This is a genomic window from Methylobacillus sp. (assembly GCF_036844465.1).
GTDB lineage: Bacteria > Pseudomonadota > Gammaproteobacteria > Burkholderiales > Methylophilaceae > Methylobacillus.
Map to the genome: position 1 here is coordinate 311,629 of NZ_DAIUFW010000003.1, position 55,726 is coordinate 367,354.

Consider the following 55,726-nt stretch of genomic DNA (forward strand, 5'->3'; position numbering starts at 1 on the left):
GTGCGTACTTGCCGCCTGGGCGGCGATCGGCAATAACGCCAGCGCCAGCCATACTCCTCGAATAAACACCTTGTAATTCTCCTTTAGCCGCATGATGCCTCGCATTATAGCGGCACTTGATGACAGGGTAAGCTGCACTATTTCCACCAAACACAGTGGGCAACCTCGCTCAGACCGGGCTGCATCAGGATAAGTTCTCCATGAAAGGGGCTCCCGTAGCGGCCATTCGCTGCTGATTTTGCTTTAAAATACCGGTATTCCTTTAGCGATCAAATTCATGTTCGATTTTTTCAAGAAAAACAAACCTGCAGATCCGCCACCAGTTCCAGTTCCTCCGGTAGCTGAACCGGCCCCTGCCCCGCAGCCGCTGACCCAGGAAAAACCCACACTGAGCTGGACCGAACGCCTCAAGCGCGGCCTGGCAAAAACCCGCAGCCAGCTTGGGCTGCAGCTCGCCAGCCTGTTCGGCGGCGGCAAGATCGACGAAGAGGTCTACGAAGAACTGGAAACCATCCTGCTGACTTCCGACGTGGGCATTGCCGCGACGGAAACCCTGCTGGAGCAGATACGCACCCGCGTCAAGCGCCAGAATCTCAGCGACACCACCCAGCTCAAGGAGGCACTCAAGCAATCTCTGCTGGAACTGCTCGCACCGCTGGAAAAGCCGCTGGAAACCACTACGGCGCAGCCTTTCGTCATCATGCTGGCTGGCGTCAACGGCGCCGGCAAGACCACGACCATCGGCAAACTCGCCAATCTGTTCCAGGCTCAGGGCAAGTCAGTGCTGATCGCAGCAGGCGACACTTTCCGTGCGGCAGCACGCGAACAGTTACAAGCCTGGGGTGAACGCAACAACGTACATGTGGTCGCCCAGGAAAGTGGCGATCCTGCCGCTGTCATTTTCGACGCCGTGAACTCGGCCAAGGCCAAGGGCATTGATATCGTGCTGGCCGATACCGCAGGCCGCCTGCCTACCCAGCTAAACCTGATGGAGGAAATCCGCAAGGTGCAGCGCGTCATCGACAAGGCCTTGCCGGGGGCGCCGCACGAGGTGCTGCTGGTGCTGGATTCCAACACCGGACAGAATGCTGTGACCCAGGTCAAGGCATTTGACGATGCTTTGGGCGTCACTGGTCTGGTACTCAGCAAGCTGGATGGCACGGCCAAGGGTGGCGTGATCGCTGCCATCGCGCAGTCGCGCCCCATTCCCATCCGCTATATCGGCGTGGGCGAATCGATCGATGACCTGCGTCCGTTCAAGGCCGCTGAGTTCATTGATGCATTGTTCGAATAAGGGAAGCGCTCACGCATGATACGTTTCGACCAGGTCAACAAGCGCTACCGCGGCAGCGACGATATCCTGCGCAATGTGAGTTTTGAAATCGCCGCTGGCGAGCTGGTGTTTATCACCGGGCACTCCGGCGCAGGCAAGAGCACCCTGCTCAAGCTCATGGCCGGAATAGAACGCCCTACCAGCGGCACGGTCCTGATCGGCAACCAGAATATCAGCAAGCTGCGCCCACGTATGTTGCCTTATCTGCGCCGCAGGTTTGGCCTGGTGTTCCAGGATCACAAGCTGCTGTATGACCGCAACTGCTTCGAGAATGTCGCGCTGCCGCTCTATATCAACGGCATTACCGGACACGAGGCCGGCAAGCGCATTCGCGCCGCGCTCGACAAGGTCGGCCTGCTGGGCAAGGAAAAGGCCATGCCGATCACCCTCTCGGGCGGCGAGCAGCAGCGCCTGGCCATTGCGCGCGCCGTCGTCAGCCGGCCCGCTATCCTGATGGCCGATGAACCCACGGGCAACCTCGACGAGCAATACGCCACCGACATCATGACGCTATTCCGTGCATTCCAGCAGGTCGGCGCCACAGTCATCATTGCCACGCATGATACGCATGGTATCCAGAACATTCCGGCCAAGCTGCTGCACCTCGACCATGGAAAACTGACAGTCTCATGAAACATTGGATCAACCAGCACACCCAGGTATGGCGGCTTGTTCTCTCACGCATCCTGCGCAACAAACTCTCCACGATCATGATCTGGAGCATCATCGGTATCGCGCTCAGCCTGCCGACCATTCTCTATGTCGTGATCGACAACCTCAACCAGCTTGCTGGCCAGGTCAAAAACGAGCCGCAGATCAGCGTATTCATGAAGCTGGATACGGAACCTGCCGCCATTGAAGCTTTCAAGAAAAAACTGGGGCAGCATCCAGGCATTGCCAAACAGCAATTTATTGGCAAGGAAGCCGCCTGGCAGGAAATGCGGGAAATACAATCCGTCGCCAGCCAACTGGAAACCAATCCTTTGCCGGATGCTTTCTTCATCGAACCCAAGGACCATGCGCCCGATGCCATCACCCAGTTACAGCGTGAAATCGAGGAATGGCCTAACGTGGAGCATGTGCTGGTCGATGCCGATTGGGCCAAACGCCTCTATGCGCTGCTGCAACTCGGCAACAAGGCTGTGCTGGTACTCTCCTGCCTGCTCGGGTTCGCGCTGGTTGCCATCATCGGCAATACCATCCGCCTGCAGATCGCCACCCAGCGCGAGGAAATCGAGGTCAGTAAACTGATCGGCGCCACCGACGGCTTCATTCGCCGCCCCTTCCTCTATGCAGGCACCCTATATGGCCTTGGCGGCAGTCTGCTGGCGCTGGCATTCGTCAACGGCATCCTTACAATCTTTAACCTCTCGGTGGCAGATTTGGCAGAACTTTATGGCAGCAGCTTCATCCTAGTGTTACCCGGCTGGGAAATCAGCCTGGGTGTAGTCGTATGTGCCATCGCGCTGGGCTGGCTGGGTTCCTATATCGCTGTCAACCGCTCATTGGCCCGTCTCAACCCCAACTAACAAATCCACCATCACTCCAGGACTACACTCACCTTGGCCGCACCGCGCCTGTTCCGCCATATCACCGCATTGATTGCGCGCCATACCGGCAAGGTGGTCTCACAGCCAGAATCCCCGGATATCCCTTGGCAAACCCCTGCCAACCGGGAGCAATACATCGAATTTCGTATCAGCCGCCGCACGCTGTATGCATTGGTTTTTTCGCTCATCCTGCACCTGGCCCTATTCTTCGGCTTTGTCATGCCGACCCTGGATCAGGGCGAGGAATCGGACCAAGCGGGCGGACAGAAAGAATTGGTCGTCAGCCTGGCAAGGCCCGAGCAAAAGCCGCAACCCGAGATGGCGCCCCCGCCTGCATCCCCGCCGCCTCCTCCGGCAGTGGACAAACCCACGCCGACACCCAAGCCAGCGCGGCAACCAAGCAAGCAGGCGCCCAAAGTCATCACCGGCAAGGACAAACCCGTCCCGCAACCGGTCGAAAAACTTGAGCCAGCGCCCCAGCCTGCGCCTGCACCAACGCCTTCACGCCCGCAACCGCCAGACCCGTCGCAATATGCCGACATGGCCTCCTACATGCAGGCCATGCGCGAATACCGCAGCGCGACCGACAACAACTATGCCGCGATGATGGAAAACCAGCGCGCCCAGCGCGAATCCGGCAGCCGCTCGCTCTCGGATGAGGAAAAACGCGATGAAGCCATCAAGAAAAATCTATCCTCCGGGGCCAGCGGCGTGTTCCGCATCATGAGCATGAGCAACTACACCTCGACCTTCGAGTTCCGCGGCTGGATCAACGACTTCAGCACCGCCAAGCGCGAAGTGTTCCAGATCGAAGCCAAAGCCGGGGAAGACATCCAGCGCGCCACCGTGCGCAAGATGATAGAACTGATCCGCCGCCACTACAGCGGCGACTTCAACTGGGAATCAAGACAACTGGGCCGCGTGGTGGTATTGTCCGCGCGCATGGAAGACAGCGCCGGCTTGGAGGACTTCCTGATCAAGGAATTCTTCGGCGATGGCGACATGCGCTACCTGGATTCGCAACGCCGCCGACCGCCGCCGGGGCCGCCCAGGTATCCGGTGCCTTGATCAAGGAGCGAGTGCGGCGATGTCAAGGAAAGATATTCCCATCCAATCTCAGTTGTCATTTAGCAAGGCTATAAAGTAAAAAAAGCTTGATGCGTTGCATCAAGCTTTTTTTACTTTCTTCGGAGGTAAGCGATTTACTTCTCGGCAAACGCCCGTTCGATCACATAATCCGCGACATCACCGATACGTTCGGAAATCTTGAGGCCTGCGTTATCGAGCACCTTGCAGGTGTCAATGAGCATTTGCGGGCTGCCACAGAGCATCGCGCGGTCAGTTTCGGGATTGAGCGGCGGCAGGCCGATGTCCTGGAACAGCTTGCCGTTTTCCATCAAATCGGTCAGACGGCCCTGGTTGCGGAATTCTTCACGAGTCACAGTTGGGTAGTAGATCAATTGGTTCTTGATTTGCTCGCCAAAAAATTCGTTTTCCGGCAGCTCCTTGGTGATGAAGTCTTCATAGGCCAGGTCGTTCACATGGCGCACACCGTGCACCAAGATGACTTTTTCGAAACGCTCGTAGATTTCAGGATCCTGGATCAAGCACATGAAAGGAGCAAGACCAGTGCCGGTGGAAAGCAGATAAAGATGCTTGCCTGGCTTCAAGTCGGAGAGTAACAAAGTGCCGGTCGGCTTGCGGCTGACCAGCAAGTCGTCGTTCACCTTCAAGTGCTGCAGGCGGGAAGTCAGCGGGCCATTGGGGACCTTGATGCTGAAGAATTCCAGATGTTCCGCGTAGTTGGGACTGGCGATACTGTAGGCACGCATCAGCGGCTTGCCATCAACTTGCAGGCCGATCATGACGAACTGGCCGTTCTCAAAACGCAAAGCGTCATTGCGGGTAGTAGTGAAGCTGAACAGGCTGTCGTTCCAGTGCCTGACGCTTAACACTTTCTCGGTATTAAATGCACTCATTTAGATTCTATTCTCTCGGTTTTTTTAATTTTACTGCTTCAACGCAGTAGTCAGTTCAGGGATGGCATCGAACAGGTTGGCCACCAGCCCGAAGTCGGCATACTGAAAAATCGGCGCATCGGGATCATGATTGATCGCCACGATGATCTTGCTGTCCTTCATGCCAGCCAGGTGCTGCATGGCACCGGAAACCCCGATGGCAAAATACAGATCAGGGGCAACGATAGTACCTGTCTGGCCCACCTGGATATCATTGGGGGCAAAACCTGCATCGACCGCCGCGCGGGTTGCGCCCAGCGCGCCGCCAAAGTGGTGCGCCAACGGCTCGAGCAATTCATTGAAGCGCTCGGCCAGGCTGCGGCCACCGGATACCACCACGCGCGCGGAAGAAAGCTCGGGGCGGTCGGACACGACTTTGTCTTCCTTGACCCAGCGGCTCAAGCCGGTAGCGGCAGGCGCGGCCACTGCCACGATCTCGGCCACACCGCCAGCACCTGCGGCTGCAAAAGAGGTGGAGCGTATGGTCACGACCTGGATGGCATCGCTGCTTTCCACGGTAGCCAACACGTTGCCAGCATAAATCGGGCGTACATAGGTGGCAGGCGCGGTAATGCGGATAGCATCGGATATCATGCCGACATCCAGCAAGGCCGCCACACGCGGCAATACGCTCTTGCTGAACGCAGTATGCGCAGACAGAATGACCTGGTAATCACGCCCAAGCTGCACCAGCAAAGCTGCGACATCTTCCGCCAAGGCATGTTCAAACTGGGCCGCATCGGCCTGCAGCACTTTGGCAACCCCGGCAATTGCCGCAGCTTCCCTGGCAATTTCTGCATTATTGAAACCTGTCACCAGCAGATGCACTGGCTGTTGCCATGCGGCAGCAGCAGTGATTGCCTGACGTGTGGATTGCTTGATATGTTTGCCGTCGTGTTCGGCGAGGATCAGGATGCTCATTACATGACTTCCGCAAGACGTAGTTTTTCAACGAGTTCAGCCACATTTGCCACCTTGATGCCAGGCTTGCGTGGCTCAGGATCGGCGACCTTGACCTGTTTAAGGCGTGGGTTGAAATCAATGCCGAGGTCGGCGGCCTTGATGGTTTCGATCGGCTTCTTCTTTGCCATCATCATGTTGGGCAGCTTGATGAAGCGCGGCTCGTTCAAACGCAGGTCGGTAGTCACCACGGCTGGCAGCTTGAGCGCCACCACATCGGTACCGCCATCAACCTCGCGCGTCACCTCAATCTCATCGCCCTTGATGTCCAGCACCGAGGCAAACGTGCCCTGACCGACATTGACCAGCGCAGCAAGCATCTGGCCGGTCTGGCCGAGGTCATCATCAATGGCTTGCTTGCCGAGGATAATCAGTTGCGGCTGCTCGCGCTCGACAACGGACTTGAGCAGCTTGGCAACGCCCAGAGGCTGCATTTCCACATCGGTTTCAATCAGGATGGCTTTGTCGGCACCCATGGCCAGCGCGTGGCGCAAGCTGTCCTGACTATTGGTTTTGCCGATGGTGACAGCGATCACCTCTGTCGCCACGCCTTTTTCCTTTAGGCGCACCGCTTCTTCCACGGCAATTTCGTCAAACGGGTTGATGCTCAACTTCACGCCAGCGATATCCACATCCGAACCATCCGGTTTAACGCGTGGTTTGATGTTGTAATCAACCACATGTTTTACAGCTACTAACACCTTCATTTGTGTTCTCACTCCATCATTTGCCGCATATTTTAATCAGCGGTAGAATATCTGTTAAATCAATTATTACTATATCATATATCTACAATATAGATATGAGAATCATTCTCAGATGAAGCATACATTAAGACAACTAGAAGTGTTTGTTGCCATTGCTCGTCTGGAGAATGTATCCCGGGCAGCAGAAGCGCTATCACTGTCTCAATCGGCAGCAAGCACCGCACTCGCCGAACTGGAACGACAGTTTGATTGCAAACTGTTTGACCGCATGGGTAAAGTGCTGAAACTCAACGAACTTGGACGCAGTCTGCTGCCCCTGGCAGCAGAAGTGCTCGATCGCGCTACTGAAATCGAGAGTATTTTACAGGGAAAATCCGCCTTTGGCCTATTAAAAGTCGGCGCGACTTTAACGATCGGCAACTACCTCGCCACCCTGTTGATCGGTTCTTTCATGAAGCAATACCAGGATTGCCAGGTACAATTGCACGTGGAGAACACCACCGCGATCATGCAGCAGGTAGCGCAGTATGATCTAGACCTCGGGCTTATCGAAGGCAACTGCCATCATCCCGACCTTGAGGTCGAGCCCTGGGTCGAGGACGAACTCATCGTGTTCTGCTCACCCAAACATCCGCTCGCCAACAAAGGCTCAGCAACGCTGGCGGAGTTGCTGCAGGCAAACTGGGTGCTGCGCGAAGACGGCTCGGGCACACGCGAAGCATTTGACCATGCCTTGCGCCATTACCAGTCGCAGCTCAATGTCAGGCTGGTGCTGGAGCACACCGAAGCCATCAAGCGTGCAGTCGAATCCGGACTGGGCCTGGGATGCATTTCCCGGCTGGCGCTCAGGGATGATATTGCCCGTGGCAACCTGGTAGCGATTGCTACCCCGGAGCTGGACCTCAAGCGCCAGTTCATGTTTGTCTGGCATAAAAAGAAATATCAAACCGCTGCCGTGCGTACATTTTTGAATCACTGTCGCCTGCTGACACAGCATGTGCAGCGCAGCGACGAAATCAACATACCGTATATTCCATGAAGGTTTTAGCATGCAACGCGATGTAATGAATTATGACGTACTGATCGTCGGCGCAGGCCCGTCCGGGCTTTCCGCCGCGATCCGCATCAAGCAACTGGCGCTGGAGCAGGAGCGCGAAATCAACGTCTGCGTGCTGGAAAAAGGCGCCGAGGTAGGCGCGCATATCCTCTCGGGCGCCGTGATCGACCCGATCGCGCTCAATGAATTGATTCCCGACTGGAAGGAAAAAGGCGCCCCGCTCCACACCCCCGTCACTGACGACCACTTCCTGCTATTGGGCAAGGAAAAGAGCTTCGACATTCCCGCCAAGCTGATCCCGCCGCTCATGAACAACCACGGCAACTATATCGTCAGCCTGGGCGACGTCTGCCGCTGGCTGGGCGAGCAGGCGGAAGCCATGGGCGTAGAAATCTACCCCGGCTTCAGCGCCGCCGAAGTCATCTACGATGAGGCTGGCGTGGTTCAGGGCGTGATCACCGGCGACATGGGCCGTGACAAGGAAGGCAACGAGAAGCCGGGCTTTGCGCTGGGTATGGAACTGCGTGCGCACTACACCCTGTTTGCCGAAGGCGCGCGCGGCTCACTCACCAAGAACCTCACCGAGCATTTCCAGTTGCGCGCCCTGTCCGAGCCGCAGAAGTTCGGCATAGGCTTCAAGGAAATCTGGCAGATCGAGCCGGAGAAATCCAAGCCCGGCCTGGTGATGCACTCGCAAGGCTGGCCGCTGGACAACAGCACGGGCGGCGGCTCCTTCATCTACCACCTCAAGGAAAACACCGTGGCCATCGGCTTCGTGGTGCACCTCAACTACAGCAACCCGCACCTGAGCCCGTTCGACGAATTCCAGCGCTTCAAGACCCACCCCGCCATCCGCCCGCTGCTGGAAGGCGGCAAGCGCCTAAGCTATGGCGCACGCGCGCTGACCGAAGGCGGCCTGCAATCCATCCCGCGCCTGGCCTTCCCTGGCGGCTTGCTGATCGGCTGCACCGCTGGCTTCATGAACGTGCCGCGCATCAAGGGTTCGCACAATGCCATGAAGTCGGGCATGCTCGCGGCAGAAGCCGTGGTGGAAGCCCTGGCGCAGGAAACATTCGGCGCCACGCTGGAAAGCTACCCGGAAAAAGTCCGCAACTCGTGGATATGGAAGGATCTGCAGGCCGTGCGCAATGTCAAGCCCGCCCTGTCGCGCTTCGGCAACATCCTTGGCAGCATGTACGGGGGCTTTGAAATGTGGCTGGCCTCGTTCGGCATCACCACGCCCTGGACGCTCAAACACGGCAAGGCCGACCATGAAACCCTGAAGCCCGCAGCGTCCAGCCCCAAAATCGCCTATCCAAAACCTGACGGCGTAGTGAGCTTCGACAAGCTATCTTCGGTTTACCTCACCAACGTCATGCATGAGGAAGACCAGCCCTGCCATTTGGTATTGCGCGACCCGTCTATCCCGATTCACGTCAACCTGCCTGAATACGATGCGCCGGAACAGCGCTACTGCCCAGCAGGCGTGTACGAGATCGTCACCGCCGAAGGCACGCCACGCCTGCAAATCAATGCCTCCAACTGCATTCACTGCAAGACTTGCGACATCAAGGACCCGCTGCAAAACATCAATTGGCGCACGCCGGAAGGCGGCGGAGGCCCGAATTACGTAGGGATGTAAACCATAACCAAGACGAATGCAGCAAAGCCAAAGTACTCTGGGCTTTGCTGCATTCATCCTTCACCTAGCACAAGCTAGCGATCGTTTACTTCATATTCACTCCAAAAACAACAAACCCCTGGCAAAAGCCAAGGGTTTGTAAAATCCAATCACAGGCTCACAGGCATGCATCAAGCACGCCATTTTACATGATCAATAAAGCACACGAGTACGGATAGTGCCTTCCACCGTCTGCAATGCCTCGATTGCGGCATCGGAAGCGGACGCTTCTACATCCATGATCAAGTATCCGACATCCCCCTTGGTCATCATGCTCTGCGCTGCAATATTGATGTTATTGCGCGCGAACAAGGCGTTGACGGCAGATAGCACGCCCGGCACATTGCGGTGGATATGCAGCAGGCGGTGTGTGCCAGGCCGTTGCGGGATCGAGACTTCAGGAAAATTGACCGCCGTGATGGTGGAACCAGTGTCGGAGTAGCGCACAAATTTCTCACCCACCTCGATACCAATATTGGCCTGCGCCTCCTGGGTCGAGCCGCCGATATGCGGAGTGAGAATAACATTATCAAAAGCCCGCAACGGAGACAGGAACTCCTCGTCATTGCTCTTGGGCTCGGCCGGGAATACATCTATTGCAGCGCCTGCCAGGTGTCCGCTCTCCAGCGCTTTTGCCAGCGCGTCAATGTCCACGCAGGTGCCGCGGGCCGCATTGATGAAGATGCTGCCCCGCTTCATCTGGGCAAACTCCTCCGCACGCATCATGTTCATGGTGGAAGGCAGCTCAGGAACATGCAGCGATAGCACATCGGCCTGCGACAACAACTCTTCCATGCTGGCGACCTGGCGTGCATTGCCCAACGGCAGCTTAGCGATCACGTCAAAATAGATTATCTGCATGCCCAGGCTTTCCGCTAGCACGGACAATTGCGAGCCGATAGAACCGTAACCCACAATGCCCAGTGTCTTGCCACGTGCTTCATAAGAGCCTTCGGCAGACTTGGTCCAGCCGCCCTTGTGCACCAGCGCGTTTTTCTCGGGAATTCCGCGCAACAGCAAGATGGTCTGGGCCAGCACCAGCTCCGCGACCGAGCGTGTATTGGAATACGGCGCATTGAATACCGGGATGCCGCGCTCCAGCGCGCCTGCCAGGTCCACCTGGTTGGTGCCGATGCAGAAGCAGCCAATCGCGATAAGCTTGTTGGCGGCATTCAGCACCTTGCCGGTGATCTGGGTGCGGGAGCGCAAGCCGACGAAGTGCACATCCTTGATAGCTTCAATGAGTGCATCTTCATCCAGGGCGGTCTTGCGGTAATCAATGTTGTGATAGCCTGCGGCATGCAGCACCTCGATCGCATTCTGGTGTACGCCCTCAAGCAGCAAAAAGCGGATTTTGTCTTTGGGCAGGGAAAGTTGTTGCGTCATTACAGCTCCGGGAAAATGCGTGAAGTCGATTATCCTAGCATATCAGCAGGCTCATTAAACCCTTGTGAAACAATGGATAAATGACCTTGCGCCAAGTAAAGATGAAAATGAGATTATAAATCAATAGCGATTGTAAAAACTGATAAAATACAAGGCCCGCACACTTTCAAGCAGTGGGCGGTTTTATACCAGGTTTCGATCACTTTCACAGGTAATGTTCAATGAATGCACCCGCCAGCCTTCCTCCAGCTTTACTGGAAAAACTGCAAGCCATTGTGGGCGAGCAAAGAGTCAGGACCGACGAGGACAGCCTCAAGAACTGGGGGGTTGACTGGACCAAGCATTTCGAGCCCAAACCGTCCGTGATCGTCTTTCCCGGCACTACCGAGGAAGTGCAGACCATCGTCAAGCTGGCCAACAAATACCACACTCCCGTCACGCCCAGTGGTGGGCGCACCGGGCTTTCTGCCGGAGCAGTCGCTGCCAACGGCGAAATTGTTATCAGCCTGGACCGCATGAACAAGGTACTGTCCTTTCTGCCAGCTGACCGCCTCGTGCATATCCAGGCGGGCGTGGTGACAGAGCAATTGCAGCAATACGCCGAGACGCAAGGATTGTATTATCCGGTCGATTTCGCCGCGGCAGGCTCCAGCCAGATGGGCGGCAATATCGGCACCAACGCGGGCGGCATCAAGGTCATCCATTACGGCATGACGCGCGAATGGGTGCTGGGACTGACTGTAGTCACCGGCAAGGGGGACATCTTGCACCTCAACAAGGGCATGATCAAGAACGCCACCGGCTACGCGCTGCACCAATTGTTCATCGGTTCCGAGGGCACGCTGGGCATCGTCACCGAGGCCGAAATCAAGCTCACGCGCGCGCCGCAAGACCTCAAGGTGCTGGTCTTGAGCGTGCCCGACTTCGCCGCCGTCATGCCTATCCTGCACGCGTTCCAGCAGCGCATAGACCTCACCGCCTTCGAGTTCTTCAACCAGGTAGCGTTGGAGAAAGTATTGGCCCATGGTCATGCGGCACGTCCATTCGAGACCGAATCCCCGTTATATGTGTTGCTCGAATTCGAGGGCCGTTTCGAGGCCGTGGTCGACGACGCCATGCAGATATTCGAGCACTGCATGGAACAAGGCTGGATACTCGACGGCGTCATGAGCCAATCGCAAGCCCAGGCACAGGCACTATGGCATTTACGCGAAGGCATCTCCGAAACCATTGCGCCGTTCACGCCGTACAAGAACGACATTTCCGTGCTGATCACCCACGTGCCAGCCTTCATCGCCGACATTGATGCCATCGTTGCCGCCAACTACCCGGATTTCGAAGTCTGCTGGTTCGGGCATATCGGCGACGGCAACCTGCACCTCAACATCCTCAAGCCAGCCAATTTAACCAAGGACGAATTCTTCGAGAAATGCAAAGTGGTCAACCAATTCGTCTTTGATACCGTGCAGAAATACAACGGCTCGATCTCCGCCGAACACGGCGTCGGCATGACCAAGAAAGACTACCTCGCCTACACCCGCGACCCGGTCGAGATCGGCTATATGCGCGAACTCAAGAAAGTGTTCGACCCGAACGGCATCATGAATCCGGGCAAAATATTCGATGTTTCCTGACCGCTATTCCCTTTCTTTAAATCAAATTAAAAATGGCACTTCCAGTGCCATTTTTAATGATCCCTCATCAGAAAATTACTCCAGTTTTCAATATACCACTCACTCTCCCCTGTCCCAGCTCACCTGACAAATCAGAATCAAGCAATAATGATTTTCATTACAAAAAGTTAACCCAAGCTAATTATCCCTTTTGAGTATGTACAAAGTGGTATATCAGTCGTACCATCTCCTAAAAACCATCGCTTGATTTGTATTGTGTATGGATTCGAGGAGAGAGTGATGCATGACCAATTGGCACGCATTGAATCGCATATTGAATCACACCGGCACATGGCTGGCGCATTACTGCCTCTGCTGCATGCGATTCAGGACGATTTAGGCTATATCCCGGAAGAGTGCTACCCCTTGATATCGAAAGCGCTCAACCTTTCTGTCGCAGAGGTCCATGGGGTAGTGGCCTTCTATCATCATTTCCGCACTCATCCACCCGGCAGGCATATCCTGCAAGTCTGCCGCGCTGAATCCTGTCAAGCCATGGGCTGCCACACGTTGGAATCTCACGTAAAGTCTGCACTGGGCATCGACTACCACGAAACCACCAGTGACGGCGCCATTACGCTGGAGCCGGTCTATTGCCTGGGCAACTGCGCCTGTTCCCCTGCCGTCATGCTGGATGACCAGATATTTGGTCGCGTCAGCGCACAGCAGGTGGAGAGCCTGATCGTATCAGCAAGGGAGGTCAACTCATGACGACGATTTATATTCCCCGCGACTCCAGCGCCCTCTCCCTGGGCGCCGAACAAGTGGCCTCAGCCATTGCCAGGGAAGCCGCCGTGCGTCAGCTCCCGCTCAACATCGTGCGCAATGGCTCGCGCGGTATGTTCTGGCTGGAACCGTTAGTGGAAGTCTCCACGCCGCAAGGCCGTATCGCTTATGGTCCGGTAACGCCCGAGCAGGTCAGCTCCCTGTTCGATGCAGGTTTCCTGCAGGGCGGCGAGCATGCGCTCAGGCTCGGGCTGACCGAAGAACTGCCCTGGATGAGAAATCAGGAGCGCCTGACATTTGCCCGCGTCGGCGTCATCAACCCTGTTTCATTGCAGGACTATATTGCCCACGATGGCTACAAGGGCCTGCGCAACGCCATCACCATGGCCCGGCAGGACATCGTGCAACAAGTCACGGATTCCGGCCTGCGCGGCCGCGGTGGCGCCGCCTTCCCTACCGGCATCAAATGGAAAACCGTGCTGGATGCGCCAGCCGAGCAAAAATATGTGGTATGCAATGCTGACGAAGGCGACTCCGGCACCTTTTCCGACCGCATGATCATGGAAGGCGACCCTTTCGTGCTGATTGAAGGCATGACCATTGCCGGCATCGCCGTTGGCGCAACCCGGGGTTATATCTACGTCCGTTCTGAATACCCGCATTCGATTGCCGCACTGAATGAAGCCATCCAGCATGCCAACGCCGCTGGCTATCTTGGCCAAAATATTCTTGGCAGCAAGCATGAATTTCACCTGGAAGTGCGCCGCGCGGCCGGCGCTTATGTATGTGGCGAAGAAACCGCACTGCTGGAAAGCCTGGAAGGCAAGCGCGGCCTGGTCAGGTTCAAGCCGCCATTGCCCGCCATTTCCGGCCTGTTCGGCAAGCCGACTATCATCAACAACGTCATTTCGCTCGCCAGCGTGCCCATCATCCTGGATAAAGGCAGCATGTATTACCGCGACTATGGCATGGGCCGCTCGCGCGGCACACTGCCGATTCAACTTGCAGGCAATATCAAGCACGGTGGCCTGATCGAGAAAGCCTTTGGCATCACCTTACGCGAATTGTTGTATGACTACGGCGGTGGCTCCGCTACCGGCAGGCCGATCAAGGCTGTGCAGGTCGGCGGCCCGCTGGGCGCATACCTGCCTGAATCTCAGTTCGACACGCCGCTGGATTATGAGGAATTTGGCAAGCTGTGGGCTGTATTGGGTCATGGCGGCATCGTGGCGTTCGACGACACGGTGGATATGGCGCAGATGGCGCGCTATGCCTTCGAGTTTTGCGCCATCGAATCCTGCGGCAAATGCACGCCTTGCCGCATCGGCTCCACCCGGGGCATGGAAGTCATGGACAAGATCATGGCTGGAACAGAACACGCGCAACAGATTGCGCTGGTGCGCGACCTGAGCGACACCATGTTGAACGGTTCGCTATGCGCCCTTGGCGGAATGACGCCTTACCCGGTATTGAGCGCGCTCAACCATTTCCCCGAGGATTTTGGCTTAAGCAAGAAAGATTGCGCAGCATGAACTGAACATTCACCATCAATCATCCGTCCAATTCATAACAAGACGGAGATTTGCCGCAGTAGAGTCACGAGGAGAAAGTGATGGACAAGCAAGTAGATTACGGCACCCCAATCAGCGCAGCTACAGAAGAGGTTACGCTGGAAATTGACGGCATAGAAGTGACAGTCGCCAAGGGTACTTCTATCATGCGTGCCGCCATGGAAGCTGGTATCAGCGTTCCAAAACTTTGCGCCACAGATAGCCTGGAGCCATTCGGCTCCTGCCGGCTTTGTCTTGTCGAGATCGAAGGCAGGCGCGGCTATCCCGCCTCTTGTACCACACCAGTGGACCAAGGCCTCAAGGTGCGCACCCAGACGCCAAAACTCGCTGATATCCGCCGGGGCGTGATGGAGCTATATATCTCCGACCACCCGCTCGATTGCCTTACCTGCTCGGCGAACGGCGATTGCGAACTGCAGGACATGGCTGGCGCCGTGGGGCTGCGCGAAGTACGTTATGGTTACGAAGGCGCAAACCACTTTGATGCGCCCAAGGACATATCCAATCCCTATTTCCAGTTCGAACCGTCCAAGTGCATCGTCTGCTCGCGTTGCGTCCGGGCCTGCGAAGAAACCCAGGGCACGTTCGCGCTCACCATTCAATCCAGAGGTTTTGATTCCAAGGTAGCAGCGGGCAACTTCGGCAATTTTCTCGACTCGGAATGTGTTTCCTGTGGCGCCTGCGTGCAAGCTTGCCCCACTGCGACCCTGATAGAAAAAACCGTGGTTGACCATGGTCAGCCCGAGCACAGCGTCATCACCACCTGCGCCTACTGCGGCGTCGGTTGCTCGTTCCGCGCCGAGATGAAGGGTGAACAGGTAGTGCGCATGGTGCCGGACAAGAATGGCGGCGCCAACCATGGCCACTCCTGCGTCAAGGGCCGCTTCGCCTGGGGTTACGCTACCCACCGCGACCGCATCACAACACCCATGATCCGCAAGAGCATCCACGACCCATGGCAGGAAGTCAGCTGGGAGGAAGCCATCAGCTACGCTGCCAGCGAGCTCAAGCGCATCCAGGCCAAATATGGCCGCAACTCCATCGGCGGCATTACCTCATCCCGCTGCACCAATGAAGAAACCTACCTGGTGCAGAAACTGGTACGTGCAGCATTCGGCAACAACAATGTGGACACCTGCGCCCGCGTCTGCCACTCGCCCACCGGCTATGGCCTCAAGCAGACCATGGGTGAATCCGCGGGCACCCAGACATTTGATTCCGTCATGAAATCCGACGTAATCATGGTCATGGGCGCCAACCCGACCGATGGCCACCCTGTTTTCGGCTCGCAAATGAAGCGACGCCTGCGCCAGGGTGCCAAGCTCATCATTATCGACCCACGCGCCATCGACCTGGTATCCGGCCCACATTTCAAGGCGGATTACCACCTCAAGCTGCGCCCCGGCACCAATGTCGCAATGATTACCTCAATGGCGCATGTAGTCGTGACAGAAGGCCTGGTTGACGAAACATTTGTCCGGGAACGTTGTGATGATGAATCCTTCCAGTACTGGAGTGAATTCGTCGCGCAGCCGGAGCATTCCCCCGAAGCGATGGAAGCAGCCACCGGTGTGCCTGCTGCCGATGTCCGCGCTGCCGCCCGCCTGTTCGCTACCGGCGGCAATGCCGCAATCTATTATGGCCTGGGCGTGACCGAGCACAGCCAAGGCTCCACCGCGGTGATGGGGATTGCCAACCTGGCCATGGCGACCGGCAATATCGGGCGCGAAGGCGTAGGCGTCAACCCATTGCGCGGCCAGAACAACGTCCAGGGTTCCTGCGACATGGGCTCCTTCCCGCACGAGTTCCCCGGCTACCGCCATGTGTCGGATAATGCCACCCGCGCCCAGTTCGAGGCAGCATGGGGTAAGACGCTGGATCCTGAACCCGGCCTGCGCATTCCCAATATGCTGGACTTTGCCATTGACGGCAGCTTCAAGGCGCTCTATTGCGAAGGGGAGGACATCGCGCAATCCGACCCCAACACCCAGCACGTCACCAAGGCGCTCGCTTCCATGGAATGCGTCATCGTCCAGGATTTGTTCCTCAACGAAACCGCGATGTACGCCCACGTGTTCCTGCCCGGCTGCTCCTTCCTTGAGAAAAGCGGAACATTCACCAACGCCGAGCGCCGCATCTCGCCCGTGCGCCGTGTCATGACGCCAAAGAACGGCTACGAGGATTGGGAAATCACCGTCATGCTGTCCGAAGCGCTGGGTTACCCCATGAAATATAATCATGCTTCGGAAATCCTGGATGAAATTGCGCGCCTGACCCCTACCTTCCATGGCGTCAGCTTCAAGCGACTGGAAGAAATGGGCAGCATCCAGTGGCCATGCAACGAGGATCATCCCGACGGCACACCGATCATGCACGTCGATGAATTTGTCCGCGGCAAGGGCCGTTTCATGATCACCGAATATGTGCCGACTTCGGAAAAAGTGAACGGCAAGTATCCGCTCATCCTCACTACTGGTCGTATACTCTCGCAGTACAATGTTGGCGCTCAGACGCGCCGTACCGATAATGTCGCCTGGCACCCTGAAGATGTGCTGGAAATCCACCCACAGGACGCAGAGGATCGCGGTATCAAGGACAAGGATTGGGTCGGTGTCACAAGCCGCGCCGGCGACACCGTACTGAGGGCGAAGGTCACAGAACGCGTGCAGCCTGGTGTGGTGTACACGACCTTCCACCATCCGGGTTCAGGCACCAATGTCATTACGACCGATAACTCGGACTGGGCAACCAATTGTCCTGAATTCAAGGTGACTGCCGTACAGGTCAACCGCGTATCGCAAATGTCGGAATGGCAGCAAAAATACCAAAAATTCAGCCACGACCAGATCTCCCTAGTCCATCATCATCATGAAGCCCACACGGAATAAGGATGAAAACAGCAGAACTCTTGATAGCGCCAGATACCACCGATAGTTGCGTAACCGTGCTCAAATACGAGCACGGCGAGCTACGGGAGCGACAGGACCAGGTTGCAGAAGAAGTCCCGATTGCCATGATCTACAACGGCATCTCGCATGCCGTCATGCTGGCGACCCCGGATAACCTCACGGATTTCGCGCTGGGTTTTTCGCTTTGCGAAGGCATATTGTCCAAATCTAGCGACCTTTATGACATTGAAATCGTCGAGCGGGTCAACGGTATCGAGTTGCAGATGGAAATCGCTACCGAACACTTCGTCCACCTGAAGGAGCGCAGGCGTAGCATGGCCGGGCGCACGGGTTGCGGCCTATGCGGATCGGAAAGCCTGGAGCAGGCCATCAGGATGCCCCGCCGCATACAAGGGCCTGAGATTACCTTTGACGCCGATGCCATCTATCGCGCGCAAAGGGAATTGCAAACGCAGCAAGCCCTGCAAGGACGGACAGGCGCCACGCATGCGTCAGCCTGGGCTGACGTCAATGGCAAGGTATTGCTGGTGCGGGAAGATGTAGGCCGCCACAATGCGCTGGACAAGCTGATTGGCGCCATCACGCGGCAACAGTTGCCTCACGAGGGCTTCGTCCTGACCTCGAGCCGGGCCAGCTACGAAATGGTGCAGAAAACTGCCAGCGCAGATATTCCCATGCTGGTAGCCATTTCTGCTCCCACCGGGCTGGCCATCCGCATGGCAACAGGCTGCGGCCTAACGCTGGTCGGGTTTGCGCGCAAGGAGCAGCACGTCGTTTACAGCGGCGCAGAACGTTTGTTACACAAGGAGTTGGCATGAGCATGAATATCACGCACCTGGTCACCATGGCAAACCAGATCGGACAATTTTTTCTCTCCTATCCCAATCAGGAAGAAGCAAAAAAAGAGATTGCAAACCACTTGCAACGCTTCTGGGCACCGCAAATGCGGCAACAGATCATGCAGCATCTCGCTGACCATGACCAAGCAGAAAGCGGACTGCATCCGCTGGTATCGACTGCCATCAGGGAATATCTCCATTGAGACAAGCCATTTGCAAGCATGAAAAAGCCCGGCTGCAAACCGGGCTTTTTATTTGCCTGATATAACCAAATAACAGGGCTTGATCACGCAGCCTGCTTAGGCCTTGTCATGGCGTTTGGATCGGTCCTTGTTCTGAAACTCACCCCATTTCTGCTTCTGTTCCGGCGTCAGCACCTGATACACTTCATGCATGGCATTGCTGCGCAACACCAGCAAATCCGCCTGCAACTTAGCCTGCTCCCCTGCCAGCGCCTCTACCTTTTTCTGGTCATATTGGTCAGTTGCGGTCGCTGAAGCCAGCGCCTTGAATGAAGTCTGCAATGCCTGACGCTTTTCTGCAAACAACGGCTTCTGCTTTTCAACGATCTGCTTAACCTTGGCTTGCTGGTCTTCACTCAGATTGAGCTTGCCTAGCTTATGCTCCAGGAAACGTCCTTCAGAAAAACCATGGTGCCCGCTGAATCTCGCATGTTTTTTGTCTCCCTTGCACTTTTCGCCATCATGGCCCGAGGCTGCATAAGAGGTGACACCACTCATGGCAATGAGGGAAGAAGCCAGGACTAAGGTGGAAACCAGTAATTTACGTGACTTAATCATTTATAAAGATTCCTTGTATTGATGTGGGTTGGTGATAAAAGACAAATCAAGCTTGTCTGCATACTATGATTCAAATCACCGTGAAATGTTTGTTGGCTTCGGTCAAATCGGTGTAATGGTGGGTAAAAGTTTGTAAGATGCCGGATTCATCCTCCCAGCCTGCGGCAAAATGCAGTCTGCAACATCAGGAAAAAAGTGAAAGGTAAACCACGTGCTGCGTCTCTTGCTCATTGATGATGATGTCGAACTCTGCCAGATGATGGGAGAATATCTGGAAGCGGAAGACTTCAACCTGTCGATTGCCCACGATGGGGAAACAGGCGCGCGCCTTGCGCTGTCCGGCGAATATGACTTGGTCGTCCTGGATGTCATGATGCCGCGTTTCAATGGTTTCGATACCTTGCGGCTGATCCGCGCCAGCAGCCAGATACCGGTCATCATGCTGACCGCCAAGGGTGACGAGATCGACCGTATCGTGGGACTGGAGCTGGGAGCAGACGACTATCTCTCCAAGCCATTCAACCCGCGCGAGCTGGTAGCGCGCCTGCGCGCTATCCAACGTCGCGTCGCGGTGCGTGATGAAGCGCTGCAAAGCCAGAACACCTCCAACATCACCCGCGTGGGCAAGATCGCCATCTACCCTTCTGAACGCATTATTGAATGGAAGGGCCAGCCGTTGGACATCACTTCCAGCGAATATGCCCTGCTGGAAGTGCTCGCCCGCAATGCGGGCCGCGTGGTCAGCAAGGCCGACCTCTTCACCCAGGCGCTGGGGCGGCCGGAAACCCGCTATGACCGCAGCGTAGACGTGCATGTCAGCAACCTGCGCCAGAAGCTGGGGCCGCTGGACGACGGCCGCTCCCCCATCCAGACCGTGCGTGGCGTGGGTTACCAGTTCATTGCAGGCTAAAGATAAAGGATCAAACGGACAATTCCATGGGCAAGCTATTCTGGAAAATATTTCTCGGCTTCTCCCTGACCCTGCTGGTAACAGTAGCCGGGGTCGGCGGCGCCATTTACCTCAATGAAAAATCTCCCGTGGGGGATGATGGATTTCTGCAGGATCGCAGGGCCGATTTCGTGGTCGGCATCACTGCCAATGCCCTGGAGTACGGCGGGGAAGCCGGAGCGAGAGGATTGTTCGACAACTGGCCTGGACATCGGACACCGACTGTATTGGTGATCAACCAGCAACAGCAGGATCTCCTCGGCCGCACCGTTCCGCCGGAGACCTTGCAACAGGCGATCAAGGCACTGGATCACTCACCGCCCATCCCCAGCGTGCGTCGCGTACAGGCCAGTGACGGCAATCAATACATTCTCTTTATCCCGGCTACCAGCGCAGATTCCGCCGGGCCACCCCGCCCTCGCTACAGCCTGCAACTACAGATATTCATCGCGCTACTTGCCAGCCTGCTCTTCAGCGCCGGGTTTGCACTCTACCTGAGCCGCCCAATCAAGCTGTTGCGCAAGGCTAGCCGCAAGCTTGCCGAGGGAGACCTGAGCGCGCGCGTCAGCCCTGAACTGAATGGCCGCAACGATGAACTGACAGAACTCGGCGAAGATTTCGACTACATGGCTACTCGTCTGCAAACCCTGTTGGATGCGCAGCGCCTGCTCTTGCATGATGTCTCGCACGAGCTACGCTCGCCGGTGGCCCGTATGCGCCTAGCCGTAGGACTAGCGCAACAGCAGCCAGACAAGCTGGCTTCCGCCTTGGATCGCATCGAGCGCGAAACCGAAAGACTGGATGAGCTGCTAGGCCAGATGCTGACGCTATCGCGATTGGAGTCAGGCATCAGCAGCGAAAGCAGTGAAAAGCTCAACCTGAATGATTTACTGGCAACAATTGTGCAGGATGCCAATTTCGAAGCCCAGGCAGTTGGCAGCAATATCCAATTTCACGCTGAAAGTGAAGTGCTGCTGCGTGGCCATGATGAACTGCTGCGCCGCGCCTTTGAAAACATTATTCGCAATGCGCTTAAATATAATCGCGCGGGTGAAGCCATTGAGGTGTCAATGGCCAAGAATGAGCAATCCCTGGTGGTGGAAGTCCGCGACCACGGCCCTGGCTTGCCGGAAACTGAACTGGAATCGGTTTTCCAGCCCTTCTACCGCGTCCATGGCACAAGCCACTCGGAGCAGGTTGGCTATGGCCTGGGCTTGGCCATAGCCAAGCGCGCCATCGAGCAACACCAAGGAAGCATCTCGCTCAGCAACTGCACAGATGGCGGGTTATGCGTGCGCTGCACCTTCCCGCTCTCCATCACCGTGCCAGCGTAAATTTAACGAGTAAAGAATAACTTGATACGGCGATAAATGCGGCCCACCACGGTGCCATCCAGTTGGTAATGCTTATGTAGCGGCTGCTTTACTTCCCAGGTGCAGCGCATGCCTGCGGGGAAGGTTACAAGGTCGCCCTTGCGGAAAGTTACCGGAGCGCTACCGTCGTTAGGGGTAATCACTACCTCGCCTTCCAAGATATAAGCAATTTCCTGTTCAGGGAACACCCAGGGAAATATGGAGACTTCCTTGGTCCAGGTTGGCCATTTACTGACGCCGAGCGTCTCCAAACGTGTGGTGGAGGGCTTGCTTTCAATCACGATCTTGCTCATTGTTACGCTTTCATCAATTGTGCCTGGTGGCGTTTGGGAATCATGCTCCATGACCTGGAGCAAAAGGCGTTATGGTATCGTTCCAGTCATCACAAGGCCAGCATATCCACAGGTAGATATTCTCAACTCCTTATTTGAAACTCACTCTGGTCACTGAACAATTGACATGACATTCACTACTCCACAATGGCCTGCGCTGATCCGGCATCATGGGGACGCCGAACTGGAATATATCCCTGATGCAGAGGGATTCCACACATGGCAGTACAGTATTCCCACGCCAGCAACCCTGATAGATGCCACAGGACAGGCTTTCGAACTCAGCGCCAAGAAAGAGTTACTCTCCGCGTCCGAGCTACCATTGGAGGAAATACTGGCGTTGATTCGCGCCCACGCCGCGCTGGAAGGCGTTTGCTGCACTACAAAACTGGGGGCTCCTGACATACCCTCCGCCATGGCTCTGCTCGCCAGCCTGGTCAAGGAATAAGCATGCAGCCTCAAGACCTTGAGCTGCTGGTCACGCGCACCATGCCTTTCGGCAAATACAAAGGACGGCTGATCGCCGACCTGCCCGGACATTATCTCAACTGGTTCGCGCGCGAGGGCTTCCCCTCTGGAGAACTGGGCCGCTTGCTGGCCTTGATGCAGGAGCTGGACCATAATGGCCTTTCCGGCCTGCTGACACCACTGCGCGATAAATAGAGCACACAATCAAGATAAGTCTGCCTTCTTGATAGAGTAGATACTGGAATGCTTCGCTTATTCCGTTCAAATAATGTTTTATCGGATGTTAATGATGATAACGAAGTGAAAATGAAAACGCCGGGCAAGAAGCCCGGCGCTAGAGTTCGAGTCGTCCACCAGGGGGGAATGGCTTGGACTCTAAAAAGTAACCAGTCAAGACGCTGGCACTTCGTGCTTTTAATTAAGCACTCTCCATGCCAGCATCCATAACCAATTGATATTATTATTAATTAAATAAAGAGATTGAAATTCATTTACTTTGGTTATGTCTCAAAAATGAGACATAACCATAACTGCACCACTAGATTTCAAATCTCAACATGCTGTTTTATATAGATAAAAAAGTGTCTCTATAAGGAGACGCATTTATTTCCCTAAATCATCACATTACGTCTTTAATGCACCTTACCGGTCACTTGCACGTTCAATTGACAAATATCTGCTCAGCCACAGGGATTTCTCTTCCTTGCCATTGAAGCTCCTGTTGGCGTACCTGCATCATGCGCGCGCGCCATTCCTTCAACTGCTCATCCTCAATCTGCAACTGGATAGCCAGAATTTCCCGTAGGGAATATCCCTCATTCACCAACTGGGCATGCAACTGTGCTCCCATACGGGACAACAAGCGTTCAGTTTTCTTCTCGCTTAGCTCTCCAGCCTTGTTCAAATAATCCATCTGGTACATATGCGTTTTCATGATCAACTCCTAATCGAATCCGACACTCACCCTGAGCACCATCCCTCCGCAAATTAATTCATTTTCATGACAGGAACATGACAATATCTTTTTTGGGAACTACCCAAAGATAGGCAACATTTTCTGTCCATTGCCGAAACTTTTTGGCGCTAGCACTCTCCAACGATGAGTGCTAGAATCGTTTTCATGAGGAAGGGATCATAGATGGCCGACACCATGACATTACCTGCAGTATCGTCTTTCGACAGCCTTGATCAGTACATGCGTGCGATCAAGAGTTTTCCTATATTGAGCGCAGAAGAAGAACACTCCTTGGCTACCCGACTCCAACAACATAATGATGTGGAAGCAGCCAAGTCGCTGGTGGTTTCCCATCTGCGCCTGGTGGCCAGTATCGCGCGGCATTATTCCGGTTACGGCCTACCGCAATCCGACCTGATCCAAGAAGGCAACATCGGCCTAATGAAAGCTGTGCGCCGCTTTGATCCCGAGCGCGGCGTGCGTCTGGTTTCCTTTGCCATGCACTGGATCAAGGCAGAGATTCATGAATACATCGTGCGCAACTGGCGTTTGGTCAAAGTAGCCACCACCAAGGCACAGCGTAAGCTGTTCTTCAACCTGCGCAGCATGAAAAGCGGCCTTTCCGCCAGCCTGCAACCTGATGAAATCGCGCATATCGCCCGCGAGCTGAACGTCAAGCCGGAAGAAGTGCTGGAAATGGAATCCCGCATGTTCGGCCATGAAATATCGCTGGAAGGCAACTCCGACGATGATGGCGAGGATGTGTTCAGCCCGATTTCCTATCTGCAGGCGGCACATGCAGAGCCTTCTGAAATTCTGGTAGAGCAGGAAACGGAACACCTGCATACCACCGGACTTTCCACTGCGTTGGCAAAGCTGGATGATCGCAGCCGCCGTATCGTCGAGGCCCGCTGGTTGCAAGAAGACAGTAATGCCACCCTGCATGACCTTGCCGCAGAGTTTGGCGTATCTGCGGAACGCATCCGCCAGATCGAGCAGAAGGCAATGAAGCAGATGAAGGGGTTCTTGTCTCAGGACTAAGTGATAAAACACAGAGCAATAAAAAAGGCTGCCAGTGGCAGCCTTTTTTATTGCTCTGTTCGCGCTCAGGCAAACAATATGACTGAAAATATGCTTAACCAAGCCATAATGATCAAGCCAATGGTAATGGTGAGGGGAAGATTCTGGAAAGTAAAGAGGCCTTTGATGCCCTCTGGGTTATTGGTATCAGCCACACAAATCTCCTAGCAAGTTATTTGGGGATTTTATTCTGATTAGCCCCATTCTTCAAGTGGTTAAATGGAATCATGGGATCATCGTCATCCATCAGGATACGCTGTGCTGGCCCTTCAAGGTCATCATACTGACCGCTTTTGATGGCCCACAACACCCCCGCTGCCGCAAATCCGACAAATACAAACGTCAAGCCAAGTTGCAACAACAGGACGCCAAGGCTCATGCAGCTTCCACCTCCAGTTTATTTTCAAAAATCAATGCATTATGCATATGTTGGCGCAATATCTTAAGATCAGCCATCTGTCCCAAGATATTCTTCTCTATGGCTTCCAGCTCACCAATGCGGCCTTCCAGCGTATCAGTCGCCTTGTAGATGCGCTTGATGCTTTCCAGGCGGCGGCGCAGTTGCAACTGGTGTTCCCGCACCTGCGATTCCATCGGAGCGATCACAGCTTTCAGCCAGTTCTCGACATCACGATTGGCCACTTCATAGACATGGATCACACGGCTAGCCAGTGTCTCAAAAAACTTAGACGTCAACGTCATCTTTTCGTTCGTGAGCATGTTCAATGTCGTGTTGAATTGCTCACGATATGCCCGCTCCAGCTTGCCCAGCTCCTTCTGGTAGCGCAAAGTGGAAAATGCTGGCGGCTCCGCCTTGCGCAAACCGTGCTCCTCCGCAAATTTCTCGTACATCGCATCCATCATGCGCTTGATTTCATCCACCTGCGCATCAGACTTGACGAGGCGATCACGCAGGTCGGCAAAGAAGCTGTCCATGGCGGTACGTATGCTCTTGGTGAAATTGGCATTGATCATCGTGCTACGGGTATTGGTTACCTGCACACGCAAGGTCTCCATGCCAAGCAGGGTAAAGAGCTTATTGGTCTGCTGGGAGAAAACGCTGCGCAAGGCCTGGAAGCGCTGCAAGCCTTTCTCGAAGATTTCCTTGTCCACCTTGACCTTGTTCATCATGTGCTCGATGACATCCTCATTCTTGCCGCGCAGGCCGCGCAACTCGTCGAGTTGCTCATTGAGGCTGGCCAAGCGGGCGTCCAGCAGGTTGCTTGAGCTTTTGACCAAGTCGTCAATTTCACTCTTGGTGTTGTCGCGCACGATTTCGCGCTTGGAAGGTATCAGTTCTTCCGATAATGCCTTTTCCAGGACAGGCAAGCCGCTGCGCTCCAGCAGGGCTTCATCGCCTGCAATCCTGGCCAATAGGCCTTTTTGTGCGGAAATCGGGAAAATCTGGTTTTGCTCCAGCCCCAGCAAATCAGCGCTGGTCTGAATCTGCTTGGCAATTTCACGGCTGATTTCAGCTTCATTGCGTAGCTCATCCCACAAGCCGTCTATCTTGTTCAGGACAGCTAACCTGCCTTTCTGCTTCCAGCGCGTGCCGCTGATGTATTGGCGCCAGACGTCGATCTCCGACTTGGTCACGCCGGTATCGGCCGAGAGAATGAAGAGCAATGCATGCGCATTCGGCAGCATGTTGAGGGTAAGCTCCGGCTCGGTACCAATCGCGTTGAGGCCAGGCGTATCAAGAATAACCAGCCCCTGCTCCAGGAGCGGGTGGGGGAAATTGATCACCGCATAGCGCCAGCAGGGAATATCCACCGTGCCATCCGCATTGACCGCCAGCGCATCATCCGTGCTGCTGGTATCAAACAGCCCATAACGCTCGGCCTCTTCCAGCGAAACACTCTTGGTGCGACTTACTTCCTTGAAGACATCGACCATGTTATCGCGGTCGCTCACATCGAATGGCAAGATGGTCCACTCTTCAGGGTAACGCTTGTACTCGGTGGTGGTCGCATCCGAGGTGCGGGTTTCTATCGGCAATAGCTGCAGGGAGGTTGGCTTCGAGGGGTCGTACAACAGTTCTGTGGGACACATGGTGGTGCGGCCTGCGCTGGAAGGTAACAACCGCTGACCATAGTCCGAGAAAAAGATGGAGTTGATCAACTCGGTCTTGCCGCGCGAAAACTCCGCGACAAACGCCACATTGAGCTTATCCTCGCGCAGGCGCTCCAGCAGTTGCTGCAGGCGCAGGTCGATCTGCGCATCATTGAGCTCCTGCTCATTCAACCAGTTGCGATAATCACAGATGGTTTCTACCAATGCCTTGCGCCATTCCGCGTACGCCTGGAAATGATGTTCGAGCCTGTTCGCCATAGCACCCCCCGATGCTGTTTATTTTCTTGCTACTCTAGCATGGTTATTTAAATATATAAATAAATCAGCCGCCTAAACCATACCAATCTCATCACGCAGCAATAGGATCATGCATGCGCATGGTGACGGTATTTTGAAGCCTGTCGGCACATTCTGCTATCATCCCTTTTTTGAGCAAATTCCGGCATTTGGCAACATGAATGGCTTGAGTCCAGAAACTCCTCACCCTACCGATATCCGCCTGCACCAGGTTTCCCGCGCACTGGAAATTACTTTCGACAACGGCGCCAGCGGCCTGCTCTCGTGCGAATTCCTGCGCGTGCACTCTCCTTCCGCCGAGGTCCACGGACATGGCAAGGAAGTACTACAGACCGGCAAGCGCGATGTGAATATCACCGATATCGAACCTATCGGCAATTACGCCGTGAGATTGACTTTCAGCGACGGCCACAATACCGGGCTTTACTCATGGGATTACCTCTATACATTGCTGCAACAGCACGATGCGATGTGGCAGACCTATCTGGACAAGCTCGCCGAGGCTGGTGCAAGCCGCGATACAGAAAATTGAACAAGGCAGACAGATGAGCGACGACGCTAAGACACATTTTGGTTTTGAAACCGTCAACGAAAGCGAAAAAGCCCGCAAGGTCGGGGAAGTATTCCACTCTGTCGCCCGCAAATACGACCTCATGAATGATGTGATGTCAGCTGGCCTGCACCGCGCCTGGAAACGCTTCACGGTCGAGGTGAGCGGTGTCAGGCCCGGCGACCGCGTGCTGGACGTGGCAGGCGGCAGCGGCGACCTTTCCCGACTGTTCTCCAATAAGGTCGGCCCTACTGGAGAAGTGATCCTGACCGATATCAACGCCTCCATGCTGGCAGTCGGGCGCGACCGGCTCATGGACGATGGCAAAACCGTGCCTGCTTTGCAATGCGATGCGGAGAAGCTGCCTTTCCCCGACCAATACTTTAACTGCGTGATTGTAGCCTTCGGCCTGCGCAACATGACGCACAAGGACAAGGCGCTGGCTGAGATGCAGCGCGTACTCCAGCCAGGCGGGCGGTTGCTGGTGCTGGAATTCTCCCAGGTATGGAAACCGCTGGCGCCCATCTATGATGCATATTCCTTCAAATTACTGCCCATCATGGGCAAGCTGCTTGCCAACGATGCCGACAGCTACCGCTACCTAGCCGAATCCATCCGCATGCACCCCGACCAGGAAACGCTGAGGCAGATGATGCTGGACGCGGGCCTGAGCAAGGTGGACTACTACAACCTGGCTGCCGGGGTCGTCGCGCTGCACAAGGGCTGGAAGGCCTAGTCCTGCTTATCATTTCGCATAAACAGAAACTGCCATGCTCAAACCGTTATTGACCCGCCTGCTTAACCACCTGCTGACCCAGAACAGCTGGGCTGCTGAACAATTGCAACCCTTTGCAGGCAAGCACGCCCACCTTGCCCTGCCGCCACTTAGCGCCACTGTAGTAGTGCTTGAAGATGGCGGTCTGGCCATCGCGGGCGAAACAGCTATCGCAGACGCCACGATCACAGTGCCGCCATCCGTCGCATTGCGCATCCTGGCTGGTGACGAGCGTGCCAACACCTCCGCCGCCATTACCGGCGATACCGAATTCGCAACGGCGCTCGCCAAAGTGCTGCAAGGCATGTCATGGGAATATGAAGAGGACTTGAGCCATATCGTCGGCGATATCCCGGCGCATGAAATCGTCCGCCGTGGGCGCGCCGCTGTTTCCCAGGTCAAGCATCAGGCGGCCAACATCGCCGGCATGTTTGCGGAATATTGGCAGGAAGAGCAGCCATTGATTGCAAAAAAACGCCATGTCGAACAATTCATCCAGGATGTGGACACCCTGCAGGAAGACACGCAACGCCTCGCGAAGCGCATCCACAAACTGAAAGACCGCCTGCAGGCGGAGCATTGAGGAAAAACCCGCATGCATTGGTTGCGCCTGCTCAAGATCGTTTTTGTCACCCTACGTTTCGGGCTGGATGAATTTATCCTCGGCCATACCCGCCTGCGCTGGCTGCAGCGCCCGGTTAACATCCTGCTGTTCTGGCGCAACACTTCCCGCCCGCGCGGCGAGCGCCTGCGCCTGGCACTGGAATCACTGGGACCGATCTTCGTCAAGTTCGGCCAGATGCTCTCCACCCGGCGCGATTTAATTCCATTAGACTTGGCGGACGAGCTGGCCAAGCTGCAAGACCGGGTGCCCGCCTTCCCTTATGCAGATGTAGAAATTATCCTGAATCAGGTTTATGGCAGGCCGGTGCTGGAAGTATTCAAGAGCTTCGATGTCCAACCTATCGCCAGCGCCTCGGTCGCGCAGGTGCATTTCGCCGAACTGCCTGATGGCAAACAGGTCGCCGTCAAGATATTGCGCCCCGGTATCGGGCAGGTTATCGAGAAAGACCTCAAGCTGCTCGATGGCGCGGCCTGGTTATTGCAAACAGTCTCCGCGGATGGCAAGCGCCTCAGACCGCGCGAAGTGGTTGCAGAATTCGCGCGCCACATCCACAGCGAACTTGACCTTATGCTGGAAGCCGCCAATTGCAGCCTGCTCGGGCGCAACTTTGCCGACAAGCGCCTGCTGATCGTGCCTGAAGTATATTGGGACTGGTGCCACGAGCAGGTGATGGTGATGGAGCGCATGACCAGCACGCCGGTCAGCCAGGTGGACCATTTGCGCGAGATCGGCGTCGATATCCCCAAGCTATCGCGCGACGGCGTGGAAATCTTCTTTACCCAGGTGTTCCGTGACGGCTTCTTCCATGCCGACATGCATCCGGGCAATGTGCAGGTGGCGGACGACGGCCGCTATGTCGCGCTCGATTTCGGCATCATGGGCACGCTCAACGATGAGGACAAGCAATATCTCGCACGCAACTTCCTCGCCTTCTTCCGTCGCGATTACCGCGAAGTGGCGCGCGCGCATATCGAATCCGGCTGGGCGCCCAAGGATACGCCCATAGACGAATTCGAGACCGCCATCCGCGCCGTGTGCGAGCCGATCTTCGACAAGCCGCTCAAGGAAATCTCCTTCGGCAAGGTATTGCTGCGCCTGTTCCAGACCTCGCGCCGCTTCGGCGTGGAAATCCAGCCCCAGCTCACCATGCTGCAGAAAACCCTGCTCAATGTGGAAGGCCTGGGGCGCGACCTCGACGCCAATCTCGATCTGTGGCAAACCGCCCATCCCTATCTGGAGCGCTGGATGTCCGAGCAGATAGGCTGGCGCAGCGCACTGAACAACCTCAAGTCAGAGCTGCCCTACTGGGGCAAGATATTGCCGCAGATGCCGCGCCTGATCCACCAACAGCTTGAACGCAACCTGCAAACCGCTCCCACCAATGTCGGACTGCAACATCTTGTCCGCGAGCATCAGCGCCAGACCCGCTGGCTGAAGCTGATCTCGGTGGCATTGATCCTGCTGGTCGTGTTGCAGAGCACCATCGCGCTGCTCTGGTGGTTCAGCCAGCACTAGCCTCCAGCCAGAATATTCGCCGCAAACCTGTTGATTTTTAGAGATTAAGCCCACTCTCGGGAAAAGTTTTTGCTAAAATCTGCTTCCCTGAAAAAGGCAAAGATACTTACCCGCTTCTCAATCTCATAGCAAAGGGCTGCTTCAGTGCTGATCTGGTTTGTCATTCTCTACGTCCTGGTTTCCATCAGCATCGGCCTGCTCGCCGCCACCCGGGTCAAAACCACCAAGGATTATGCTGTCGCAGGCCGTCACTTGCCGATGCCAGTGGTCATGGCAACTGTGTTCGCTACCTGGTTCGGCGCAGAAGCAGTATTTGGCGTCTCGGCCACTTTCGTCAAGGACGGCCTGACCGGCATCGTCGCCGACCCATTCGGCTCCAGCCTGTGCCTGGTCATCGCTGGCTTCTTTTTCGCCACCAAGCTCTACAAGCTCAACATCATTACCCTGGGCGACTTCTACCGCATGCGCTACAACCGCACCGTGGAAGTGCTCACCACGATTGCCATCGTCGTCTCCTACCTCGGCTGGGTAGCCGCGCAGATCAAGGCGCTGGGCCTGATTTTCCATATCATCACCGATGGTGCTGTAAGCGAAGAAGCCGGCATGATCCTCGGCACCGCCATCGTGCTTACCTACACCACACTGGGCGGCATGCTCTCGGTCGCCATTCTGGATTTCGTGCAGATGGGCGTCATCATCGGCGGCATGCTCTACATTGCCTACATGGTCTCCGGCATGACCGGCGGCGTTACACCTGTGATCGAACACGCGCGGCTTGCCGGCAAGCTCGATTTCTTTCCGCCCGCCGATCCCTGGCTCTGGGTCACCTTCATCGGCGCCTGGATGACCATGATGCTGGGCTCCATCCCCCAACAGGACGTATTCCAGCGCATCACTTCCGCCAAGAGCGCCAAAGTCGCCATCTGGGGATCCGTACTCGGCGCGTCGATCTACTTCTGCTTCACCTTCGTGCCAATGTTCATCGCCTACTCCGCCACTATCATCGACCCGGTCTTTTTCAACAACCTGATCGATCAGGATTCGCAGCGCATCTTGCCCACCCTAGTGTTGCAACACATGCCGATCGCCGCCCAGGTGATTTTCTTTGGCGCCGTACTGTCCGCGATCATGAGCTGCTCCTCGGCCACGCTGCTAGCCCCTTCCATCTCATTTGCGGAGAACATCGTGCGCGGCTACTTCCCGCACTTGAGCGACCGAGGCTTCCTCAAGATCATGCGCCTCAGCCTGGTCGGCTTTGCCGGATGCGTGCTGCTCTATGCATTGAACACCGAGCTTTCCATCTTCCATATGGTGGAATCCGCCTACAAGATCACGCTGGCAGGCGCTTTCGTGCCACTGTTCTTCGGCGTGTTCTGGAAACGCGCAACCAACCAGGGCGCCCTGGCCGCCATCATCGGTGGCATCACGGCCTGGATACTGGTGGAAATGCTGGTGGGCGAAGATGGTGCGATTCCCCCGCAATTGATCGGCCTGGGCGTCAGTCTCATCGGCATGGTGGCAGGCTCATTGCTGCCACAAAAGATCGCGCCGCAGCAACAACATCATGAACACCTCAGCCATCTGCATGACTATACGGCACATTCCCATGCATCACATAAGTAAGTAGCAATCCCGTAAAGTTGATGCTACTTGCAATGCTGCTGGTTGCATCCCCTCAGAGCAGTCAAATCTAACCTTTTGATTTCGTTCCTGGGAAGACTTCTTAAATTACCATGCCATTTTGCTTGCCAAACCGTTACGTCATTGTTTCATTGCCGTGTCTTTCAGACTGTCGCAAAGGTATAAATTCAGAGCAGGATTTTTGGCGACGTCTGAAACTGTTTGCCTCGCTGTGCAAGTGCAGATTTCTTCAGCGTTTGGCCGCCCCAATTCAGTACAAATGCACAGCAGGGCTCATACGGCGTATGTAATTACTCTTCCCGGTTGATGCTTGGTGCTTACCAATGTTTCAGAAGGTAAATAGTATCAGGCCGTTTTTGACCTGCGCCATTGTCGAACATAAGGCCAATAACCAGCCAGGATTAACAACAGTGCCAGCACAAGATACACCCAGCGCAATGAATAAGCCGTGACGAAGCTGGCGACCGGTTTCTGCTTTTGCACAAAGGCATAAAAATCAGGCCTATCCTCGCCACGCACATATTGTCCGCTGATCTCCCCGGCCAACTCTTTCAGGTAATCCTCATCCAGTTTGGAAAGATAGCGGTCATATTCCGCCGAGGCCACTTCCGGGTCGGGATCGTCCTTGCTGGTATCGTTATAGGTCACGCCGACCGCGCCCGCCGAATTCTCCTTGGTGTCGGATGACCAGTACCCTACCCACTTGTTGTTGGAGTTGTAACGTGGAATGGCGACATCCTCAGTACCTCCGATGCCGACGAAGACGATATGCTCGCCGATCTGCACGTCGTCGAGCTTGAGCTTGTTAATGGCATTCACCTTGGGCGCTTCGTCACCATCGGTGAAGAACAGCAGCCGCGCAGGCGTATTGAGCGAGTCGAATATCTTGGCGGCCCCCTTGACGCCGAAGCTGATGCGGCTGTTGCCGCGCCAGGACATGCGCCATTCCAGATGCTCAATCGCATCGACAATGATGTCGTAATTGGCGCAGGTTTCCAACGGGGAAATCAGCAGCGCCGCATCCTCTGCGGCAAACACGCCCAGGCTGAAATAGGTGCCGCAAGGCGAGTTCTCCACCAGCTTGCGCATAAGGTGGCGCATATACACCATGCGGCTCACCGGTTTGCCGTTCAGGGTGACATCCTCGGCATTCATGCTCTGCGAGACATCGGCCAGCAGCAGGTAGTTGTGTACTCGCTGCTTGAGCTGGATTTCCGGCTTGAATATCGCGAGTAACAGCAAGGCGACCACCAGCAGGTACAGCAAGGACTCATAATGCTCCCTGACCCAACGCCAGCCTCGGCGCAGCCTCGTGCCGTACTTCATGGCAGCCCCACGGGGATATTACTCAGCTCCATGCCTTCCTGCTCTTTCTTCAGGCCCTCGATGCCATTGGGCTGCACCAACAGCACCAGACTAAGGTTGAACTTCGCCTGCCGGAAGCCGGGGTCGAGCCTCAAGGCCTGTTCATAGGCGATTTGTGCCTGGGACAAATCATACTGTGCCTCTTCCTTGAGGCTACCGTCGTCGTTTAAGCGCCGTTTCACGCCAGATTGCAACAGGTTGGTACCAATGTTGTACTGCACCAACGATTGCTGCTGCGGAGTCAGGCCAGTTTCCAGCAATTGGCTGTAACTTTGCAGCGCATGCTTGTAGTCCCCGGCCTCACCCAGCTTGTAAGCCGCCATGAATTTCTGCTCGAATCCATAGGCGCCATGGCTGATCAGATCGCCTGCCTGTATCTGGCGGTTGACGTCATGGCGCTGCAACAGCGCATTACCCTCATGAATGCTGCCTGCCAGCCCGGCGATCGCCAACAGCCCGAACAGCAAGTTCAGCCCTTTTATGCGGATTCCCATGCTTTTACCCTGAAATTTTTGATGATGAACATGCCCAGGCTTAGCACCAGGGCGGCGATGATCAAATCGCGCGCATAATCGCGCCCCGGCACGGTCACGGCATACTGGATGGTGTTTTTCTCGCGGTTGTCGATATCCTGGATCGCCATCTGCAGAGCCACCGGATTATCCGCTTCATAGGCCTTGTAGGTGATCTTGAGCGACTTGAAGAACTGGTCGAGCTGGATCGCCGCAGGGCCGCGCCCTTCCTCGAACACGCGGTCGCCGAAGATGCTCACATCATCCGGTTCGCGCAGCACGATCCAATACAGCTTGATGTCCTTGCTCTTCAGCTCTTCTTCGATCCTGGCCTTGACGCGCGGGCTAAGCTTGCCCGCCCCATCCGACAGCAGGATGATGGCGCGCGAGCCGGAACTCTGGATGCTGTCGAACAGGCTGGCAGCCTGGGTTAGCCCGGCACCGATATTGGTCTGATTGATGCCAGAACTGGTGGCGGCATTGATGGCCGCATGGATGGCGTCGCGATTGGCGGTGATCTTGACGCCATACAGCGCGGAATTGGTGAACGCGACCACGCCCATCATGTCATCCGGCCTGGAGTCGATGAATTGCGTAATCAGGCGCCGCGCCGCACCAGATTTGATCTCACCCGCGCGACCGCTGGTCGCGTCGCCCGCAAACGGATGATCCATGCTCACGCTGCGGTCGATCACCATCACGGTCTGCGCGCCCTTGCCTATGCGGTTCACCACCTTGTCGCTGCCTTGCGGCGCAGCCAGCGCCAGCACCAGACATGCAATGATCGCGGACGTCACGATCTTGAGCAGCAGCACGATATTGTCGGAAAAAGTATCCTCCGGCACCATTTCCAACCAGGAATAGCGCTGCCCCTGCAGGCTGCGGAGCCAGAAAGGCAGCAAGGCCAACGGCAGCAGCAATAACGCCCAGGGATTCAACAAATTCATGCGACTCTCCGCTCACAATTCCGCAAGCGTCGGCAAAACTGTTGCAGCTCTCCAACCAATACAGCGCTATCTGCATGTTCGCGCGTGAACAGCAAGGCTTCGGAACGCTGGAAGAAACGGTCGATCTCCTCGCCCAGCGGCTGATATTGCGGATGTTGCGCCAGAAACTCGCCTAACTGGCTGCGGAACAAGGTTTGCCCATGAACGCAGTTGAACGCCTGATGCAAATAACCCAGCGCCTGGGCATGCGCCCCGGCCTGTGCAGCAGGCAACCGGCGCAGCTTGCGGTAAGCCTGGGCGAAGCTGCCGCCCATCCAGGGCAGCCAGCGCCGGTCGGCATTGATATAGATCAAACCGCCGACACCCAGGAGCAGCACAGCCAGCGAGACCGCCAGCTGCTGCGGGTTGGTATCCAGCAACACAGGCTTGCGTTGTGGCTGAGCATTGCTGCGGGCGGTATGAATATCGCCCGAGGCAAGCGGCGTATACCAGAAATGCCAGGTGGGCACATGAATCTCAGCCGAGGCATCGCCTCCCGCCAACGGCAAAGCTATTTCAGGCAAGTGCATGACCACGGGCTTGCTGGCAGCGGCAAACACCTGATATTTCAGCGTGAGTTCATATCTTTGATTGTCACCGGATTTCTGCGGATTCTGCAGCGTTACACTCACCAGCTCCATGCCGTTGATGCGTTCGCCCTTGAGCGGCAGGGCTGTCTTGGGCAGTTCATACGGCGACGGAGCCTCGACCGCCAGCTTGCGCTCCAGCACATCGCCTATATGGATGCCTGTCGCCAGGCGAGGATTCTCCAGTGCCACCAGAGTGGGTTCTGCTGCGAAGGCTGCCGCACCATGCAGCAGGCTGATGCAGAACAACATCGTCACTTTTTTCATGTCAGGTATTTCTCGAAATAATGCGTCATTGCCTCTGCCTCGAATACTCCGCTGATGAAGTGAGGCGGACTTTCAAAGGCCAGGAACAGGTCTTCCAGCGCGGCGCGGCGCTGCTCGAATGCGGCGATGAATTTGGCGCGTACCGATTCGCGAAAGAAGATGGTGCGGTCGCGTCCGGTTTCCGGGTCCAGCATGGTGCCAAGGCCGAAGCGCGGCAGGCGGCGGTATTCCTCCTCTTCCCACAGCACGACAGGCACGACCTGGTGCCGCGAAAACATATTCATCGCCTGAATGATGGTGTCGAACGGCATATGGAAATCCGATATCCAGAACACTAGCCCGCGGTTCTGGCTCAGGAACGGCGCTACTTCGAGAATGCCCGTCGAGCCGCGGCCCAGCGTTTCTATCCTGGTGAAAGCGTCAATGCGCTCCAGCGCCTCGTGCACCTGGTAGCTCAGCGGCAGCACGTAATCGTCCAGCACATGCTGGTCGTAGCCGATCAGGCTGAAGACGTCGTTTTCTTCGGACACCGAATAGGCGACCGAGGCCGCCACCTCCTGCACCAGCTCCATCTTGCGGCGCGCGCCCTTGTACTGCATGGAGCTGGAGAGGTCGCACACGGCATAGACCGGCGTGATCGAATCCTGGTGGAACAGACGCACCTGCACCTGCTCATAAGGGTCGCGCAGGGTCTGGCGCAGATCCATGCGGCGCGGGTCGGGATAATCCAGCAGAGAGGTATTACCCTTGTATTCGACGCCCAACCCGCGCTGCATCCCCTGATGGTCGCCCGCATGCACACTGGAGGCTTTCCAGGGAATCTGGTAGGAGAACGGCTTGATATAGGCTGGCAACATGACTTGAACCGCGCTCAGGCAGGCACCGCCACGGTTTGCAGGATTTTGGCCGTCAGCTCACGTGCAAGCATGGTGCGGCGGCTTTCGTACATGGAGTTGAACACCAGCCGGTGCGCGATCACCTCGTGGAACACGGCGTGAATATCCTCAGGATAAAGGTATTCGCGATCCATGAGCCAGGCGTGCACGCGGGCCGCCTTGAGCAGCATGCCCATGCCGCGCGGGCTAGCGCCGGCCTGGATCAGGCGCTGCATATCCACTCCTTCGAGCGCGATGCCGAAATCCTGCGGCCTTTGCGTCGCATCCCACAGGGCGATCACGTAATCCTCAAGCACGGCGGAAGCCTGCACGTGGTTTTGCACCACATCGGAGAAATCATTGAGCATATCGAACGGCAGCAGGCCGGATTCCACCTTGCGCGTCAGTTGTTCCGCATGCTGGAAGCGCGTGTCGAACACCAGCGATTTGCGCAGGGCGATGTCCTCGGGCACATTGATGGGGATTTCCATCATGAAGCGGTCGCGCGCTGCGGAGGGAATTTCAAAGGTTTCGTTCTTCTCCACCTGGTTGCGGTCGGCGAACACCACCATATGCGGCAGGCGATATTCGCGCTTGAAGGCATGCAGATGGCGCTCCGCCATCACGCGCAGCATCAAGGCATGCACTTGTGGGCGGGCGCGGTTGATTTCGTTGAAGAAGAACACCGACAGGTTCTCCCCGGCACGCAGCAGCGGGCCTTCGTCAATCTGCGGACGGCCGTCCGGCCCAAGAAAAGTATGGTAGACGAGGTCGTTCGGCATCAGGTCCACTGTACCTTCGACACGTTCATAAGCACCACCGATCCCGCGTGCAACCGATTGCAGCAAGGTAGTCTTGCCAACGCCGACGCCGCCTTCCAGCATGACGTGCCCACGCGCGAAGATTGCTATATTGATGAGGCGGATGGCAGTGTCCTGCCCCAGGATCACGCCCTTCACTTCTTCCTCCAGCTTCAGGGCCCGAATTCTCCAGTCCGCCAGCTGACTTTCCGTTGCCGTGCTTGCCATTCTTTACCTCTGTCGTGAATTATCTTGATATATACAGCTCTGTATATATCAAGTATGCCGACTGGATTGATTTTTCGCAACGATTTTCAGAATAATTCACGTGCCTAGCATTGAAAGATTCAGCCTGGGAATTACCCTGGATGCAAATATGGATTTAATTTTCTGTAAGGTAAGAATAGTGCTGGCTCATACACAAGCATATGTTTTGAAAATACTTACATGTATATATTTCCGAATAATCTTTTCAAAAGGCAGGCAATAAAAAAGGCTCTTGCGAGCCTTTGGATATCCGCGAGCGGTAAATCAGACAGGATGCTTGCGCCGCCCGAACATCCCTATTAATGCCAGTCCTATCATCAGCATGACTGCGCTTTCAGGTTCAGGTACTGCGGAAATAGTGACGACGAAGTCGTTATAGTCCGGCGCTTCATGTATCCAGTCCTCATAGGCCAATGCATAGCGTCCGCTGGAGCTCTGCCACACCTGTAGATCTCCCGCTGAACCGCCCGGAGCGTACTGATCAGGAAGGTTGGAATTGAAGAAAACTCGGCTGGCTATACTCTGCAGCGTTACCGTCGATGTTGCACCGGGTGCATCACTACCAATGAAGATGGTAGTGCCGTATCCATGAATATCCGGAGTGAAAGTAGCATCCAGCCAGAACTCCTGGATTGCCGCATGCGCAGTATACTCCGCCGCTATTGTAAAAGTCAGTTGCTGGCCGACCTGGTTCCATCCTGCGTTGATGAAATCATCGTAATCCACTTGGCTCCAGGTGCTGGCTTCTATCCCTTGCAGGATTTCGGCCAAGGTTGGTTCTGCAGCTTGCGCGGAGGGCGCAAGCATTCCCGCTGCAAGAACAAGAGGTACAAAATTCGCAATCATTGCTTTCATGATGACTCTCCGGGGGTTGAGGGATTTTCATGATAAGCAATAAGAATATACTCAAAAATAGTCCGAACAGACTAATCCCCGATGCGTTGCTTCATCAGCAATAGTGTTTATTTCTGGCAGGAGGCGCAGTAAAAGGTGGAGCGCTGGCCCAGACGGGTGACCTGGATCGGACTGTGGCAAATACGGCATGGCTCGCCAGCCCGGGCATATACGAAATAGGTTTGCTGGAAATAGCCGGGATTGCCATCTGCGCCGAAAAAGTCGCGCAGACTGCTTCCTCCAGCTTGCAGGGCATCATGCAAGGTCGCCTTGATCTCCTGGACGAGCCGCTCGCACTGCGCCAGGCTGAGCGTTTTGGCGGGCGTTTGCGGATGGATGCGGGCGCGGAACAGGGATTCGCTCGCATAGATATTGCCGACTCCCACCACCAGGTGGCTGTCCATGATGACGGTCTTAATTGGGGATGCGCGATGGCGTATGGCCTGGTACAGGAATTCGCCATTGAATGCGGCATCCAGAGGTTCGGGGCCGAGCACATTGAGCAGGCTATGGGTTTCCGGCTGCTGCCCCGCCCACAGAACCGCGCCAAACCTGCGCGGGTCGCGCAGGCGCATGATGCGGCCATCGGCAAACTGCAGGTCGAAGTGGTCGTGCTTTTCGGGCGGCACGGCATGCTCCAGCAGGCACAAGCGCCCCGACATGCCCAGGTGCAAAATCAGGCAGCCGCTATCGAAACGGGCAATCAGGTATTTTCCGCGCCGCGCCAGCTCCAGCAGCCTGGCATCCTGCAAGGTTTGCGGCAGATGGGAAGGAATAGGCCAGCGCATGGAAGGCTGGCGAATCACAACTTGCGCCACGGTGGCCCCTACCAAGGGTTCCAGCCCGCGTCGCGTGACCTCAACCTCTGGTAATTCAGGCATATCTTCCTGGAAGGATTATTTGCCCAGCCCAACAGGAGGATTGAGCATGGTGAACCCGATATCGGCAGGGAAAGTGTAGCGCATGCCTTCATCAGGACGCCCCAGGATCAACTGCGGCGATTCCTGCAGTTTCTCAAAATGCACCTGCTTGCCATCCTTGAGCTTGAGGGAGAAAGTCGGATAACCGGCCCTGCGGTCAGGCGTATAAGGTTCGACAGAAAGCGCCCGTATTTTTGTCCAATAGCCGTCGAACCATTCATTGATGTCATCTTGGCTGGGCTTGGCATTTTGCACAGATACCTGCCATTTGCCATCCTCGCCCTTGTCCAACTGGAGGCGGACTTCTTGCCATTGCTCCAGCCGCGAGAAATCAAACCCGGCAATCTCCTCACCCGGCTTCAGCGGATTCTTGTCGAGCATTTCCAGCAACTGAGTGCTGGCTGTCTCGGAATACAACCCCGACAACAGGTATACGGCATCCTTGTAAGCCACGTATTGTTCAGAAGTCACCGGATTGTAGAGTCCAAACACAAACTCTTCATTATTGAGCTTGATCTTGAGCCTGGGGTTATCCAGGCCAAAACGCGCCGGATCGTCAGCAGGGAGCTTCTCATGGCTCTGCGCCGCAACGATTGAGACAATCCGCTGCACAGTCACCTGGTCCGCACGGGCAGCATAAGGCTGCACCAAATACCAGAACCCATCCTTTTTCTCGAACACCACGGGGGCCTTGGCAGGAAACTCGATACTGACCCGGTCAAAATCCGCCAGCTTGAGGTTGGAGACTTCATGCACCGCATCAGTCTCTTCATGCTCCTGCGGCTTCAGGTAGAGAAACGCCACGATTCCGGCTACTACCAACAGCAGCGCCAGGTTGACCAACCATCTTGACTTCATGCCTTGCGACGCCTCCACCAGATCACCACGCCAATCACAATCAATGCCAGCGGCAGGATGCGGCTGAAACCGATGAAGACGAACTGCGCCAGCAGGTTGGCCCAACCCTCGGCAGGAATCACCACATTCACATCCTTCAATGGCTTGGGCTGGATGGTGATCAGCCGATCATCACCCGCAAGCCAGTTGATGATATTCAGTCCCAGGTCGAGATTACCGCCATTGGAAAGGAAGGTATTGGCAAGGAAATTACCGTTGCCGACCACCACCACACGCTGGCCTTTCTCGCCATATTTGCGTTCCAATGCCACCGCGACATTGATTGGGCCAGGCAAATCTTTCTTGCTGTCGAAACTGACATTGCCGTCAACTTTGCCGGTTTCCAGCCAACCATTGGGTGCTACTTCAACCAGATTGGATACCCTCCAGCCATTTTCATAGGAATCCTCGGCATGGATCATGCGCGCTTCGGGGAACAAAGTGCGCAGCATGAAATTCTTGGTAATCGCATGCTCTCCATACTGGTTGGCAAATGCAACCTTGGCATCCGCGCCATAACGGGTTGCAGAAAGGTCCACCACCATGCCCGGTGTCAGTTGCAAACCGAGGTATTCCGCAATCGGCTGCAAACCGTGCAAATTGATTTCATCATCGATCAGCCACAGCAGGTTGCCGCCTTTTTCCAGGTATTGCTTGATCTTCTGTGTCTCAACCTCGGTCACATCCACTTCCGGACTCGCAATCACCAGCATGGAACCATTGCTCGGCACTTCCTGCGCAATCAGCAGGTCAGGGTTGGACAGTTTGAAGCCCTTTTTCTCCAGGTGACGGCCAAAATCGCCAAGGTCATGGTTCTTGAGGCCGATCAGGCTACGCTCGCCATGACCATCCAGGAACATGATGGCATTCTGGTTGGAGCGCGACAGTCGCACCAAGAGGTTGGTCATGTCCTGCTCGATAAATGCCTGTGGCGGCACAATATGCTCGGTACGCTGGTTATATTCGACCACAAGCTCCATCTCGGATTTCACCCCTGCTTCCTGGGTGGCCTTGGGCTCTTCGGTCGGGCTGACAAAGCTCAAATGGATATCGGGCTTGACGCGCTGATAGCGCTCGACAAACTTGTTGATGTACTTGCGCGCATCGTTATCCTTGACCACGTAGGCCGTGATATTGATCGGCCCTTCCATCTGTTTCAGGACATTGGCGCTACCCTCGGTCAGGGTGTTGCGGTTGCCCTGCGTCACGTCCTGGCTGGCATGGTAGCGATAGGAAAGGAATCCGAGCAGGAACACCAGTATCAGGAACAGCACCACGAAGAGGCTGTTCTGCATGAACAATTGAAAACGCAGTTTGCGGTTAGTTTTCATAGAATCCCTCGATCAGCCACGCAAACGATCTGCATCCAGCCGACGAATGGTCAGGGTCAGAAAGGTCACAATAAACAACAGGAAGTACGCAATATCACGGGTATCCAGCATGCCGCGCGAAAAAGGCTCGAAGTGACGCATCAGGGAAAGATTAGCCACAGTATTGCTCGGGTCTCCCGCGAGGAAATATTCGATCAATTGAAGAGCCAGCAACGCCACGAAAGTCACGATAGCAGCGACGACCGGCTGCTGAGTGGTGCTCGATACATACGTCCCCAGCGCACAGTAGCTTGCCAGCAGCAGGAACAGGCCCAGCAGGTTGGCAAACACATAGCCGAAATCGATATCCGCCCATAAATTGAGCGTCAGCACCATCGCGCCTATCAGCAGCACACTGACGGACAGGAAAGCCAACAGGCCGGTAAACTTGCCCAGCACGATCTCGGTCAGCGATAACGGCGCGCTGAACAGAAAAGGCAGCGTCTGCTGGCGCCGCTCCTCGCTGATCAACCGCATGGAAAGCAATGGCACGGCAAACAGCATGATGAACGGCGCCATGCCGAATACGCTGCCACCGACAAATTCGGTGACCCCCATGCGCTGGTCAGGCCGCATGGCGCCCGACATGGTGAGGAAATATTGATCCACCCCCATGAGATAGAAAGTGGCGAACACGAATTGCAGCAGGGCCAGCACCACCCAGCCCATGGGTGAGGAAAACAGCCCCTTCAATTCTTTTCTGGCAATATTGATGATCATAGAAGTACCTTAACTCACAGACCATCTGCCATCAGGCAGCGGCTGCTTCCTGGAATGTAAGCTGGACAAACACTTCTTCCAGCGAGGTCTGGTCGGGATTGATCTGGAACAATCCCCAATGCTGGCTGACGGCAGCTTGTATCAATGCCTCGGATGGCTCTGCGCCAGGCGTATAACGAATACGCAGCAGATTATCGCCCGCGGATTCCACCGCCTCCACACCAGGAATCGCCAGCAAGGCATCATATTCAGGCGGTTGCCGCAATCCGAGCAACAAGCGGTTTCCATGGCGCTGCTGCTTCAGCACATCAATGCCGCCATTGAATACCAGGCTGCCCTTATGGATGATCTGCACGCGGTCACAGACCATTTCCACTTCAGGCAGGATATGGGTGGAAAGGATCACGCTGTGCTCCCCGCCCAGCTCCTTGATCAAAGCGCGGATATCGCGGATCTGGATCGGGTCCAGGCCCACGGTCGGCTCGTCCAGAATCACCACCATCGGGTTATGAATGATAGCTTGGGCAATACCTACCCGTTGCTGGTAGCCCTTGGATAAATTCTCGATCAGGCGCTTGCCCATTTCAGTCAGGCCGCAACGCTGCTTGGCAATGTCCACGGCCTTCTTGATATGCTGTCGGCTGACGCGGTGCAGACGCGCCGCAATCGTGAGATACTCATCCACGGTCAATTCACGGTACAAGGGCGGCTGCTCCGGCAGATAGCCGATCAAGGCCTTGGCATCTTTGGGTCGCTCCATCATATCGATACCGCAAATCTTCACTGAGCCATTGCTGGGCGCCAGGTTGCCGGTCAACATCTTCATGGTGGTGGATTTGCCGGCGCCGTTGGGTCCGAGGAATCCCAGCACCTCGCCCTTGTTCAGGGTAAAGCTGACGTCATTGACCGCCGCGCGTCCGCCATATTTGCGGGTTAACTCTGAGGCCTCTACGGTAATAGTCGTCATAGTGAGTAAATTATCCGATTGCTAAGGGGTGGTAAGTTAGAAAAACATCACTCACCTGTCAAGTTTGTTTCAAGCCGGATGACAAGCTTAAAAATATACCGATCTGTCCATCACGCATTGCCATGGCACCGCGCATTATGGGTGAACTTGTCCATACTGTCACGGACTAAGAATGGCAAGGTAAAATGTGGCAATACTTACTTGGCCCCATTGAAAACATATACGGCAAGCCTCAATATGCTATTTATCCATCTGCAACGAGATTCCCTGGAAAATGCCTATCCGCAAAAAAATCGCTATTGCAACTGCCTGGACAGCCATATCGCTGTCCATGGGTCATATTGCCCACGCGGCGCCCAAGGTAGAAAGCGCACCAGCAGCCCTTACAGGCGAGTTCGTCTATAAATACCTGATCGGGGAAATTGCCGGACAACGCGGCCAGTTCGACCTGGCAAGCGCCCTGTTTCTTGATTTGGCGAAAACCAGCCAGGATTCACGGCTGGCAGAACGCGCAGCCAGAACTGCCGCCATGGGCAATGTTGGCCGCACCGCGATTGATGCCGCCAACCTCTGGTCCCAGCTTGACCCAGGTTCGACCGAAGCCCACCAGGCCCTGACGCAAATGTTGGTCAATACCGGCAATCTCAACGAGGCCAAACCGCACCTCAAACACCTGCTTGCCAACGAAGAAGGCCGCGCCAACGGCTTTATGTTCCTCAACACCCTGCTCTCCCGCCAACAGAACAAACCAGCCGTACTGGCACTGGTGCAGGAACTGGCTCGCGATTATCCACACTTGCCGGAAGCGCACTTTGCCATTGCGCACGCGGCCTGGAACGCTGGCAACATCGACCTTGCGCTGAATGAACTCCACCAGGCAAGCACGCTTCGCCCCGGCTGGGAAATGGCAGCTCTCATGCAAGGTCAGGTACTGCTTGGAAAATCACCGGCACAAGCCGTAGATTTCTACCGTGGCTTTCTCTCCGAGCATGCAGAAGCCAACGAAGTCCGGCTGGCGCTGGCGCGCATCCTGGCAAGCCAGCAGCAATTTGACGCTGCCAAGGATGAATTCATCAAATTGATCGCAGCTTCCAACGGCAACCCGGAAATCATGGTGGTGGTCGGGCTCTTGTCATTGCAGGCCAACGAGCTGCCGGATGCAGAGAAATACTTCAAGGAGGCACTGGAAAAAGGACTAAAGGACAAGGGTCAGGCCTATATCTACCTGGGACAGATTGCCGAAAAGAAGCAGAACGACGCTGAAGCGCTGCAATGGTATGACAAGGTGGCTCCCGGCGAAGTGCGCTATGTAGATGCCCAACTGGGTGTGGCCAATGTCATCGCGCGCCGTGACGGGATAGACGCCGCCATCCAGTCCCTGGAAAACCTGTCTGATCTGACGGACGCCCAGCGCGCTACCGTCATCCATGCGCAGGCCAACGTACTGACTCAGGCCAAGCGCTACCAGGAGGCCTACACGCGCCTGGAAGGCGCCATTAACACCCTGCCCAACTCGCCCGACCTGATCTATGACTTTGCCATGGCTGCCGAGCGCGTAGACAAGGTGGATGTGATGGAGCGCGAACTGCGCAAGCTGATCAAGATACAACCCGAGTTTGCGCAGGCCTACAATGCGCTGGGCTATTCTCTCGCAGATCGCAATACCCGCCTGAACGAAGCCAAGACACTGATCGAAAAAGCGCATGCATTGAGCCCGGACGATCACTACATCATGGATAGCATGGGCTGGGTGTATTACCGCCTGGGCAATCTGGACAAAGCGCTGGAATACCTGAATCGCGCCTACACCAAGCAATCCGATCCGGAAATTGCCGCCCATCTGGGCGAAGTGCTCTGGAAAAAAGGCAGGCGTAACGAAGCGGTCAAGACCTGGGAAGCGGCGCTCTCCGCTTTCCCTGAAAATGAAGTCCTGATCAGCACCAACAAGAAATTCAACCGCTAAAGATGCAAATCCTGAAACGCTGGCTGCTGGCTGGCAGCATAAGCATGCTGGCCAGTTGCGCCAGCATGCCGCCAACGACAGCCCCAAGCTCTCTGGAGGTCCATCAGCAGCACCTGGCTTCACTTGCCAACATCTCTCAATTCGGCATCAAGGGACGTATCGGTGTGCAAACAGAAGCCAAGGGGTTTTCCGGCTCCATGCAATGGCAGCACCAGTCCGAGCGGGATGATATCGCACTGTTTTCCCCGCTAGGCGGCCAAGTAGCCGCCATTAGCCAAACCGCCGATGTCGTCAGCCTTGTGACCAGCGACAACAAACGCTATGAAGCTCCAGATGCCGAGACCCTGACCGAGCAAAACCTGGGCTGGCGCCTGCCCATGAGCGGCCTGCCTGACTGGGTATTGGGCCGTCCGAACGCGCATGCGATCATCAACGCGCAATGGGATGATGCAGGGCGCCTGGTCAAACTCAACCAGGATCAGTGGGACATAGAATACAGCCAGTACATCACCACCGGAGACTACCAGCTTCCTACCAGGGTAACCCTGCGCAACCCGCACCGGCTGACATTGAAACTGATCATCCAGGAATGGCTGCTGCCATAAGAGCGGATATTTCTCCAGCGCTCCGCTCCAAGCCCATTATGCAAGATTTTCACACCTACCCCGCTCCCGCCAAGATCAACTTGTTCCTGCACATTACAGGCAGAAGGCCAGATGGCTACCACCTGTTGCAAAGCATTTTCCGCCTGCTGGATTATGGAGACACGCTACATATACGCCCACGATCCGACGGCATCATCCGGCGGACAGAAGACATCGCTGGTGTGCCCGAAGCCAGCGATCTCAGCATCCGGGCCGCCACATTGCTGCAACAACACACCGGCAGCCGGTTTGGCGCTGATATTTATACCTGCAAGCGCACTCCTATGGGCGGCGGGTTGGGTGGTGGCAGTTCGGATGCCGCCACGGTATTGCTGGCATTGAACCGCCTCTGGCAACTCGGCCTGGATCGTGGCGAATTGCTCACGCTGGGTTTGAAGCTGGGTGCGGATGTACCATTTTTCATTTTCGGCGAAAATGCATGGGTAGAGGGAATCGGCGAGAAACTCCAGGCAATTCAATTGTCTTCGGCGCACTATGTCGTACTCACCCCTAAGGTGCATATCTCGACCGCTGAAATTTTTTCATCAAAGCAATTGACAAGGAACACGAATCCCACCACAATAGCGGCCTTTCTGAGGGACTTGGTTCACAACGATCTCGAAACCGTGGTCAAGCAACAGTACCCGGAAGTTGAAAAAAGCCTGAACTGGCTATCTCAATTTTCCAAGGCTCGCATGAGTGGTTCTGGTGCTTCGGTATTCGCAGCATTCGACAGCCAGGAAAACGCAGAAGCTGTACTTGCAAAACTGAATACCGGCGAACTGCAACAAGAGGCAGGCTGTGAAATTTCAGGCTTTCATGCAAAAGGGCTGGATCAACACCCTCTGCATGATTTTGCAAACTGACAGCATTAAACGATCAAATGGGGAGTCGCCAAGCTGGTTAAGGCACCGGATTTTGATTCCGGCATGCGAAGGTTCGAATCCTTCCTCCCCAGCCAGAATAAAAGCGTGTAACTTAAAAAATTACACGCTTTTGTTTTTTGTAGCGGATTTATCTAAAACTCATTAAGGGATTCCAACTGTGGCCAAGGGCGACACGATGGTATTTACCGGCAACGCCAACCGCGCGCTTGCCGAAGAGGTGGTAGGCCACCTGGGTATTGATCTGGGCCGCGCTACAGTGGATCGCTTCAGCGATGGCGAGGTGATGGTCGAGCTGCTGGACAATGTCCGTGGCAAGGATGTATTCATCCTGCAATCCACATGCATGCCTACTAACGACAACCTCATGGAAGTCATGGTCATGGTCGATGCCCTGCGCCGCTCTTCCGCAGGCCGCATCACTGCCGCCATCCCTTATTTCGGCTACGCACGCCAGGACAGGCGCCCACGCTCCGCACGTGTGGCAATTACGGCAAAAGTCATTGCCAATATGTTGACCACGGTTGGCGTCAACCGTCTTCTGACCATGGATCTGCACTCTGACCAGATCCAGGGCTTTTTCGATATCCCAGTAGACAATATCTACGCCACGCCTATCCTGCTTGATGACCTGGTTAAACAGAAGCACGATGACCTGATCGTAGTATCTCCAGATGTGGGTGGCGTAGTACGCGCCCGTGCCGCTGCCAAGCACCTGAACGTGGACCTGGCCATCATCGACAAGCGCCGCCCCAAGCCCAACGTCGCCAAAGTCATGAACATCATCGGCGATGTCGCTGGCCGCACCTGCATACTCATGGATGACATGGTGGATACTGCCAACACTCTATGCGAAGCCGCGATTGCGCTGAAACAGCAAGGCGCGAAGAAGGTAGTGGCTTATTGTACCCACCCTGTGCTTTCCGGGGAGGCTGTGTCACGCATTACCAATTCCGAGCTGGATGAAATAGTGGTGACCAACACCATTCCTCTGCGCCCGAATGCGCAGCAATCAGCAAAAATCCGCGTGGTCAGTGCGGGCGAACTGTTTGCGGAAACCATACGTCGCATCAGCAATGAAGATTCAGTCAGCTCCCTGTTTGTAGAGTAAACGAGAGCACGGTTCCGGCGGATGAGTTAACTCATCCGCCTTTTCTGTTATCTGGTCGCGGATAACAGGCAACCCAAGGCCAAGAGGCCTTTTTTAGGAGTAGTAAAATGGCAATTGTAATCAAAGCAGCCACACGCGAAGGCAAAGGTACGGGTGCGAGCCGCCGTCTCCGTCGCGCTGGTAATATTCCTGGTGTTGTTTACGGTGGTGACAAGGAAGCTGTCAGCCTGGAATTCAACCACAAGGAGCTGTTCCTCGAGTTTCGTCATGAAACCTTCCATGCCTCTATCCTGACCCTGGATGTCGATGGCAAGAAGGAACAAGTCATCCTGCGCGACTACCAACTGCATCCAGTCCGCAACACCATTCAGCACATCGACTTCCAACGTGTCAGCGCAAGCGAGAAGGTGCACGTGAAGGTGCCTCTGCACTTCATCAACGCCGATGTTGCTCCTGGTGTGAAGCTGGGTGGTGGTATTGTCAGCCACATCCTGACCGAAGCTGACGTAAGCTGCCTGCCTGCCGATCTGCCAGAGTTCATCGAAGTGGACTTGGGCAATCTCGAAACTGGTCAGTCCATCCACTTGTCCGAAATCAAGCTGCCTAAGGGTGTTGAGTTCGTTCAACTGGCACATGACAACGATGCTGCCGTTGCTTCCGTCTCCAAGCCACGCGGTGGCGCAGCTGCTGAAGGCGAAGCTGCTGCCGAATAATCCCGGCACTCGTGCTTGAACGCGCGCCCTGGGCAACCAGGGCGCGCGTATTCATTTTAAAGAGTCACACTTCATGAACGGAATCCGGCTTTTTGTCGGCCTGGGCAACCCTGGTCCACAATACGAAGACACCCGCCACAATGCAGGCTTCTGGTGGATAGACCAGGTCTGCGCGCAAACCTCCAGCAAAACCGGCCTGGAAGCCAAGTTCTTCGGCCTGGGTGGACGCCTCAATGGGCACGCCGACACCTGGCTGCTTAAACCTACGACATTCATGAACGCCAGCGGCCGCGCTGTGGCGGCATTGGCGCGTTTTTACAAAATTTCCCCTGAAGAAATCCTCGTCATCCATGACGAGCTCGACCTTTCCCCTGGTACCGCCCGCCTGAAAAAAGGCGGCGGCCATGGCGGGCACAACGGCCTCAAGGATATCGCTGCGCAACTGGGCACCAACGATTTCTGGCGCCTGCGCCTGGGCATTGGTCATCCTGGCGATCGCAGCGCAGTGGTTAATTACGTACTCCGCCCTCCACTACGCGAAGAAATGCAACAGATAGAATACGCGATGGACGACAGCACTCTCGTATTGCCACAACTGCTCGAAGGCAAGTTTGAGGAAGCCATGCTCAAACTACACACCAAAACCAGATAATTTAATTTTAGGAACAGGCAAATCACTATGAAATGCGGAATTGTTGGCCTACCCAACGTAGGAAAATCCACCCTCTTCAATGCGATTACCCGCGCCGGTATCGAAGCCGCCAATTACCCGTTCTGTACTATAGAACCCAATGTCGGTATCGTTGAAGTACCCGACCCGCGCCTCAAGCCGCTGATCGACATCGTCAACCCCCAGAAGACACAGCCGGCTATCGTGGAATTTGTCGATATCGCTGGCCTAGTGGCCGGCGCTTCCAAGGGCGAAGGCCTGGGCAACAAATTCCTCGCCAACATCCGCGAAACCGACGCGATTGCGCACGTCGTGCGCTGCTTCGATGATGGCAACATCGTCCACGTCGCAGGCAAGGTCGATCCACTGGCAGACGTCGAGACCATCAACACCGAGCTCGCACTCGCCGACATGGAAACTGTGGAAAAAACCCTACAGCGCGAAAGCAAGAAGGCCAAGTCCGGCGACAAGGAAGCAATTGCATTGTGCGCCGTGCTGGAAAAGGTGCAGAAACACCTGGACCAAGGCCTGGCCGTGCGCACCCTCGGCCTGGATGAAGACCAGCTCAAACTCATCAAACCGCTCTGCCTCATCACCGTCAAGCCCGTGATGTACCTCGCCAACGTCGATGAAGGCGGCTTCGACAATAACCCGCTGCTGGAAAAAGTCATCGAACTCGGCAAAAAGGAAAACGCACCCGTCGTCGCCATCTGCGCCAAGATCGAAAGCGAGATCGCTGATCTGGAAGACGAAGACAAGGCCATGTTCCTCTCTGAGCTAGGCCTGGAAGAGCCCGGCCTCGACCGTGTCATCCGCGCCGCCTACGACCTGCTCGGCCTGCAAACCTACTTCACCGCAGGCGTGAAGGAAGTGCGCGCCTGGACAGTGAAGAAAGGCGCCACCGCTCCGCAAGCCGCCGGCGTCATCCATACCGATTTCGAGCGCGGCTTCATCCGTGCCGAAGTCATCGCCTATGACGAATACGTCAAGCACAAGGGCGAGAAAGGCGCGCAGGAAGCCGGCAAGATGCGTCTGGAAGGCAAGGAATACATCGTGCAGGACGGCGACGTGATGCATTTTCGCTTCAACGTCTAACCATGCTGCTTAAACAGCAATAAATCAAAAAGACCGCGCATAAGCGTGGTCTTTTTATTTGCGTCTCCTACAGTTTGATTGATTAGGATTCACAATGCGCAACTCTTTATCTCTACTATTCCTACCCTTTATTGCCTGAATCGGATAACGCTGATGCGCCCATCCGGCTCAAGGCGCATTTCCTTGACTTCATCCATATTTTCCAGCCCTTCCTCACGCAGCTTGGCCATCAACTCTTCCCTGGTAATCCATTCCCGGCGCAGGTTGTGCCATTGTATCTGTCCCCGTTTGACGAGCAGCAGGCTGGACGACTCGGTAAAACGGCGGATCATGGGAAAACGATAACCTGCATAGTCGAACACCAGGTTCCAGACCAAAAGGACAAATACGAGCAATGCGCCGTCTGAGATGGTCTTGGAGTCGCCGCTCATGGCGTTTTGCGAGGCATCCGCCACAATCACGACGAACAGGAAATCGCCGATACCGAGACTACCGACATCTCGCCGCAACACAAAGCGGAAAATCAGGAACAACAACCAGAACATCACTGTGCCGCGCACGACGATTTCCCACGGGGAAACACTAAAGGTAAAAATCTCCATGGCTGCTTTCCGTCGTCATGATTCCTCGACTATAAATCGCAGCCCGTCAATATCCTGTAGTCCGAACACCCGAAGCCTTGTAGGAATGGGATTAAAGGCGCAAGGGCTTATGCAAGGCCAGCAGCACCGCGGCAATCCGGTCTGCCGCCTGATACTGGGGCAACGCCAGCTCCTCACCAAAAATATCAGGATCGATCTCCTCATACTCAAATACCATGGCGCTGCCTTGCAGCATACGCTCCACCTCATGCAAGAAGGGATCGCGCCCATCCAAAATCGCAACACCTGTGTATAACAGCAAAGTGCCGCCCACCGCGAGCCGCTCGATCGCAGCCTCCACAATCGCCAGCGAAAGCTCGGCGCCGAATTCCCCGCCGCCATGGCGGTAGGCACGCGCCTCCCGATCAACAAGGTAAGGAGGGTTGGCAACGATCAAATCGAATTCGCCATACAAGCCATCAAGCAGGCTGCCTTGCTGCCAATGCAAGTTGCCGCAGCCGCTGGCAGCGCCGTTTACCCTGGCCAGCGCAAGCGCCTTGCTGTTGATATCCGTGCCCCACACCTCTGCCTGCGGCAACCGCGCCGCCAGAAGCACGGCTCCGGCGCCACTGCCGCAACCAATATCGACGGCGCGGCGCACCGTGGGTTTTTGCAAGGCCAGGTAATGATGGATGGCGCGAGTAAAACGGTAAGTATCCGGGCCAAAAAACACAGCATCCGCATCCAAGGTAGGAAAGGCGGAATGCAGGAACAGAAAGGCGTCCAGGCTGGAAACACGTAGCCTGCTCCGCCAGCTGCCGCCCTCGTTCTCAAGCAAATCCAGCGACTGCATGAGCTTGAATAGCGCATCGTCCATCACATGCGGCTCAAACCAGCGGTTCCAGCCGAATATGCCAGCTAAATCCCGCGCCAGGGCATTGCCAGCACGCCGGTTGACCAGCTCGTGACTGACAGGCGTCATCGTGGTGAAACGGTATTGACGTGCCTGCAACTCCTTCAAGAGCTGCCGCAAACCAAGGCTTGCCAGCATTGAATCCTCCCATGCACGCATCACGGCTCCAGCTTAAAGCGATATCAAAGCCTAGCAAGAAAATGGCAACTTGAATGTCATCCTACTCCGACAAGGATTTAATCCATCGACGGATAAACGCTACCGCACCGGGAACAGAAAATAGCTTCACGCCATCAGGAAAGCCCAGTCATGCTCCACAGCCAAGCCGCCCGGCCTGCCGGTTCAATCCCCGAGGCCCAGCAACCTTCGCCACGTGAGCTTTATTTTGCCTTGCTGCAAGACCCTGCCAATGCCGCAATGCATGAGAGCGCGCTTCGCTTCTTGCAGCAGGCCTTCAAGGATACGGCATCGCAGCCCTCGCCCATTCCGCAAGACGTCAAGCTGCTGCAGCAATGGATGGTGCGCAGCTGCCGCGAAGCAGGACAACGCTACCAGCAATACCTCCAGACAAGAAAGGCGGGAGCGCCGCGGCTTTATTTCGGCAGCAAGGCGCATGCACTCAATTTCATCAAGAATGTCGCCCCCACCAAGATGGTAGATGGCGCCTGGCTCTATAGCCTGGTCAAGCATTGGGACGATCCGCGCTATGACGATCTGGTGAATATCTACCTTGAAGAGCTGGGCGATGGGGAGGCTGGCCAGAATCACGTGGCGATTTATCGCCAACTCATTCGCGAACACGGTTGCGAGCAATGGAAAACCTTGCCGGACCGTTACTTTGCGCAAGGCTTGACCCAGCTAGCGCTTGCCATGCACGGCGATGCATTCCTGCCCGAAGTCATCGGTTTCAACCTGGCCTATGAGCAGTTGCCGCTGCATTTGCTCATCACGGCCTACGAATTGAACGAGCTGAATATTGACCCCTACTATTTCACTTTGCATATTACGATAGATAACGCGCTTTCCGGCCATGCCGTGCAGGCAGTGCGTGCAGTGCAGGAAGCCATGCAGCAATTCGGCGACCGCGAAGAATTCATGCGCAGGCTGGCCAATGGCGCCAGGCTCAACATGGCCGGCATGGGATCGGTGGAAATCATTCAGCAGTTCTCGCTTGAGGAGGAGTTGCTGAACATTTTCAAGGAGAAGGCTAGCCTCGGCCAGTTCATGCATAACCCGCATTGCCGCATAGGCAAGCGTCACTTGCAGGAGTGGCTCTCGAATGGTGAAGCCATGCCCGAGCTGTTGCAGGCGTTGCGCAACCATGGCTGGATCAAGCGCCACCAGGATCCGTGCCGGTCGCGTTTCTGGCAATTGGTCGAAAGCGAGCAAGCCGTGATGTTTGGCGTGTTCAGCGCTTATGAAAAACAGGTGCTGTATGACTGGATTGCCGGGGATGCCCTGGAAAGCCTGCCCAAACACGAGCGCCTGGGTCCGTCCTGGCGAGCCCACAAGCAGCAGGCCAGCGCACTCACGGCAACCACGCAACCCAGCAAGGTAATCCATTTGATGCCGCATAATAAAAGCCAGAATAAAGAACAGCAATTGCTCACACGGCAGCTTGCAGCATTGCCCGACCATGCTTCCCGGATGCGCCTGCTAGGGTCATGGATGTCGCCCGGACTGCATCACTTGCCAGCAGGCTTGCATGCCACCCGCCTGTTCAAGCTCGGGCTTAAACAGTGAAATGTCCCGTGATGCTGTAGCCGCAATTCCTACACGCAATTCAGCCTAGTCCGCTTCAAACCACCCGCGCATATCTGCCACCATAAAATTTCTGGATTCTGCTGGAGCCTAATATGCACTTTCCCATCACACAATGGTGCCGCCAATGGCCCTACCTCCTTGCGCTACTGCTGATATTGACTCCCATGCTGCTCATGGACGCCTTGGCCGCAGAGCCACTTTCTGCACGGGACCGCAACTACCTGAAGGATATTGCCCGCATCAACATACTACAAACCGAAGCCTGTAAGCTCGCCGCATTCAAATCCAGCAATGAAAACATCCTTGATTTCGCACGCGAGATGCTGACAGAACAAATGCAGATAGCCGAACAGCTCCGGCAGCTCGCCCAAGACAAGCAAACCAAACTGCCGGATGAGCCCTCGCTGTGGCAGAAAGCCAAGTTCAGGCACCTGTCAGCCAAGTCAGGGGAAGTGTTTGACCAACGGTACGCCAAGGCTATCGGCATCAAAATGCAGGAAGAAATTGTGAAGTTGCTGGGCAAAGCGATCTCCCGCGCCGACAATCCCGAAATCAAGACGTTCGCCCGGCAGTATTTGCCATTATTTGAATCCCGTCTCGAGACTGCCAAAGCGCTCTACGCCATCATCGAGGCCACTGATGAAATGGATTAGCCACAGCCTCCCTCAACCGTTGACCACCGTGCCGCCATTGGGATGAATCACCTGGCCAGTGATATAGGAGGCGTCGTTGGATGCCAGGAACACATAAGCCGGGGCCACCTCGCTTGGCTGCCCCGCGCGCTTCAGCAGCGTATCCTTGCCGAAACTGCCCACCTTGTCAGCCGGAAAGCTGGCCGGGATCAAAGGTGTCCAGATCGGACCTGGCGCCACCGCATTCACATGGATGCCGCGCTCGCTCAGATCAATGGCAAGTGAGCGGGTAAACGACACGACCGCGCCCTTGGTCGAGGAATAATCCAGCAGCGCCGGATTGCCTTTATAGGCCGTGATGGAAGCGGTATTGATGATGCGCGCGCCCTTTTCCAGATGCGGCAGCGCCGCCTTCACGGTATAGAACATGGCGAATATATTGGTGCGGAATGTCTGCTCAAGCTGCTCTTGCCCGATATCCTCAATCGTTCGTTGTGGATACTGCTGCCCAGCATTGTTGACCAGGATATCCAGCCGTCCCAATTCCCGCACCGCCCTCCCCACCAGTTCGCGGCAGTATTGCTCCTGCCCCACATCGCCTTGCAATGCAATGCCGCGTCGTCCATGTTCCCGGATCAGGCTCAATGTCTTCTTGGCATCCTCAAGTTCATGATCGCTCAAGTAATTGATGGCAACATCCGCTCCCTCCACGGCAAAATGCACAGCCACTGCCCGGCCAATGCCGCTGTCGCCGCCGGTAATCAACGCCACCTTCCCCTCCAGCTTGCCGCTACCGCGGTAGCATGGATCAATATATTGAGGGCGCGGCTCCATATCCGCCTCGATACCAGGCTGCTGAGGTTGTATCTGTGGCGGTTGGTTCATCTCGCGGTGATCGCGGACTGCATCGTAATCAAGTGTCATGCCAGTCTCCTTCATTTCTTCTGAATGAAAATGAAGGTTTATCCTAGGCTTGGTCTACCGCCCGGTTTATCAGCCCAGGATGAAAATAATGTCAGATAAGGCTGACCCTTTTTCTTGGTCGCGGCCATCACTAGCAAAAATCCAGATTTTTGCTTTGACATTCAGCCGGTAAGAAAATAGAATAGCGCGCTTGGTTGAATCCCTTGGGTTCTGGTGATGTAGCTCAGCTGGTTAGAGCACAGGATTCATAATCCTGGGGTCGAGGGTTCAAGTCCCCCCATCACCACCATTAAAAATATATTGGATTCAACAAGTTAAGAAGGCTCGCAAGCACGCGGGCCTTTTTTATTTTTTCCGCAATTCTTAAAATTTCCCTGTAGCTTTGCGCATTATTTAAGATCTATTGGCAGTAGTTGTTTGATATATCCGGCCCAGCCCGATTTTCGCCTTATTTAATACATTTCAAAGCAACTCCTCAACATTTAATGGATCAAATGTTGTAAAGCGCCCGCTCCTGAAGTGACTCTCTTATATTGAATACTTTTATCCGGTAGCTGATAAA

Annotated in this window: 57 protein-coding genes and 2 tRNA genes (1 of these 59 cut by a window edge); 33 read left to right on the forward strand and 26 right to left on the reverse strand. The window is 55.5% G+C overall.

Annotated features, from left to right (window positions below; all coding sequences use genetic code 11):
- Window positions 1-93, reverse strand: partial view of a M16 family metallopeptidase gene (locus tag V7Z75_RS05855; protein WP_442919880.1) — the 5' portion only. It extends 1,290 nt beyond the left edge of the window; the window shows 93 of its 1,383 coding nt (coding positions 1-93); the start codon lies at window positions 91-93; its stop codon lies beyond the left edge, outside the window.
- 184 nt (window positions 94-277) lie between these two features.
- On the opposite strand from V7Z75_RS05855, the gene ftsY reads away from it, so the two are divergent.
- From ftsY to V7Z75_RS05875, 4 genes are read left to right on the forward strand one after another with little or no spacing between them, the layout of a single operon-like run.
- Window positions 278-1,294, forward strand: coding sequence for a signal recognition particle-docking protein FtsY (gene ftsY, locus V7Z75_RS05860; RefSeq protein WP_334107684.1), 1,017 nt, complete (start codon window positions 278-280; stop codon window positions 1,292-1,294).
- Between the two features lie 15 nt (window positions 1,295-1,309).
- Window positions 1,310-1,966 (forward strand): cell division ATP-binding protein FtsE, encoded by a 657-nt coding sequence (gene ftsE / locus V7Z75_RS05865; protein WP_334107685.1) that lies wholly within the window; start codon window positions 1,310-1,312, stop codon window positions 1,964-1,966.
- Complete coding sequence (gene ftsX, locus V7Z75_RS05870) at window positions 1,963-2,862, forward strand: permease-like cell division protein FtsX (protein WP_334107686.1); 900 nt, start codon at window positions 1,963-1,965, stop codon at window positions 2,860-2,862. The genes ftsE and ftsX overlap by 4 nt, the downstream gene beginning before the upstream one ends.
- Before the next feature lie 33 nt (window positions 2,863-2,895).
- Window positions 2,896-3,951, forward strand: coding sequence for a hypothetical protein (locus V7Z75_RS05875; RefSeq protein WP_334107687.1), 1,056 nt, complete (start codon window positions 2,896-2,898; stop codon window positions 3,949-3,951).
- Between the two features lie 134 nt (window positions 3,952-4,085).
- Here V7Z75_RS05875 and V7Z75_RS05880 read toward each other — a convergent pair whose 3' ends face one another.
- From V7Z75_RS05880 to V7Z75_RS05890, 3 genes are read right to left on the reverse strand one after another with little or no spacing between them, the layout of a single operon-like run.
- Entirely contained in the window at window positions 4,086-4,862 is a 777-nt protein-coding gene (locus V7Z75_RS05880; protein ID WP_334107688.1) for a ferredoxin--NADP reductase, read from the reverse strand.
- 30 nt (window positions 4,863-4,892) lie between these two features.
- Complete coding sequence (locus V7Z75_RS05885) at window positions 4,893-5,822, reverse strand: electron transfer flavoprotein subunit alpha/FixB family protein (RefSeq protein WP_334107689.1); 930 nt, start codon at window positions 5,820-5,822, stop codon at window positions 4,893-4,895.
- On the reverse strand, window positions 5,822-6,568 hold the full coding sequence (locus V7Z75_RS05890) for an electron transfer flavoprotein subunit beta/FixA family protein (protein ID WP_334107690.1): 747 nt from the start codon (window positions 6,566-6,568) through the stop codon (window positions 5,822-5,824). The genes V7Z75_RS05885 and V7Z75_RS05890 overlap by 1 nt, the downstream gene beginning before the upstream one ends.
- A 112-nt stretch (window positions 6,569-6,680) precedes the next feature.
- On the opposite strand from V7Z75_RS05890, the gene V7Z75_RS05895 reads away from it, so the two are divergent.
- Together V7Z75_RS05895 and V7Z75_RS05900 are read left to right on the forward strand one after the other, a co-directional pair.
- Complete coding sequence (locus V7Z75_RS05895) at window positions 6,681-7,607, forward strand: LysR family transcriptional regulator (RefSeq protein ID WP_334107691.1); 927 nt, start codon at window positions 6,681-6,683, stop codon at window positions 7,605-7,607.
- Between the two features lie 10 nt (window positions 7,608-7,617).
- Window positions 7,618-9,267, forward strand: a complete 1,650-nt coding sequence (locus V7Z75_RS05900) for an electron transfer flavoprotein-ubiquinone oxidoreductase (RefSeq protein ID WP_334107692.1) — start codon at window positions 7,618-7,620, stop codon at window positions 9,265-9,267.
- A 192-nt stretch (window positions 9,268-9,459) separates the two neighbouring features.
- Here V7Z75_RS05900 and serA read toward each other — a convergent pair whose 3' ends face one another.
- Window positions 9,460-10,692, reverse strand: coding sequence for a phosphoglycerate dehydrogenase (gene serA / locus V7Z75_RS05905; protein WP_334107693.1), 1,233 nt, complete (start codon window positions 10,690-10,692; stop codon window positions 9,460-9,462).
- A gap of 221 nt (window positions 10,693-10,913) precedes the next feature.
- Here serA and V7Z75_RS05910 point away from each other — a divergent pair, with 221 nt between their 5' ends.
- From V7Z75_RS05910 to V7Z75_RS05935, 6 genes are all read left to right on the forward strand, one after another.
- Window positions 10,914-12,326, forward strand: coding sequence for an FAD-binding oxidoreductase (locus V7Z75_RS05910; protein ID WP_334107694.1), 1,413 nt, complete (start codon window positions 10,914-10,916; stop codon window positions 12,324-12,326).
- A gap of 279 nt (window positions 12,327-12,605) precedes the next feature.
- Window positions 12,606-13,076 (forward strand): formate dehydrogenase subunit gamma, encoded by a 471-nt coding sequence (locus V7Z75_RS05915; RefSeq protein ID WP_334107695.1) that lies wholly within the window; start codon window positions 12,606-12,608, stop codon window positions 13,074-13,076.
- Window positions 13,073-14,623 carry a formate dehydrogenase beta subunit gene (locus V7Z75_RS05920; protein WP_334107696.1) on the forward strand — a complete coding sequence of 517 codons (1,551 nt, stop codon included), beginning with the start codon at window positions 13,073-13,075 and terminating at the stop codon, window positions 14,621-14,623. Before V7Z75_RS05915 ends, V7Z75_RS05920 begins: the two co-directional genes overlap by 4 nt.
- 80 nt (window positions 14,624-14,703) lie before the next feature.
- The gene (gene fdhF, locus V7Z75_RS05925) at window positions 14,704-17,550 is read left to right on the forward strand and encodes a formate dehydrogenase subunit alpha (RefSeq protein ID WP_334107697.1); all 2,847 of its coding nucleotides are present in this window, start codon (window positions 14,704-14,706) and stop codon (window positions 17,548-17,550) included.
- 2 nt (window positions 17,551-17,552) lie between these two features.
- Window positions 17,553-18,389, forward strand: a complete 837-nt coding sequence (fdhD, locus tag V7Z75_RS05930) for a formate dehydrogenase accessory sulfurtransferase FdhD (protein ID WP_334107698.1) — start codon at window positions 17,553-17,555, stop codon at window positions 18,387-18,389.
- Window positions 18,386-18,613 (forward strand): formate dehydrogenase subunit delta, encoded by a 228-nt coding sequence (locus tag V7Z75_RS05935; RefSeq protein WP_334107699.1) that lies wholly within the window; start codon window positions 18,386-18,388, stop codon window positions 18,611-18,613. The genes fdhD and V7Z75_RS05935 overlap by 4 nt, the downstream gene beginning before the upstream one ends.
- Window positions 18,614-18,709: 96 nt before the next feature.
- Here the strand turns inward: V7Z75_RS05935 and V7Z75_RS05940 are convergent, their stop codons facing one another.
- Complete coding sequence (locus tag V7Z75_RS05940; RefSeq protein WP_334107700.1) at window positions 18,710-19,210, reverse strand: Spy/CpxP family protein refolding chaperone; 501 nt, start codon at window positions 19,208-19,210, stop codon at window positions 18,710-18,712.
- 211 nt (window positions 19,211-19,421) lie between these two features.
- On the opposite strand from V7Z75_RS05940, the gene V7Z75_RS05945 reads away from it, so the two are divergent.
- Window positions 19,422-20,120 carry a response regulator transcription factor gene (locus V7Z75_RS05945; protein ID WP_334107701.1) on the forward strand — a complete coding sequence of 233 codons (699 nt, stop codon included), beginning with the start codon at window positions 19,422-19,424 and terminating at the stop codon, window positions 20,118-20,120.
- 26 nt (window positions 20,121-20,146) lie between these two features.
- Window positions 20,147-21,493: a sensor histidine kinase gene (locus V7Z75_RS05950; protein WP_334107702.1), complete on the forward strand. Its 1,347-nt coding sequence runs from the start codon at window positions 20,147-20,149 to the stop codon at window positions 21,491-21,493.
- Window positions 21,494-21,495: 2 nt separating this feature from the next.
- Here the strand turns inward: V7Z75_RS05950 and V7Z75_RS05955 are convergent, their stop codons facing one another.
- Entirely contained in the window at window positions 21,496-21,825 is a 330-nt protein-coding gene (locus V7Z75_RS05955) for a cupin domain-containing protein (protein ID WP_334107703.1), read from the reverse strand.
- Window positions 21,826-21,991: 166 nt separating this feature from the next.
- On the opposite strand from V7Z75_RS05955, the gene V7Z75_RS05960 reads away from it, so the two are divergent.
- Entirely contained in the window at window positions 21,992-22,312 is a 321-nt protein-coding gene (locus V7Z75_RS05960; protein WP_334107704.1) for a DUF4144 family protein, read from the forward strand.
- 2 nt (window positions 22,313-22,314) lie between these two features.
- Entirely contained in the window at window positions 22,315-22,527 is a 213-nt protein-coding gene (locus tag V7Z75_RS05965; protein WP_334107705.1) for a DUF3820 family protein, read from the forward strand.
- Between the two features lie 466 nt (window positions 22,528-22,993).
- On the opposite strand, the gene V7Z75_RS05970 is transcribed toward V7Z75_RS05965, so the two are convergent.
- Window positions 22,994-23,266 carry a hypothetical protein gene (locus V7Z75_RS05970; RefSeq protein WP_334107706.1) on the reverse strand — a complete coding sequence of 91 codons (273 nt, stop codon included), beginning with the start codon at window positions 23,264-23,266 and terminating at the stop codon, window positions 22,994-22,996.
- A 204-nt stretch (window positions 23,267-23,470) separates the two neighbouring features.
- On the opposite strand from V7Z75_RS05970, the gene rpoH reads away from it, so the two are divergent.
- On the forward strand, window positions 23,471-24,328 hold the full coding sequence (rpoH, locus tag V7Z75_RS05975; RefSeq protein ID WP_334107707.1) for an RNA polymerase sigma factor RpoH: 858 nt from the start codon (window positions 23,471-23,473) through the stop codon (window positions 24,326-24,328).
- Window positions 24,329-24,393: 65 nt separating this feature from the next.
- Here rpoH and V7Z75_RS05980 read toward each other — a convergent pair whose 3' ends face one another.
- Genes V7Z75_RS05980 through V7Z75_RS05990 form a run of 3 tightly spaced genes read right to left on the reverse strand, consistent with a single transcriptional unit; the run spans window position 24,394 to window position 26,698 of the window.
- Window positions 24,394-24,522: a hypothetical protein gene (locus V7Z75_RS05980; RefSeq protein ID WP_334107708.1), complete on the reverse strand. Its 129-nt coding sequence runs from the start codon at window positions 24,520-24,522 to the stop codon at window positions 24,394-24,396.
- A 17-nt stretch (window positions 24,523-24,539) separates the two neighbouring features.
- Window positions 24,540-24,746 carry a cbb3-type cytochrome oxidase assembly protein CcoS gene (gene ccoS, locus V7Z75_RS05985; RefSeq protein ID WP_334107709.1) on the reverse strand — a complete coding sequence of 69 codons (207 nt, stop codon included), beginning with the start codon at window positions 24,744-24,746 and terminating at the stop codon, window positions 24,540-24,542.
- Window positions 24,743-26,698 (reverse strand): dynamin family protein, encoded by a 1,956-nt coding sequence (locus V7Z75_RS05990; protein WP_334107710.1) that lies wholly within the window; start codon window positions 26,696-26,698, stop codon window positions 24,743-24,745. The genes ccoS and V7Z75_RS05990 overlap by 4 nt, the downstream gene beginning before the upstream one ends.
- A 196-nt stretch (window positions 26,699-26,894) precedes the next feature.
- Here V7Z75_RS05990 and V7Z75_RS05995 point away from each other — a divergent pair, with 196 nt between their 5' ends.
- The 5 genes from V7Z75_RS05995 (at window position 26,895) to V7Z75_RS06015 (ending at window position 31,825) form a co-directional block, all read left to right on the forward strand.
- Window positions 26,895-27,269 (forward strand): DUF971 domain-containing protein, encoded by a 375-nt coding sequence (locus tag V7Z75_RS05995; RefSeq protein WP_334107788.1) that lies wholly within the window; start codon window positions 26,895-26,897, stop codon window positions 27,267-27,269.
- A 13-nt stretch (window positions 27,270-27,282) separates the two neighbouring features.
- Window positions 27,283-28,023 (forward strand): bifunctional demethylmenaquinone methyltransferase/2-methoxy-6-polyprenyl-1,4-benzoquinol methylase UbiE, encoded by a 741-nt coding sequence (ubiE, locus tag V7Z75_RS06000; protein WP_334107711.1) that lies wholly within the window; start codon window positions 27,283-27,285, stop codon window positions 28,021-28,023.
- 34 nt (window positions 28,024-28,057) lie between these two features.
- Window positions 28,058-28,645, forward strand: coding sequence for a ubiquinone biosynthesis accessory factor UbiJ (locus V7Z75_RS06005; protein WP_334107712.1), 588 nt, complete (start codon window positions 28,058-28,060; stop codon window positions 28,643-28,645).
- Window positions 28,646-28,657: 12 nt separating this feature from the next.
- Window positions 28,658-30,202 (forward strand): ubiquinone biosynthesis regulatory protein kinase UbiB, encoded by a 1,545-nt coding sequence (gene ubiB, locus V7Z75_RS06010; protein ID WP_334107713.1) that lies wholly within the window; start codon window positions 28,658-28,660, stop codon window positions 30,200-30,202.
- 144 nt (window positions 30,203-30,346) lie between these two features.
- Window positions 30,347-31,825 (forward strand): sodium:solute symporter family protein, encoded by a 1,479-nt coding sequence (locus tag V7Z75_RS06015; RefSeq protein WP_334107714.1) that lies wholly within the window; start codon window positions 30,347-30,349, stop codon window positions 31,823-31,825.
- 363 nt (window positions 31,826-32,188) lie between these two features.
- Here V7Z75_RS06015 and V7Z75_RS06020 read toward each other — a convergent pair whose 3' ends face one another.
- The 12 genes from V7Z75_RS06020 to V7Z75_RS06075 all read right to left on the reverse strand — a co-directional run bounded on the left by V7Z75_RS06020 (window position 32,189) and on the right by V7Z75_RS06075 (window position 43,270).
- Window positions 32,189-33,169, reverse strand: a complete 981-nt coding sequence (locus V7Z75_RS06020) for a vWA domain-containing protein (protein WP_334107715.1) — start codon at window positions 33,167-33,169, stop codon at window positions 32,189-32,191.
- Window positions 33,166-33,702 (reverse strand): hypothetical protein, encoded by a 537-nt coding sequence (locus tag V7Z75_RS06025; RefSeq protein WP_334107716.1) that lies wholly within the window; start codon window positions 33,700-33,702, stop codon window positions 33,166-33,168. The genes V7Z75_RS06020 and V7Z75_RS06025 overlap by 4 nt, the downstream gene beginning before the upstream one ends.
- A complete protein-coding gene (locus tag V7Z75_RS06030; protein WP_334107717.1) occupies window positions 33,687-34,667 on the reverse strand; it encodes a vWA domain-containing protein in 981 nt (326 codons plus the stop codon). Before V7Z75_RS06030 ends, V7Z75_RS06025 begins: the two co-directional genes overlap by 16 nt.
- Entirely contained in the window at window positions 34,664-35,560 is an 897-nt protein-coding gene (locus V7Z75_RS06035) for a nonribosomal peptide synthetase MxaA (RefSeq protein WP_334107718.1), read from the reverse strand. Before V7Z75_RS06035 ends, V7Z75_RS06030 begins: the two co-directional genes overlap by 4 nt.
- The gene (locus tag V7Z75_RS06040) at window positions 35,557-36,417 is read right to left on the reverse strand and encodes a DUF58 domain-containing protein (protein ID WP_334107719.1); all 861 of its coding nucleotides are present in this window, start codon (window positions 36,415-36,417) and stop codon (window positions 35,557-35,559) included. The genes V7Z75_RS06035 and V7Z75_RS06040 overlap by 4 nt, the downstream gene beginning before the upstream one ends.
- 14 nt (window positions 36,418-36,431) lie before the next feature.
- Window positions 36,432-37,463 (reverse strand): AAA family ATPase, encoded by a 1,032-nt coding sequence (locus V7Z75_RS06045; protein WP_334107720.1) that lies wholly within the window; start codon window positions 37,461-37,463, stop codon window positions 36,432-36,434.
- 303 nt (window positions 37,464-37,766) lie between these two features.
- A complete protein-coding gene (locus V7Z75_RS06050) occupies window positions 37,767-38,357 on the reverse strand; it encodes a PEP-CTERM sorting domain-containing protein (protein ID WP_334107721.1) in 591 nt (196 codons plus the stop codon).
- 107 nt (window positions 38,358-38,464) lie between these two features.
- Window positions 38,465-39,277: a bifunctional DNA-formamidopyrimidine glycosylase/DNA-(apurinic or apyrimidinic site) lyase gene (gene mutM / locus V7Z75_RS06055; RefSeq protein ID WP_334107722.1), complete on the reverse strand. Its 813-nt coding sequence runs from the start codon at window positions 39,275-39,277 to the stop codon at window positions 38,465-38,467.
- Window positions 39,278-39,292: 15 nt separating this feature from the next.
- On the reverse strand, window positions 39,293-40,174 hold the full coding sequence (locus tag V7Z75_RS06060) for a DUF4340 domain-containing protein (RefSeq protein WP_334107723.1): 882 nt from the start codon (window positions 40,172-40,174) through the stop codon (window positions 39,293-39,295).
- Window positions 40,171-41,544: a GldG family protein gene (locus V7Z75_RS06065; protein ID WP_334107724.1), complete on the reverse strand. Its 1,374-nt coding sequence runs from the start codon at window positions 41,542-41,544 to the stop codon at window positions 40,171-40,173. Before V7Z75_RS06065 ends, V7Z75_RS06060 begins: the two co-directional genes overlap by 4 nt.
- A 12-nt stretch (window positions 41,545-41,556) precedes the next feature.
- Window positions 41,557-42,303 carry an ABC transporter permease subunit gene (locus V7Z75_RS06070; RefSeq protein WP_334107725.1) on the reverse strand — a complete coding sequence of 249 codons (747 nt, stop codon included), beginning with the start codon at window positions 42,301-42,303 and terminating at the stop codon, window positions 41,557-41,559.
- 31 nt (window positions 42,304-42,334) lie between these two features.
- On the reverse strand, window positions 42,335-43,270 hold the full coding sequence (locus tag V7Z75_RS06075) for an ABC transporter ATP-binding protein (protein WP_334107726.1): 936 nt from the start codon (window positions 43,268-43,270) through the stop codon (window positions 42,335-42,337).
- A gap of 274 nt (window positions 43,271-43,544) precedes the next feature.
- Between V7Z75_RS06075 and V7Z75_RS06080 the strand changes: the two genes are divergently transcribed.
- From V7Z75_RS06080 to ychF, 8 genes are all read left to right on the forward strand, one after another.
- On the forward strand, window positions 43,545-45,233 hold the full coding sequence (locus V7Z75_RS06080; protein WP_334107727.1) for a tetratricopeptide repeat protein: 1,689 nt from the start codon (window positions 43,545-43,547) through the stop codon (window positions 45,231-45,233).
- Between the two features lie 2 nt (window positions 45,234-45,235).
- A complete protein-coding gene (gene lolB, locus V7Z75_RS06085; RefSeq protein WP_334107728.1) occupies window positions 45,236-45,838 on the forward strand; it encodes a lipoprotein insertase outer membrane protein LolB in 603 nt (200 codons plus the stop codon).
- A 38-nt stretch (window positions 45,839-45,876) separates the two neighbouring features.
- A complete protein-coding gene (gene ispE, locus V7Z75_RS06090; protein ID WP_334107729.1) occupies window positions 45,877-46,743 on the forward strand; it encodes a 4-(cytidine 5'-diphospho)-2-C-methyl-D-erythritol kinase in 867 nt (288 codons plus the stop codon).
- Window positions 46,744-46,761: 18 nt separating this feature from the next.
- Window positions 46,762-46,838, forward strand: a tRNA-Gln gene (locus V7Z75_RS06095).
- 101 nt (window positions 46,839-46,939) lie between these two features.
- Window positions 46,940-47,872 (forward strand): ribose-phosphate pyrophosphokinase, encoded by a 933-nt coding sequence (locus V7Z75_RS06100; protein ID WP_442919889.1) that lies wholly within the window; start codon window positions 46,940-46,942, stop codon window positions 47,870-47,872.
- A 107-nt stretch (window positions 47,873-47,979) separates the two neighbouring features.
- A complete protein-coding gene (locus tag V7Z75_RS06105; protein WP_334107731.1) occupies window positions 47,980-48,585 on the forward strand; it encodes a 50S ribosomal protein L25/general stress protein Ctc in 606 nt (201 codons plus the stop codon).
- A 73-nt stretch (window positions 48,586-48,658) separates the two neighbouring features.
- A complete protein-coding gene (pth, locus tag V7Z75_RS06110) occupies window positions 48,659-49,237 on the forward strand; it encodes an aminoacyl-tRNA hydrolase (protein WP_334107732.1) in 579 nt (192 codons plus the stop codon).
- A gap of 27 nt (window positions 49,238-49,264) precedes the next feature.
- Complete coding sequence (gene ychF, locus V7Z75_RS06115) at window positions 49,265-50,350, forward strand: redox-regulated ATPase YchF (RefSeq protein WP_442919882.1); 1,086 nt, start codon at window positions 49,265-49,267, stop codon at window positions 50,348-50,350.
- A 128-nt stretch (window positions 50,351-50,478) separates the two neighbouring features.
- Here the strand turns inward: ychF and V7Z75_RS06120 are convergent, their stop codons facing one another.
- Window positions 50,479-50,952: a DUF421 domain-containing protein gene (locus V7Z75_RS06120; RefSeq protein WP_334107733.1), complete on the reverse strand. Its 474-nt coding sequence runs from the start codon at window positions 50,950-50,952 to the stop codon at window positions 50,479-50,481.
- A gap of 91 nt (window positions 50,953-51,043) precedes the next feature.
- Window positions 51,044-52,003: a class I SAM-dependent methyltransferase gene (locus V7Z75_RS06125; protein WP_334107734.1), complete on the reverse strand. Its 960-nt coding sequence runs from the start codon at window positions 52,001-52,003 to the stop codon at window positions 51,044-51,046.
- Between the two features lie 150 nt (window positions 52,004-52,153).
- Here V7Z75_RS06125 and V7Z75_RS06130 point away from each other — a divergent pair, with 150 nt between their 5' ends.
- Together V7Z75_RS06130 and V7Z75_RS06135 are read left to right on the forward strand one after the other, a co-directional pair.
- Complete coding sequence (locus V7Z75_RS06130; protein ID WP_334107735.1) at window positions 52,154-53,587, forward strand: iron-containing redox enzyme family protein; 1,434 nt, start codon at window positions 52,154-52,156, stop codon at window positions 53,585-53,587.
- A gap of 113 nt (window positions 53,588-53,700) precedes the next feature.
- On the forward strand, window positions 53,701-54,261 hold the full coding sequence (locus V7Z75_RS06135; RefSeq protein WP_334107736.1) for a DUF4142 domain-containing protein: 561 nt from the start codon (window positions 53,701-53,703) through the stop codon (window positions 54,259-54,261).
- Window positions 54,262-54,273: 12 nt separating this feature from the next.
- Here V7Z75_RS06135 and V7Z75_RS06140 read toward each other — a convergent pair whose 3' ends face one another.
- A complete protein-coding gene (locus tag V7Z75_RS06140) occupies window positions 54,274-55,164 on the reverse strand; it encodes an SDR family oxidoreductase (RefSeq protein WP_334107737.1) in 891 nt (296 codons plus the stop codon).
- A gap of 212 nt (window positions 55,165-55,376) precedes the next feature.
- Here V7Z75_RS06140 and V7Z75_RS06145 point away from each other — a divergent pair.
- Window positions 55,377-55,453, forward strand: a tRNA-Met gene (locus V7Z75_RS06145).
- The last annotated feature ends 273 nt before the right edge of the window (window positions 55,454-55,726 follow it).

What these genes read in the sequence shown, in the direction of transcription:
- V7Z75_RS06020 (WP_334107715.1), bottom strand. Translation starts at nt 33,169, where the DNA reads ATGAAGTACGGCACGAGGCTGCGCCGAGGCTGGCGTTGGGTCAGGGAG.
- ychF (WP_442919882.1), top strand. Translation starts at nt 49,265, where the DNA reads ATGAAATGCGGAATTGTTGGCCTACCCAACGTAGGAAAATCCACCCTC.
- V7Z75_RS06130 (WP_334107735.1), top strand. Translation starts at nt 52,154, where the DNA reads ATGCTCCACAGCCAAGCCGCCCGGCCTGCCGGTTCAATCCCCGAGGCC.
- pth (WP_334107732.1), top strand. Translation starts at nt 48,659, where the DNA reads ATGAACGGAATCCGGCTTTTTGTCGGCCTGGGCAACCCTGGTCCACAA.
- V7Z75_RS06140 (WP_334107737.1), bottom strand. Translation starts at nt 55,164, where the DNA reads ATGACACTTGATTACGATGCAGTCCGCGATCACCGCGAGATGAACCAA.
- ubiB (WP_334107713.1), top strand. Translation starts at nt 28,658, where the DNA reads ATGCATTGGTTGCGCCTGCTCAAGATCGTTTTTGTCACCCTACGTTTC.
- V7Z75_RS06025 (WP_334107716.1), bottom strand. Translation starts at nt 33,702, where the DNA reads ATGGGAATCCGCATAAAAGGGCTGAACTTGCTGTTCGGGCTGTTGGCG.
- V7Z75_RS06105 (WP_334107731.1), top strand. Translation starts at nt 47,980, where the DNA reads ATGGCAATTGTAATCAAAGCAGCCACACGCGAAGGCAAAGGTACGGGT.
- V7Z75_RS05885 (WP_334107689.1), bottom strand. Translation starts at nt 5,822, where the DNA reads ATGAGCATCCTGATCCTCGCCGAACACGACGGCAAACATATCAAGCAA.
- V7Z75_RS05970 (WP_334107706.1), bottom strand. Translation starts at nt 23,266, where the DNA reads ATGAAAACGCATATGTACCAGATGGATTATTTGAACAAGGCTGGAGAG.
- V7Z75_RS06080 (WP_334107727.1), top strand. Translation starts at nt 43,545, where the DNA reads ATGCCTATCCGCAAAAAAATCGCTATTGCAACTGCCTGGACAGCCATA.
- V7Z75_RS05920 (WP_334107696.1), top strand. Translation starts at nt 13,073, where the DNA reads ATGACGACGATTTATATTCCCCGCGACTCCAGCGCCCTCTCCCTGGGC.
- serA (WP_334107693.1), bottom strand. Translation starts at nt 10,692, where the DNA reads ATGACGCAACAACTTTCCCTGCCCAAAGACAAAATCCGCTTTTTGCTG.
- V7Z75_RS06120 (WP_334107733.1), bottom strand. Translation starts at nt 50,952, where the DNA reads ATGGAGATTTTTACCTTTAGTGTTTCCCCGTGGGAAATCGTCGTGCGC.
- fdhD (WP_334107698.1), top strand. Translation starts at nt 17,553, where the DNA reads ATGAAAACAGCAGAACTCTTGATAGCGCCAGATACCACCGATAGTTGC.
- V7Z75_RS06005 (WP_334107712.1), top strand. Translation starts at nt 28,058, where the DNA reads ATGCTCAAACCGTTATTGACCCGCCTGCTTAACCACCTGCTGACCCAG.
- V7Z75_RS06060 (WP_334107723.1), bottom strand. Translation starts at nt 40,174, where the DNA reads ATGAAGTCAAGATGGTTGGTCAACCTGGCGCTGCTGTTGGTAGTAGCC.
- V7Z75_RS05965 (WP_334107705.1), top strand. Translation starts at nt 22,315, where the DNA reads ATGCAGCCTCAAGACCTTGAGCTGCTGGTCACGCGCACCATGCCTTTC.
- V7Z75_RS06135 (WP_334107736.1), top strand. Translation starts at nt 53,701, where the DNA reads ATGCACTTTCCCATCACACAATGGTGCCGCCAATGGCCCTACCTCCTT.
- V7Z75_RS05960 (WP_334107704.1), top strand. Translation starts at nt 21,992, where the DNA reads ATGACATTCACTACTCCACAATGGCCTGCGCTGATCCGGCATCATGGG.
- V7Z75_RS06050 (WP_334107721.1), bottom strand. Translation starts at nt 38,357, where the DNA reads ATGAAAGCAATGATTGCGAATTTTGTACCTCTTGTTCTTGCAGCGGGA.
- ftsX (WP_334107686.1), top strand. Translation starts at nt 1,963, where the DNA reads ATGAAACATTGGATCAACCAGCACACCCAGGTATGGCGGCTTGTTCTC.
- V7Z75_RS05895 (WP_334107691.1), top strand. Translation starts at nt 6,681, where the DNA reads ATGAAGCATACATTAAGACAACTAGAAGTGTTTGTTGCCATTGCTCGT.
- ccoS (WP_334107709.1), bottom strand. Translation starts at nt 24,746, where the DNA reads ATGAGCCTTGGCGTCCTGTTGTTGCAACTTGGCTTGACGTTTGTATTT.
- fdhF (WP_334107697.1), top strand. Translation starts at nt 14,704, where the DNA reads ATGGACAAGCAAGTAGATTACGGCACCCCAATCAGCGCAGCTACAGAA.
- V7Z75_RS05990 (WP_334107710.1), bottom strand. Translation starts at nt 26,698, where the DNA reads ATGGCGAACAGGCTCGAACATCATTTCCAGGCGTACGCGGAATGGCGC.
- V7Z75_RS05955 (WP_334107703.1), bottom strand. Translation starts at nt 21,825, where the DNA reads ATGAGCAAGATCGTGATTGAAAGCAAGCCCTCCACCACACGTTTGGAG.
- V7Z75_RS05890 (WP_334107690.1), bottom strand. Translation starts at nt 6,568, where the DNA reads ATGAAGGTGTTAGTAGCTGTAAAACATGTGGTTGATTACAACATCAAA.
- lolB (WP_334107728.1), top strand. Translation starts at nt 45,236, where the DNA reads ATGCAAATCCTGAAACGCTGGCTGCTGGCTGGCAGCATAAGCATGCTG.
- ubiE (WP_334107711.1), top strand. Translation starts at nt 27,283, where the DNA reads ATGAGCGACGACGCTAAGACACATTTTGGTTTTGAAACCGTCAACGAA.
- V7Z75_RS06075 (WP_334107726.1), bottom strand. Translation starts at nt 43,270, where the DNA reads ATGACGACTATTACCGTAGAGGCCTCAGAGTTAACCCGCAAATATGGC.
- V7Z75_RS05915 (WP_334107695.1), top strand. Translation starts at nt 12,606, where the DNA reads ATGCATGACCAATTGGCACGCATTGAATCGCATATTGAATCACACCGG.
- V7Z75_RS06030 (WP_334107717.1), bottom strand. Translation starts at nt 34,667, where the DNA reads ATGAATTTGTTGAATCCCTGGGCGTTATTGCTGCTGCCGTTGGCCTTG.
- V7Z75_RS05935 (WP_334107699.1), top strand. Translation starts at nt 18,386, where the DNA reads ATGAGCATGAATATCACGCACCTGGTCACCATGGCAAACCAGATCGGA.
- V7Z75_RS06065 (WP_334107724.1), bottom strand. Translation starts at nt 41,544, where the DNA reads ATGAAAACTAACCGCAAACTGCGTTTTCAATTGTTCATGCAGAACAGC.
- V7Z75_RS05950 (WP_334107702.1), top strand. Translation starts at nt 20,147, where the DNA reads ATGGGCAAGCTATTCTGGAAAATATTTCTCGGCTTCTCCCTGACCCTG.
- V7Z75_RS06070 (WP_334107725.1), bottom strand. Translation starts at nt 42,303, where the DNA reads ATGATCATCAATATTGCCAGAAAAGAATTGAAGGGGCTGTTTTCCTCA.
- V7Z75_RS05995 (WP_334107788.1), top strand. Translation starts at nt 26,895, where the DNA reads ATGAATGGCTTGAGTCCAGAAACTCCTCACCCTACCGATATCCGCCTG.
- V7Z75_RS06045 (WP_334107720.1), bottom strand. Translation starts at nt 37,463, where the DNA reads ATGGCAAGCACGGCAACGGAAAGTCAGCTGGCGGACTGGAGAATTCGG.
- V7Z75_RS06125 (WP_334107734.1), bottom strand. Translation starts at nt 52,003, where the DNA reads ATGCGTGCATGGGAGGATTCAATGCTGGCAAGCCTTGGTTTGCGGCAG.
- V7Z75_RS06040 (WP_334107719.1), bottom strand. Translation starts at nt 36,417, where the DNA reads ATGTTGCCAGCCTATATCAAGCCGTTCTCCTACCAGATTCCCTGGAAA.
- V7Z75_RS05910 (WP_334107694.1), top strand. Translation starts at nt 10,914, where the DNA reads ATGAATGCACCCGCCAGCCTTCCTCCAGCTTTACTGGAAAAACTGCAA.
- V7Z75_RS05940 (WP_334107700.1), bottom strand. Translation starts at nt 19,210, where the DNA reads ATGATTAAGTCACGTAAATTACTGGTTTCCACCTTAGTCCTGGCTTCT.
- ftsE (WP_334107685.1), top strand. Translation starts at nt 1,310, where the DNA reads ATGATACGTTTCGACCAGGTCAACAAGCGCTACCGCGGCAGCGACGAT.
- ftsY (WP_334107684.1), top strand. Translation starts at nt 278, where the DNA reads ATGTTCGATTTTTTCAAGAAAAACAAACCTGCAGATCCGCCACCAGTT.
- V7Z75_RS06100 (WP_442919889.1), top strand. Translation starts at nt 46,940, where the DNA reads ATGGTATTTACCGGCAACGCCAACCGCGCGCTTGCCGAAGAGGTGGTA.
- V7Z75_RS05900 (WP_334107692.1), top strand. Translation starts at nt 7,618, where the DNA reads ATGCAACGCGATGTAATGAATTATGACGTACTGATCGTCGGCGCAGGC.
- V7Z75_RS05880 (WP_334107688.1), bottom strand. Translation starts at nt 4,862, where the DNA reads ATGAGTGCATTTAATACCGAGAAAGTGTTAAGCGTCAGGCACTGGAAC.
- ispE (WP_334107729.1), top strand. Translation starts at nt 45,877, where the DNA reads ATGCAAGATTTTCACACCTACCCCGCTCCCGCCAAGATCAACTTGTTC.
- mutM (WP_334107722.1), bottom strand. Translation starts at nt 39,277, where the DNA reads ATGCCTGAATTACCAGAGGTTGAGGTCACGCGACGCGGGCTGGAACCC.
- rpoH (WP_334107707.1), top strand. Translation starts at nt 23,471, where the DNA reads ATGGCCGACACCATGACATTACCTGCAGTATCGTCTTTCGACAGCCTT.
- V7Z75_RS06035 (WP_334107718.1), bottom strand. Translation starts at nt 35,560, where the DNA reads ATGAAAAAAGTGACGATGTTGTTCTGCATCAGCCTGCTGCATGGTGCG.